General features: G+C 72.5%; 47 protein-coding genes, 1 tRNA gene and 1 pseudogene (2 of these 49 cut by a window edge). 21 read left to right on the top strand and 28 right to left on the bottom strand.

The genetic code is table 11. The features are described from left to right. The 4 genes from ACWGIS_RS04885 to ssd all read right to left on the bottom strand — a co-directional run. Nucleotides 1-389 carry the 5' portion of a type II secretion system F family protein gene (locus tag ACWGIS_RS04885; RefSeq protein ID WP_453360987.1) on the bottom strand. The gene continues 376 nt to the left of window position 1, outside the view, so only the first 389 of its 765 coding nucleotides appear in the window; it begins with the start codon at nt 387-389; the stop codon falls past the left edge of the window. Further along, nucleotides 386-1264 carry a type II secretion system F family protein gene (locus ACWGIS_RS04880; protein WP_453360986.1) on the bottom strand — a complete coding sequence of 293 codons (879 nt, stop codon included), beginning with the start codon at nt 1262-1264 and terminating at the stop codon, nt 386-388. Before ACWGIS_RS04880 ends, ACWGIS_RS04885 begins: the two co-directional genes overlap by 4 nt. A gap of 34 nt (nt 1265-1298) precedes the next feature. Continuing rightward, nucleotides 1299-2579: a TadA family conjugal transfer-associated ATPase gene (locus ACWGIS_RS04875; RefSeq protein ID WP_453360985.1), complete on the bottom strand. Its 1281-nt coding sequence runs from the start codon at nt 2577-2579 to the stop codon at nt 1299-1301. Between the two features lie 143 nt (nt 2580-2722). After that, entirely contained in the window at nt 2723-3817 is a 1095-nt protein-coding gene (ssd, locus tag ACWGIS_RS04870) for a septum site-determining protein Ssd (RefSeq protein WP_453360984.1), read from the bottom strand. 570 nt (nt 3818-4387) lie between these two features. Here ssd and ACWGIS_RS04865 point away from each other — a divergent pair. Further along, the gene (locus tag ACWGIS_RS04865) at nt 4388-5221 is read left to right on the top strand and encodes an HAD family hydrolase (protein ID WP_453360983.1); all 834 of its coding nucleotides are present in this window, start codon (nt 4388-4390) and stop codon (nt 5219-5221) included. Between the two features lie 409 nt (nt 5222-5630). Here ACWGIS_RS04865 and ACWGIS_RS04860 read toward each other — a convergent pair whose 3' ends face one another. Beyond that, nucleotides 5631-6455, bottom strand: a complete 825-nt coding sequence (locus ACWGIS_RS04860; RefSeq protein WP_453360982.1) for an oxidoreductase — start codon at nt 6453-6455, stop codon at nt 5631-5633. Between the two features lie 100 nt (nt 6456-6555). Between ACWGIS_RS04860 and ACWGIS_RS04855 the strand changes: the two genes are divergently transcribed. Beyond that, the gene (locus tag ACWGIS_RS04855; RefSeq protein ID WP_453360981.1) at nt 6556-7557 is read left to right on the top strand and encodes an ATP-binding protein; all 1002 of its coding nucleotides are present in this window, start codon (nt 6556-6558) and stop codon (nt 7555-7557) included. A gap of 4 nt (nt 7558-7561) precedes the next feature. On the opposite strand, the gene ACWGIS_RS04850 is transcribed toward ACWGIS_RS04855, so the two are convergent. Continuing rightward, nucleotides 7562-8833, bottom strand: a complete 1272-nt coding sequence (locus ACWGIS_RS04850) for a hypothetical protein (protein ID WP_453360980.1) — start codon at nt 8831-8833, stop codon at nt 7562-7564. A 338-nt stretch (nt 8834-9171) separates the two neighbouring features. On the opposite strand from ACWGIS_RS04850, the gene ACWGIS_RS04845 reads away from it, so the two are divergent. The 6 genes and pseudogenes from ACWGIS_RS04845 (at nt 9172) to ACWGIS_RS04820 (ending at nt 17435) form a co-directional block, all read left to right on the top strand. Beyond that, nucleotides 9172-11571, top strand: coding sequence for a bifunctional SulP family inorganic anion transporter/carbonic anhydrase (locus ACWGIS_RS04845; protein WP_453360979.1), 2400 nt, complete (start codon nt 9172-9174; stop codon nt 11569-11571). A 384-nt stretch (nt 11572-11955) separates the two neighbouring features. Continuing rightward, nucleotides 11956-13956, top strand: a complete 2001-nt coding sequence (gene acs / locus ACWGIS_RS04840; RefSeq protein WP_453360978.1) for an acetate--CoA ligase — start codon at nt 11956-11958, stop codon at nt 13954-13956. Nucleotides 13957-14169: 213 nt separating this feature from the next. Next, nucleotides 14170-15623, top strand: a pseudogene (gene nhaA / locus ACWGIS_RS04835) (Na+/H+ antiporter NhaA). A gap of 43 nt (nt 15624-15666) precedes the next feature. Continuing rightward, on the top strand, nt 15667-16155 hold the full coding sequence (locus tag ACWGIS_RS04830) for a phage holin family protein (protein ID WP_453360977.1): 489 nt from the start codon (nt 15667-15669) through the stop codon (nt 16153-16155). After that, a complete protein-coding gene (locus ACWGIS_RS04825) occupies nt 16152-17102 on the top strand; it encodes an alpha/beta fold hydrolase (RefSeq protein WP_453360976.1) in 951 nt (316 codons plus the stop codon). Before ACWGIS_RS04830 ends, ACWGIS_RS04825 begins: the two co-directional genes overlap by 4 nt. Before the next feature lie 153 nt (nt 17103-17255). After that, nucleotides 17256-17435, top strand: a complete 180-nt coding sequence (locus ACWGIS_RS04820) for a hypothetical protein (protein WP_453360975.1) — start codon at nt 17256-17258, stop codon at nt 17433-17435. 81 nt (nt 17436-17516) lie between these two features. Here ACWGIS_RS04820 and ACWGIS_RS04815 read toward each other — a convergent pair whose 3' ends face one another. The 3 genes from ACWGIS_RS04815 to nth form a co-directional block, all read right to left on the bottom strand. Then, on the bottom strand, nt 17517-18716 hold the full coding sequence (locus ACWGIS_RS04815; RefSeq protein ID WP_453360974.1) for a MarP family serine protease: 1200 nt from the start codon (nt 18714-18716) through the stop codon (nt 17517-17519). A gap of 13 nt (nt 18717-18729) precedes the next feature. Continuing rightward, entirely contained in the window at nt 18730-19479 is a 750-nt protein-coding gene (locus ACWGIS_RS04810) for an NUDIX hydrolase (protein WP_453360973.1), read from the bottom strand. Nucleotides 19480-19540: 61 nt separating this feature from the next. Continuing rightward, on the bottom strand, nt 19541-20599 hold the full coding sequence (gene nth, locus ACWGIS_RS04805; protein ID WP_453361094.1) for an endonuclease III: 1059 nt from the start codon (nt 20597-20599) through the stop codon (nt 19541-19543). Between the two features lie 425 nt (nt 20600-21024). On the opposite strand from nth, the gene ACWGIS_RS04800 reads away from it, so the two are divergent. Together ACWGIS_RS04800 and ACWGIS_RS04795 are read left to right on the top strand one after the other, a co-directional pair. Then, on the top strand, nt 21025-21699 hold the full coding sequence (locus tag ACWGIS_RS04800) for a Crp/Fnr family transcriptional regulator (RefSeq protein WP_016642758.1): 675 nt from the start codon (nt 21025-21027) through the stop codon (nt 21697-21699). A gap of 133 nt (nt 21700-21832) precedes the next feature. Then, nucleotides 21833-22651, top strand: coding sequence for a nucleotidyltransferase domain-containing protein (locus ACWGIS_RS04795; protein WP_453360972.1), 819 nt, complete (start codon nt 21833-21835; stop codon nt 22649-22651). Nucleotides 22652-22669: 18 nt separating this feature from the next. On the opposite strand, the gene ACWGIS_RS04790 is transcribed toward ACWGIS_RS04795, so the two are convergent. The 4 genes from ACWGIS_RS04790 to ACWGIS_RS04775 all read right to left on the bottom strand — a co-directional run bounded on the left by ACWGIS_RS04790 (nt 22670) and on the right by ACWGIS_RS04775 (nt 25090). Next, nucleotides 22670-23500, bottom strand: coding sequence for an MBL fold metallo-hydrolase (locus ACWGIS_RS04790; protein WP_453360971.1), 831 nt, complete (start codon nt 23498-23500; stop codon nt 22670-22672). Further along, the gene (locus ACWGIS_RS04785; protein ID WP_453360970.1) at nt 23497-24366 is read right to left on the bottom strand and encodes an NUDIX hydrolase; all 870 of its coding nucleotides are present in this window, start codon (nt 24364-24366) and stop codon (nt 23497-23499) included. The genes ACWGIS_RS04790 and ACWGIS_RS04785 overlap by 4 nt, the downstream gene beginning before the upstream one ends. A 98-nt stretch (nt 24367-24464) precedes the next feature. Beyond that, on the bottom strand, nt 24465-24932 hold the full coding sequence (locus tag ACWGIS_RS04780; protein WP_453360969.1) for a RidA family protein: 468 nt from the start codon (nt 24930-24932) through the stop codon (nt 24465-24467). Further along, complete coding sequence (locus ACWGIS_RS04775; protein ID WP_010986011.1) at nt 24929-25090, bottom strand: DUF4177 domain-containing protein; 162 nt, start codon at nt 25088-25090, stop codon at nt 24929-24931. The genes ACWGIS_RS04780 and ACWGIS_RS04775 overlap by 4 nt, the downstream gene beginning before the upstream one ends. A gap of 72 nt (nt 25091-25162) precedes the next feature. Here ACWGIS_RS04775 and ACWGIS_RS04770 point away from each other — a divergent pair, with 72 nt between their 5' ends. Further along, entirely contained in the window at nt 25163-26140 is a 978-nt protein-coding gene (locus ACWGIS_RS04770) for an ArsA family ATPase (RefSeq protein ID WP_453360968.1), read from the top strand. Further along, a complete protein-coding gene (locus ACWGIS_RS04765; RefSeq protein WP_453360967.1) occupies nt 26137-27639 on the top strand; it encodes an ArsA family ATPase in 1503 nt (500 codons plus the stop codon). Before ACWGIS_RS04770 ends, ACWGIS_RS04765 begins: the two co-directional genes overlap by 4 nt. 261 nt (nt 27640-27900) lie before the next feature. Here ACWGIS_RS04765 and wblA read toward each other — a convergent pair whose 3' ends face one another. Further along, on the bottom strand, nt 27901-28239 hold the full coding sequence (gene wblA, locus ACWGIS_RS04760) for a transcriptional regulator WblA (RefSeq protein WP_059133594.1): 339 nt from the start codon (nt 28237-28239) through the stop codon (nt 27901-27903). Between the two features lie 408 nt (nt 28240-28647). Here wblA and ACWGIS_RS04755 point away from each other — a divergent pair, with 408 nt between their 5' ends. Beyond that, a complete protein-coding gene (locus tag ACWGIS_RS04755) occupies nt 28648-30948 on the top strand; it encodes a transglycosylase domain-containing protein (RefSeq protein ID WP_453360966.1) in 2301 nt (766 codons plus the stop codon). Between the two features lie 349 nt (nt 30949-31297). On the opposite strand, the gene ACWGIS_RS04750 is transcribed toward ACWGIS_RS04755, so the two are convergent. Next, on the bottom strand, nt 31298-31762 hold the full coding sequence (locus ACWGIS_RS04750; RefSeq protein ID WP_453360965.1) for a GatB/YqeY domain-containing protein: 465 nt from the start codon (nt 31760-31762) through the stop codon (nt 31298-31300). 266 nt (nt 31763-32028) lie between these two features. On the opposite strand from ACWGIS_RS04750, the gene ACWGIS_RS04745 reads away from it, so the two are divergent. The 3 genes from ACWGIS_RS04745 to ACWGIS_RS04735 all read left to right on the top strand — a co-directional run bounded on the left by ACWGIS_RS04745 (nt 32029) and on the right by ACWGIS_RS04735 (nt 34107). Continuing rightward, nucleotides 32029-32955 (top strand): metallophosphoesterase, encoded by a 927-nt coding sequence (locus ACWGIS_RS04745; RefSeq protein WP_453360964.1) that lies wholly within the window; start codon nt 32029-32031, stop codon nt 32953-32955. Between the two features lie 261 nt (nt 32956-33216). Next, complete coding sequence (locus ACWGIS_RS04740) at nt 33217-33984, top strand: Pr6Pr family membrane protein (RefSeq protein WP_453360963.1); 768 nt, start codon at nt 33217-33219, stop codon at nt 33982-33984. 49 nt (nt 33985-34033) lie between these two features. Beyond that, nucleotides 34034-34107, top strand: a tRNA-Pro gene (locus tag ACWGIS_RS04735). A 220-nt stretch (nt 34108-34327) separates the two neighbouring features. On the opposite strand, the gene ACWGIS_RS04730 is transcribed toward ACWGIS_RS04735, so the two are convergent. Then, nucleotides 34328-35233 (bottom strand): hypothetical protein, encoded by a 906-nt coding sequence (locus ACWGIS_RS04730; protein WP_453360962.1) that lies wholly within the window; start codon nt 35231-35233, stop codon nt 34328-34330. A 91-nt stretch (nt 35234-35324) separates the two neighbouring features. Continuing rightward, entirely contained in the window at nt 35325-35735 is a 411-nt protein-coding gene (locus tag ACWGIS_RS04725; RefSeq protein ID WP_453360961.1) for a hypothetical protein, read from the bottom strand. Between the two features lie 798 nt (nt 35736-36533). Between ACWGIS_RS04725 and ACWGIS_RS04720 the strand changes: the two genes are divergently transcribed. Together ACWGIS_RS04720 and ACWGIS_RS04715 are read left to right on the top strand one after the other, a co-directional pair. After that, entirely contained in the window at nt 36534-36980 is a 447-nt protein-coding gene (locus ACWGIS_RS04720; RefSeq protein ID WP_453360960.1) for a (2Fe-2S) ferredoxin domain-containing protein, read from the top strand. A 133-nt stretch (nt 36981-37113) separates the two neighbouring features. Then, on the top strand, nt 37114-39186 hold the full coding sequence (locus ACWGIS_RS04715; RefSeq protein ID WP_453361093.1) for an NAD-binding protein: 2073 nt from the start codon (nt 37114-37116) through the stop codon (nt 39184-39186). Between the two features lie 154 nt (nt 39187-39340). Here ACWGIS_RS04715 and ACWGIS_RS04710 read toward each other — a convergent pair whose 3' ends face one another. Continuing rightward, on the bottom strand, nt 39341-41170 hold the full coding sequence (locus ACWGIS_RS04710) for a prolyl oligopeptidase family serine peptidase (RefSeq protein WP_453360959.1): 1830 nt from the start codon (nt 41168-41170) through the stop codon (nt 39341-39343). A gap of 188 nt (nt 41171-41358) precedes the next feature. Here ACWGIS_RS04710 and ACWGIS_RS04705 point away from each other — a divergent pair, with 188 nt between their 5' ends. Beyond that, complete coding sequence (locus ACWGIS_RS04705) at nt 41359-42171, top strand: SURF1 family protein (protein ID WP_453360958.1); 813 nt, start codon at nt 41359-41361, stop codon at nt 42169-42171. On the opposite strand, the gene ACWGIS_RS04700 is transcribed toward ACWGIS_RS04705, so the two are convergent. The 7 genes from ACWGIS_RS04700 to ACWGIS_RS04670 all read right to left on the bottom strand — a co-directional run bounded on the left by ACWGIS_RS04700 (nt 42141) and on the right by ACWGIS_RS04670 (nt 48543). Next, complete coding sequence (locus ACWGIS_RS04700; RefSeq protein ID WP_453360957.1) at nt 42141-43208, bottom strand: hypothetical protein; 1068 nt, start codon at nt 43206-43208, stop codon at nt 42141-42143. The two genes, ACWGIS_RS04705 and ACWGIS_RS04700, sit on opposite strands and share 31 nt — an antisense overlap. Next, nucleotides 43205-43780, bottom strand: coding sequence for a SigE family RNA polymerase sigma factor (locus tag ACWGIS_RS04695; protein WP_453361092.1), 576 nt, complete (start codon nt 43778-43780; stop codon nt 43205-43207). Before ACWGIS_RS04695 ends, ACWGIS_RS04700 begins: the two co-directional genes overlap by 4 nt. A gap of 444 nt (nt 43781-44224) precedes the next feature. Further along, nucleotides 44225-45301 (bottom strand): aspartate-semialdehyde dehydrogenase, encoded by a 1077-nt coding sequence (locus tag ACWGIS_RS04690; protein WP_453360956.1) that lies wholly within the window; start codon nt 45299-45301, stop codon nt 44225-44227. Next, entirely contained in the window at nt 45301-46575 is a 1275-nt protein-coding gene (locus ACWGIS_RS04685; RefSeq protein ID WP_453360955.1) for an aspartate kinase, read from the bottom strand. Before ACWGIS_RS04685 ends, ACWGIS_RS04690 begins: the two co-directional genes overlap by 1 nt. Nucleotides 46576-46822: 247 nt before the next feature. Further along, complete coding sequence (locus ACWGIS_RS04680; protein WP_453360954.1) at nt 46823-47482, bottom strand: DUF5063 domain-containing protein; 660 nt, start codon at nt 47480-47482, stop codon at nt 46823-46825. Then, entirely contained in the window at nt 47475-48074 is a 600-nt protein-coding gene (recR, locus tag ACWGIS_RS04675) for a recombination mediator RecR (protein ID WP_351419838.1), read from the bottom strand. Before recR ends, ACWGIS_RS04680 begins: the two co-directional genes overlap by 8 nt. A gap of 124 nt (nt 48075-48198) precedes the next feature. Continuing rightward, nucleotides 48199-48543 (bottom strand): YbaB/EbfC family nucleoid-associated protein, encoded by a 345-nt coding sequence (locus ACWGIS_RS04670; RefSeq protein ID WP_453360953.1) that lies wholly within the window; start codon nt 48541-48543, stop codon nt 48199-48201. Nucleotides 48544-48811: 268 nt separating this feature from the next. Between ACWGIS_RS04670 and ACWGIS_RS04665 the strand changes: the two genes are divergently transcribed. Further along, nucleotides 48812-49552 (top strand): SLATT domain-containing protein, encoded by a 741-nt coding sequence (locus tag ACWGIS_RS04665; RefSeq protein ID WP_453360952.1) that lies wholly within the window; start codon nt 48812-48814, stop codon nt 49550-49552. 170 nt (nt 49553-49722) lie between these two features. On the opposite strand, the gene ACWGIS_RS04660 is transcribed toward ACWGIS_RS04665, so the two are convergent. The 3 genes from ACWGIS_RS04660 to ACWGIS_RS04650 all read right to left on the bottom strand — a co-directional run bounded on the left by ACWGIS_RS04660 (nt 49723) and on the right by ACWGIS_RS04650 (nt 54932). After that, entirely contained in the window at nt 49723-51123 is a 1401-nt protein-coding gene (locus ACWGIS_RS04660; RefSeq protein WP_453360951.1) for a M20/M25/M40 family metallo-hydrolase, read from the bottom strand. 93 nt (nt 51124-51216) lie between these two features. After that, nucleotides 51217-52749, bottom strand: coding sequence for a substrate-binding domain-containing protein (locus ACWGIS_RS04655; RefSeq protein ID WP_453360950.1), 1533 nt, complete (start codon nt 52747-52749; stop codon nt 51217-51219). Between the two features lie 152 nt (nt 52750-52901). After that, a complete protein-coding gene (locus tag ACWGIS_RS04650) occupies nt 52902-54932 on the bottom strand; it encodes a serine/threonine-protein kinase (protein ID WP_453360949.1) in 2031 nt (676 codons plus the stop codon). 249 nt (nt 54933-55181) lie between these two features. Between ACWGIS_RS04650 and ACWGIS_RS04645 the strand changes: the two genes are divergently transcribed. After that, a protein-coding gene (locus ACWGIS_RS04645) for an aminotransferase class III-fold pyridoxal phosphate-dependent enzyme (RefSeq protein ID WP_453360948.1) crosses the window boundary here: on the top strand, nt 55182-56174 show its 5' portion. Its footprint extends 363 nt past the window's final position; 993 of the gene's 1356 nt are visible here — the first part of the coding sequence; it begins with the start codon at nt 55182-55184; its stop codon lies beyond the right edge, outside the window.

The following is a 56174-nucleotide window of genomic DNA, read 5'->3' as shown; positions in this document are numbered from 1 at the left end:
CCGGCCGCGATGCACGCCGCCAGCAGGTCTGCGGCGAGCGGGAGTTGGCGGGCCGCCACACTCGCGTCGTACTCCGGTGCCGAAGCCGTCGCTTCTCTGAGCCGCAGGCGCCACACCCCGAACCCGGCGGCGAGTCCGGCCACGAGGCCCACGAGTCCTCCGACCAGCACCCAGCCGGCACCGACCGCTCCCACCACCGGCAGCCACCGCCGCACCGCACGGCGCACCCGCACGTCCAAGTGGCGCCCCCGGGCCGCCTCCTCCAGGCACAGCACCGCTGCGAATCTCCCTCGTGCCCTGCGCTTCCGCCCCGCCGTGACGACCAGCCATCCGAGGACGCACATCACGCACAGGACCGCCCCCAGCCTGTGGACAACCTCCGCGCTCATACCGCCTCCGCTCCCCGCACGATCCGCAGCGCCCACCACAGCCCCACGGCCTCCAGGACCGCACCGGTGAGCAGGAAGCCCAGGCCCGGTCCGGTGTGCAGCACCACGTGCAGCGGGTCGGCGCCGAGAGCCGTGCCCAGGAGCAGCCCGAGCAGGGGCAGCCCGGCGAGCATCACCGCCGTGGAACGGGCGCCGGCCAACTGTGCTCGTAAGTCAGCGCGTTGATCCCGCTCCGCTCGCAGTGCTCCTTCGAGGCGGTCCAAGCCGGTCGCGAGCCCCGCGCCCCGGTCCACGGCCACCCGCCAGCACGCCGCGAGCCCCGACAGTCCTTCGGCTCCTGGTTCCCCGGCCGCGATGACGAGCGCGCCGGGCACATCCCCGCCGAATCTCGCCGCCGACAGCACCAGCCCCTGCGCCTCACCGAGGCCGTCCCAGTCGGCCGCGGCACGCAGCAGCGCCTCCCCCGGCTGCCGTCCGGCCCGCACCTCTCCCGCGAGCGCCCCGCACAGGGCGATGACCGCGTCGCTCCGCCGCTCACGCTCCCGACGCCTCCCCCGAGCCCGTCTTACGCGCCGCAACAGAGGCACACCGGCGGCGCCGGCCAGCAGGGGCAGTACCGACGCCCCCAGCAGCGCGACCACCAACCCGGCGGCCAGCGACCACCATTCGGGCGTCAGCCGTCCCCGCACCCGCCGCGCTCCGACGAACGCCCGCTCCCACGACGGCGGGCCGACCTCCACGGCCCCGTCCCCCGCGCACAGCACCCGGGCCCGCCTCACCTCATGATTCCGCCCGGCGAGCAGCCAGGCGGCCACTCCCGCACAGGCCATGGCCGCGCTCATCACCACCTCGCCCGTACCCACAGCCCCCGTCATCCCGTGCCTCCGTCCCTGTCCCGCCGCTCTCCCGTCACCACGCCCCACTCCCCTCGGTCCCGGACCGGAGCAGCCCCCGCAGCCGCTCCCACCCCCGCTCGTACGCGAACGCATCCGCGCCCCACCGCAGTGCGGGTACCGTCACCACCCAGCCCGCGGGATCCCGCTCCAGCACGTGCACCTCGGCGATCCGGCGCCGCCCGGCCCGGTCGCGTACGAGGTGCAGCACGACCGCGAGAGCAGCCGCCAACTGGCTGTGCAGAGCCGCCCGGTCGAGTCCGGCAGCCGTGCCCAGCGCCTCCAGCCGGGCCGGCACCTGGGCCGCGGCGTTCGCGTGCACCGTGCCGCACCCGCCTTCGTGCCCCGTGTTCAAGGCGGCCAGCAGGGACACCACTTCGGGCCCCCGCACCTCCCCGACGACCAGCCGGTCCGGTCTCATGCGCAGCGCCTGCCGCACCAGATCCGGCAACTCGACCTGTCCCACGCCCTCCTGGTTCGCGGGCCGCCCTTCCAGGCGGACCACGTGCGGATGGTCGGGCCGCAGTTCGGCCGAGTCCTCGGCGAGCACGATCCGCTCGCCGGGGCCGACCAGCCCCAGCAGGGCACTGAGCAACGTCGTCTTGCCCGTCCCCGTGCCTCCGCTGATCAGGAACGACAACCGGGCGTCCAGCAGGGCCCGGAGCACCCGGTCACCACCGGGCGGGACCGTCCCCGCGGCCACCAGTTCGTCGAGAGTGAAGGCGCGCGGGCGGACGACCCGCAGCGAGAGGCAGGTCGAGCCGACGGCGACCGGTGGCAGGACCGCGTGCAGCCGGGTGCCGTCCGGCAGCCGGGCGTCCACCCAGGGGCGGGCGTCGTCGAGCCGTCGGCCGGCCACCGCAGCCAGACGCTGCGCGAGGCGCCGTACCGCCGCCGCGTCCCGGAAGGAGACCGACGTCAGCTCCAGGCCCCCGCCGCGATCGACCCACACCCGGTCCGGCGCCGAGACGAGGACGTCCGTCACCGCCGGGTCCGCGAGCAGCGGGTCCAGGGGACCGCTGCCGACCAGTTCGGAGCGCAACTCGTGGGCGGCGCCCAGTACTTCCGTGGCCCCGAGGACCTGCCCCTGGGCTCGCAGCGCCTGGGCCACCCGCGCGGGTGTCGGCTCGGCCCCGCTCTCGGCGAGCCACTGCCGCACACCGTCCAGCAGCCGCGCGCACCCGCCCGTGCCCGCTCCACCGCCGGAACCCGCATCCGCGTACGCGCCCGCCCCAGCGCCGGCACCGGCCCTCACGCCTGTACCCGTCCCCCGGCCGGTACCCGGGCCCGCGCTCATAGCCGCCGGCCTGCCGGGACTCGCGCTCGCCGGTCCGCCGAGCCCTGAGCCCGCGCCCGAGCCGTCCCCGGCGCCACCCGGTTTCGAAGCGGAGGCCCCGTGCTCCCCGGACCGCGTGCCGTCACCCGCCCACGAAGGCCGGTTCATGCGGCTCCTCCTTGAGCCGGCACGCGCTCCCAGAAGGCCGCGCAGAAGCGGGCGAGCGGACCGCGCGCGGCGCCACCCGGCGGTACGCCGCCGTCCGGGCGCGGGATCTCGGCGGGCACCTCGCCGACCAGGGGAAGTCCGAGCAGGCGAGCCACCTCGCGGTCGTCCAGTCCGGGTGCGTACGGCCCGCGCACCGCGACGCGCAGGTCGCGCAGGACCATGCCGACCGCCGAGGCCACCCGTCCGGCCGACGCGATGGCGCGCAGCTCGGCGGGGACGACCAGGACTCCCAGGTCCAGTTGGGCGAGTGCCTCCGCGGCGCCCTCGTCGATCCTTCGCGGCAGGTCGACGACGACCGCGCCGCCGCGACGTCTGGCCGCGGCGAGGACGGCCCGGACCGCCGGGGGCGGGACGGTCACCGCGTCGCCGCGGTCCCAGCTGAGGACCCGCAGGGCGTGCAGCTCGGGCAGCGACTCCTCCAAAGCTCCGCCGCCGACCCGGCCCCGGGAGCCGGCGAAGGCCGGCCAGCGCAGGCCCTCGGCGGTCTCGCCGCCGAGGAGTACGTCGAGTCCGCCGCCCAGCGGGTCGGCGTCGACCAGCAGCGTGCGCCGCCCCTGCCGCGCGGACGTCACCGCGAGGGCGCAGGCCAGGGTGGACGCCCCGGCGCCGCCCCGGCCGCCGATCACGCCGACGGTGAGTGCGGGCCTGCCGACGCCCTCGGCCACGTCGGCGATGCGGTCGACCAGCCACCGCTCGCCGTCGGGAAGCATCAGGACGTGGTCGGCGCCGATCTCCACGGCCCGCTGCCAGACTCCGGAATCGTCCTGATCCCGCCCAACCAGCACCACGCCCCTTCTGCGGGTCGCTCCGCGCACCCGGGCCGCCGCGTCGTCGCCGACGAGGACGAGCGGAGCCGCTTCCCATCCGCCGCCGCGCTCCGGTACCCCCGGATGGACTTCGGGCCGGGCGCCCGCCGCCGCGCACAGGCGCAGCAGGTCGTCCAGCAGTTCGATGTCCTCCGTGACGATCAACGGTCCGCCCTGCCGCCCTTCGGCGGTGGGCGGCCGGCCGTGGGTGATGGCTCCGGCCACGATCTCCAGCCCCCTTCGATGCTGCCTCGGCGGGGCCCGGAACGACCCCGCGATTCCCTCATGGGTGAAGACCGTCAACCGGCCTCCATATGAACGGCCGATACGAACCGGCCAAACGCGTCCGACAAACGGAACCGGCCATGAACTCGCCGCGAGTGGTCGCGCTGGAATCACGGTGCAACGAACACGGAAATCTTGTGGATCTTGGTGGATAACTGTGGACAACGCAGAAGCTGTGAATATCGCCGTCACCCTCACAGGTGACCCCGTACGACTTCCGCAGCGCAGCGGTACGACTACGCACAGTGACGGATCATGGGCGCGCCTCGACAGGCCCGAGAAATGGGCCCGGATGCGGACAGACCGCGAACGTAAAGGGAGAAACCCACCCGGACATGCGACGACCCCCGCCGGGGGGGAGAGCGGGGGTCGTCCCCACGGCCGACTCGGGGGGGGGAGGAGTCGGGCCGGGTTAGCACGGTCGCGAACGATCCGTGACTTCCATGGTGTACCCGAGAGCCCTCTCAGGCAAACCCACGCGCCCCACACTACGCCGAATGGTGGGCGCCTATGCTCTGCCTCGTGGAAAACCACTCCTTGCCCCGTACCGCAGCCTTCTTTGACCTGGACAAGACGGTCATTGCGAAGTCGAGCACCCTCACGTTCAGCAAGTCCTTCTATCAAGGCGGGCTGATCAACCGAAGGGCCGCTCTGCGCACCGCATATGCCCAGTTCGTGTTCCTGGCGGGCGGCGCCGACCACGATCAGATGGAGCGGATGCGGAAGTACCTGTCCGCCATGTGCCGCGGGTGGAACGTCCAGCAGGTCAAGGAGATCGTCGCCGAGACGCTGCACGGGCTGATCGACCCGATCATCTACGACGAGGCCGCGTCGCTCATCGAGGAGCACCACACGGCAGGGCGCGACGTCGTGATCGTGTCCACGTCGGGCGCGGAGGTGGTCGAGCCGATCGGCGAGCTGCTCGGCGCCGACCGCGTGGTGGCGACCCGCATGGTCGTGGGCGACGACGGCTGCTTCACCGGCGAGGTGGAGTACTACGCGTACGGGCCCACCAAGGCGGAGGCGATCAAGGAGCTGGCCGCGTCCGAGGGGTACGACCTGTCGCGCTGCTACGCCTACAGCGACTCGGCGACCGACCTGCCGATGCTCGGCTCCGTCGGCCACCCCCACGCGGTGAACCCGGACCGCGCGCTGCGGCGGGAGGCCGTCGCCCGGGGCTGGCCGATCCTGGACTTCCACCGCCCGGTACGGCTGAAGAAGCGCCTGCCCGCCCTGTCGGTGCCGCCGCGACCGGCGCTCGTCGCCATGGCCGCGATCGGCGCCGCCGCGACCACGGCGGGGCTGGTCTGGTACGCGAGCCGGCGCCGGACGCCCGCCATGTGACCGGCGGCGCCGAGGGCCCAAATGGCGGCGCGCTGAATGCCGTCCCATTCACACCGCTTTGGGGCTGAAAGTAAAGAAGTACGGCGAGGGGTTCCGCTTCCTCCGGACCTGGAGTACAAAGAAGGTAACGGCCCGCGAGACCAAGGACATCCGAGAGGATCACCTTAGAACGCACCAAGGCCCCACGGACCGAGCATGGACACCAGGCACCCACGCGACGTCGACCCGTCGATTACGGGCCAGCCGCACCAGGTGACGGGCAAGAGTTCCCGACCTGATGGGCAACACTCGAGGACGCTTGGTAACCCGGTGAACATGCCAGCGGCGGTACGAGAACTCGTACCGCCGCAACCCTGTCCGAGCCGTTTTCCGCCCTCCCATGGAGGGCGTTTTTCGTGTGCCGCGACTCCTAGGCCGCGCCGCGCTGCAGCGCCTCGCAGACCGCGGTGGACTCGCGGGCGCCGAGTTCGACCGCCCTGCCGCAGTGCGCGATCCAGGCCGCCATGCCCTCCGGGGTGCCGGAGGCATAGCCGTCGAGCGCGGCCACGTAGGCGGCGCGGCCCAGTTCGCCGTGGCCGACCTCGGCCGGGCACACGGATTTCGGGTCCAGGCCGCTGTTGATCAGGACGATGCGTTCCGCGGCGCGCGCCACCAGGCCGTTGTGCGAGCCGAACGGCCGCAGGGCCAGCAGCTCGCCGTGGACGACGGCCGCCGTCACCAGGGCGGGCGCCGAGCCGCCGGCGATGACCAGCCCGGAGAGTCCTTCGAGGCGGCCCGCAACCTCGTTCGCGTCCGGCAGCGGCAGTTCGACCAGCGGCTCGTCGACCGGCTCGCCGTCTTTGCGGGGCCGTCCCACCTCGTCGGCGTTGTCGGCGGCGGCCACCAGGTGCAGCCTGGCCAGCACCCGCACGGGCGACTGGCGCCAGATGGAGAGGAGCTGGCCCGCCTCGGCCGTCAGCCGCAGGGCGGCGCCGACGGTGCGGGCCTCGTCGTCCCCGCTGAAGTCGGTACGCCGCCGCACCTCCTCCAGGGCCCAGTCGGCTCCGAAGAGCGCCGCGGAACCGCGCGCGGCGCGCAGTGCCGCCTCGGACGTGATCTCGTTGCTGCGGCGTCGCATGATCCGGTGTCCGTAGACCCGGTCCACGGCCTTGCGCACGGACTCCACGGACTCGGCCACTCCGGGCAGCGAGCCAAGGGCCGCGAGCGGATCTGCGGTCGCGCCTGTCGTACTCATGAGTACGACCCTACGCATCCCGGCCGCCGTCCCCACGAAGGAGTGGTCTTCTTCACGTCCACACGCGCGTGGGGCCCCTCTCCGCACTATCTTCCTGAACATGAAAATTGCTTTCGTTGGGAAGGGCGGCAGCGGCAAGACCACGCTGTCCTCCCTCTTCGTCCGCCACCTGGCGGCCGCCGGCGCCCCCGTCGTCGCCGTGGACGCCGACATCAATCAGCACCTCGGGGCCGCGCTCGGGCTCGACGAGGACGTGGCGGCGACCCTGCCCGCGCTGGGCGCGCACCTGCCGCTGATCAAGGACTGGCTGCGCGGATCCAACCCGCGGATCGGGTCCTCCGAGGTGATGATCAAGACGACCCCGCCCGGGGAGGGCTCCCGGCTGCTGCGGGTGCGCGAGGACAACCCCGTGTACGACGCCTGCGCGCGTCCGGTGGAACTCGACGGCGGCACGGTCCGTTTGATGGTCACCGGCCCCTTCACCGAGGCCGATCTCGGTGTCGCGTGCTACCACTCCAAGACGGGCGCGGTCGAGCTGTGCCTGAACCACCTGGTCGACGGCCGCGACGAGTACGTGGTGGTCGACATGACGGCGGGCTCGGACTCCTTCGCCTCCGGCATGTTCACCCGCTTCGACATGACGTTCCTCGTCGCCGAGCCGACCCGTAAGGGGGTCTCCGTCTACCGGCAGTACAAGGAGTACGCCCGCGACTACGGCGTCACCCTGAAGGTCGTCGGCAACAAGGTGCAGGGCCCGGACGACGTCGACTTCCTCCGCGCCGAGGTGGGCGACGACCTGCTGGTCACCGTCGGGCACTCCGACTGGGTGCGCGCCATAGAGAAGGGCCGTCCGCCCCGGTTCGAGCTCCTGGAGGACGTCAACCAGCGCGCCCTGCGCATCCTGCGGGCCGCCGCGGACGCCACGTACGGACTCCGTGACCCGGAGCGCTACACCCGCCAGATGGTGCACTTCCATCTGAAGAACGCCGGCTCCTGGGGCAACGCGAAGACCGGGACCGACCTGGCGGCGCAGGTCGATCCCGGCTTCGTGCTGCGTGAGGACGCGGCGGCGGCCGTCCCGGCCCTCGACGCGGCCGTGTAGCGCGTTACCGCTGGAAGGCGGGGGCCCCGGGGACTCCCTTGGGAGCCGGGGCCGGGCTGCCCGAGAGGTACGAGGCCCAGTCCTCCTTCGGGGCCTCACCGACCTTGAGGCCGCGCAGCTTCTCCAGCGTCGCCGGGTCCTGCGCGTCGAGCCAGTCGGCGAGTTGCCGGAAGGACACGCAGCGCACCTCCGACCTGGTGCACACGCTTCCGATGACCTGGTCCAGGGCGCGCATGTACGTGCCGCCGTTCCAGGACTCGAAGTGGTTGCCGATGACCAGGGGGGCGCGGTTGCCGTGGTAGGCGCGCTCGAAGCCCTGGAGCAGGCCGTCACGCATCTGGTCGCCCCAGTACTCCTGCTTGGCGGGGTCGCCCTGGGTCGTGGTGCCCGACTGGTTCACCATGAAGTTGTAGTCCATGGTGAGCGTCTCGAAGCCGCGGCCCGGGACCGGGACGAGCTGCATCGACAGATCCCACAGGCCCTCCTTCTTCTTGGGCCAGACCTGGTCGTTGACGCCGCTGGTGTCGTAGCGGAAGCCCAGCTGGCGGGCGGCGCGCATGAAGTTCTTCTGCCCCTCCAGGCAGGGGGTCCGGGCGCCGATGAGCTCCCGGTCGTAGTCGAAGGGCAGCGGGGCGGCCTTCATCAGACCGGTGTTGGTCTTCCAGGACTTCACGAACGACTTCGCCTGGGCGATCTCGCTCTTCCAGTCCTTGACCGACCACTCGCCGACCCCGCCCCCGCTGCCGCAGAAGTGGCCGTTGAAGTGGGTCCCGATCTCGTTGCCCTCCAGCCACGCCAGGCGCAGCTGCTTCACGGTCTCCTTGATACCCCCGGCGTCGTTGAAACCGATGTCGGAGCGTCCCGGCGAGTGCTGCGGGGGCCGGTAGAGGTCGGCCTTGTCCTCCGGCAGCATGTACACGCCGCTCAGGAAGTACGTCATCGTCGCGTTGTTGTCCTTGGCGACCTTGCGGAAGTGCGAGAACAGCTTCTGGCTGTCCTCACCTGCGCCGTCCCAGGAGAAGACCACGAACTGCGGGGGCTTCTCGCCGGGCTTCAGCCGCTCGGCCCGCGGCAGGTGCGGCTGCGCTCCGGTGTACGCGGTCGAGCCGTCGCCGATCAGGCGGAACGCCTTCTTGGGCGCCGGGGCCGCGGCGGGCTTCCTGGCACCGTGCGCGCCTTCCTCGGAACCGGTGGTGCCGGTGGCGCAGCCGGCGAGTGCCGTGGCGCAGGCCGCGGCGAGCGCGACACCCGCGGCGATCCTCTGGGTGGTGGCCATCTTCCGCCCACCTTCTTCCTTCAGTCAGGGCAACCCTGCTCGGGGCGTTCTCCGGATGACGTGCAGGGGCGTGCCGTCAGCGCCGTCAAGGTCGCACGGACTGCGGGAGAGATTTGTATGACAAGCCGATGAAATTCCCGATTCACTCGCGCGAGTGATTTACTGCCCCATTTGCCGGTATCGCCCACACCTGCCCTTTACTTAGCATTACGATCCATTTACCGAGCGTTGAATCATCCCGCCGCTGCACGCCGTGACCCACGGCCGCGACCCGCCCCCCGCCCTGAGCGGGGGACCACCTGTTCCGCGACCGCGCTGCCCCGGAGGAGACGGGAAACATGTCTGCCTGCGTCCCCACCCGCGCCGCCGACCCGACTCGGCCCGCGCACGTTCACCAGCCCCCCAGCCCCCCGCCGACCCCGCCCCGCCGGTTCCGTGTCGCCGGTGCCGACGTGTCGGCCTCCATCGCGGTCTTCCTGATCGCCCTGCCCCTGTCCCTGGGCATCGCCCTCGCCACCGACGCGCCGCTCCAGGCGGGACTCGTCGCCGCGGCCGTCGGCGGGATCGTCGCCGGCCGGTTCGGCGGCTCCCCGCTCCAGGTGAGCGGTCCGGCCGCCGGCCTCACGGTGGTCACCGCCGAGCTCATCCACCGCTACGGATGGCGCACGACCTGCGCCATCACCGTCCTCGCGGGCCTGGCGCAACTGGCTCTCGGCTGCCTGCGCGTGGCACGCACCGCGCTCGCCGTCAGCCCCGCCGTCGTCCACGGCATGCTCGCCGGCATCGGCCTGACCATCGCCGTCGCGCAGCTGCACATCGTGCTCGGCGGCACACCGCAGAGCTCGGTCCCGGCCAACCTGCTCGCGCTGCCCGCGCAGTTGGCGCAGCTGCACCCCGCGGCCGTGTCGGTGAGCGCCCTGACCCTGGTGCTGCTGCTGGCCTGGCCGCGGCTCCCCGGACGGATCGGGGGCGCCCTGCGCAAGGTGCCCGCCGCGCTCGTCGCCGTCGCCGGGGCCACCTTCGCCGCCTCGCTCGCCGGGCTGCGCCTGCCCATGGTCGACCTGCCGTCCTGGAGCAGCCACGCGCTGGCCGGGGTGCCCGAGGGCCCTGTGCTCGGTCTCGTCGCCGCCGTCCTCACCGTGACCCTGGTGTGCAGCGTGCAGTCGCTGCTCGGCGCCGTCGCGGTGGACAAACTGGTGGCCGGACGAGGGGACGGTCACGCCCACGTCGGCCGTTCCGACCTCGACCGCGAACTGCTCGGGCAGGGCGCTGCCAACGTCGTCTCCGGGGCGCTCGGCGGGCTGCCGGTCGCCGGAGTCGCCGTGCGCAGTTCGGCCAATGTGCACGCAGGTGCGGTCAGCCGGAACTCCACGATGCTGCACGGCGTTCTCGTAGTGATCGCCGCGCTGCTGCTCGTCCCGCTCCTGGAGCTGATCCCGCTCGCCTCGCTCGCCGCCCTGGTGATGGCCGTCGGCGTCCAGATGGTGTCCCTGCACCACATCCGCACGGTCACGCGCCACCGCGAAGTGCTGGTGTACGTCTTCACCACGCTCGGCGTCGTGGGCTTCGGCGTCCTGGAGGGCGTGGCCATCGGGGTCGCCGTGGCCGTCGCCGTCGCCCTGCACCGCCTCGCCCGCACCCGGATCACGCACGAGGAGAGGGAGGGCGTCCATCACGTGGGCGTCCGCGGGCAGTTGACGTTCCTCGCCGTGCCGCGGCTCAGCCGGACCCTGCATCTGGTGCCCCGGGGCTCCTCGGTCGTCGTGGAGCTGGACGGCTCCTTCATGGACCACGCGGCCTACGAGTCGCTGCACGACTGGCAGAACACACATGTCGCCCAGGGCGGCAAGGTCGAGATCGCCGGGCGGCGGCCCGGGACCCGGATCGCCGAGCCCACGGACGGCTCCCACTGCCGGTGCCGCCCCTGGACGCCCTGGCGCAACCACCACTGCGAGCCCGGCACGAGCCCGCAGGCCGTGGCGGCCGACGGGCAGCGGGACAGCTCGGAAGGCGAGGGCGGGACAGCCGGTTCCCCCCGCCGGAGCCAGCACCAACTGGCCCGTGGCATCAGCGCGTTCCAGCGCAACACGGCGCCCCTGATGCGCAGTGAGCTGGCCCGTCTCGCGCGGGAGGGGCAGCGGCCGTCGCAGCTCTTCCTGACCTGCGCCGATTCGCGGCTCGTCACGTCGATGATCACGTCCAGCGGCCCCGGCGACCTCTTCGTCGTGCGCAACGTGGGCAACCTCGTGCCTCCGCCCGGCGAGGAGAGCGGGGACGACTCGGTGGCGGCGGCCATCGAGTACGCGGTGGACGTGCTGAAGGTGCGGTCCATCACGGTGTGCGGGCATTCCGGATGCGGCGCGATGCAGGCCCTGCTCAACTCCGAACCGGGCGCCGCCCGGACACCGCTCAAGCGGTGGCTGCGGCACGGGATGCCGAGCCTGGAGCGGATGGCCACCGCCGAGCGGCCCTGGCCCCGGCTCGCCGGCCGGGCCCCCGCCGACGCGGTGGAACAGCTCTGCCTGACCAATGTGGTGCAGCAGCTGGAGCACCTGCGGGCGCACGAGTCCGTACGCCGTGCCCTGGAGGCGGGGGCGCTGGAGCTGCACGGGATGTACTTCCACGTGGGCGAGGCGCAGTCGTACCTGCTGACCGGTGCCGACGCCGGTACGGGCACCGACGGGACCGAACTGTTCGACCACGTGGACGCCGCGGAGGACCTGCCCAGTCCCGTGTGACCCCGGGGCGGGGTGCGGCCCGGACGCCGGCCGCACCCCGCCCGTCACCGCCCGACCTCGACACCCGTACGGGCCGACCTGGCACCTGTACGGACCTGGTCACCGTACGGAGCAAGGCGCCCCGCGACTCGCCCTCCCTCTCGCACGTCTCCGCGGCGACGCCCCTTCGGCCGGTACTGCCCGGTCGAAGGCCGCCGCGCCGGTGCGGCCGGTAGCGATGGACCGGAGTTCTCCGCGGCGCCGTCGGTCCCGTGCGGCCGGCGCGGCGCAGACTGAACCCGGCCGCCCGTCCGTCCGTGCCCCTGAGTGACCCCACAGCACCTGAATAGGTCTAAACCAATTTCGGATCGGCCCTTGTCATCGGGCCCCCCGGTCTGATGAGCTGTGGCCTGGGACACAACGGACACCCTGGGAAAGGGAGATGTCGTGAGCAACGAAAGCCTGGCCAACCTGCTGAAGGAAGAGCGCAGGTTCGCGCCGCCCGCCGACCTGGCCGCGAACGCCAACGTCACCGCGGAGGCGTATGAGCAGGCCAAGGCTGACAGGCTCGGCTTCTGGGCCGAGCAGGCCCGCCGGCTGACCTGGGCCACCGAGCCCACCGAGACCCTCGACTGGTCGAACCCGCCGTTCGCCAAGTGGTTCAAGGACGGCAAGCTCAACGTCGCGTACAACTGCGTGGACCGCCACGTGGAGGCGGGCCACGGCGACCGGGTCGCCATCCACTTCGAGGGCGAGCCGGGTGACAGCCGCGCGATCACCTACGCCGAGCTGAAGGACGAGGTGTCCAAGGCGGCCAACGCGCTGACCGAGCTGGGCGTCCACAAGGGCGACCGGGTCGCCGTCTACCTGCCGATGATCCCCGAGGCGGTCGTCGCGATGCTCGCGTGCGCCCGCATCGGCGCCGCGCACTCCGTCGTCTTCGGCGGGTTCTCCGCGGACGCGATCGCGGCCCGGATCGCGGACGCCGACGCCAAGCTCGTCATCACCGCGGACGGCGGCTACCGGCGCGGCAAGCCGTCCGCCCTGAAGCCGGCCGTGGACGACGCCGTCGGCCGGACGGACGCCGTCGAGAAGGTGCTCGTCGTGCGCCGCACCGGCCAGGACGTCGCCTGGACCGAGGGCCGGGACGTCTGGTGGCACGAGATCACCGAAAGGCAGTCCGCGGATCACACGCCGGAGGCCTTCGACGCCGAGCACCCGCTGTTCATCCTGTACACGTCCGGTACGACGGGTAAGCCCAAGGGCATCCTGCACACCTCCGGCGGCTACCTCACCCAGGCGTCGTACACCCACCACGCCGTCTTCGACCTCAAGCCGGAGACCGACGTCTACTGGTGCACGGCCGACATCGGCTGGGTCACCGGGCACTCCTACATCACGTACGGGCCGCTCTCGAACGGCGCGACGCAGGTCATGTACGAGGGCACCCCGGACACCCCGCACCAGGGCCGCTTCTGGGAGATCGTCCAGAAGTACGGGGTGACGATCCTCTACACGGCGCCGACCGCGATCCGGACGTTCATGAAGTGGGGCGACGACATCCCCGCGAAGTTCGACCTGTCCTCGCTGCGCGTCCTCGGTTCCGTCGGCGAGCCGATCAACCCCGAGGCGTGGATCTGGTACCGCAAGCACATCGGCGGCGACCGGACCCCGATCGTGGACACCTGGTGGCAGACCGAGACCGGCGCCATGATGATCGCGCCGCTGCCGGGGGTCACCGAGACCAAGCCGGGCTCGGCCCAGCGGGCCCTGCCGGGCATCTGCGCGACCGTCGTCGACGACGAGGCCAACGAGGTCCCGGACGGTGGCGGCGGCTACCTGGTCCTCACCGAGCCGTGGCCGTCGATGCTGCGCACCATCTGGGGCGACGACCAGCGGTTCCTCGACACGTACTGGTCGCGCTTCGAGGGCAGGTACTTCGCCGGGGACGGCGCGAAGAAGGACGACGACGGCGACATCTGGCTGCTCGGCCGGGTCGACGACGTGATGCTGGTGTCCGGGCACAACATCTCGACCACCGAGGTCGAGTCCGCGCTCGTCTCCCACCCCTCCGTCGCCGAGGCCGCCGTCGTCGGCGCCGCGGACGAGACGACCGGCCAGGCCATCGTCGCGTTCGTGATCTTGCGCGGAACCGCGTCCGCCGAGGACGAGGGACTCGTCGCCGGCCTGCGCAGCCACGTGGGCACCGCGCTCGGCCCGATCGCCAAGCCCAAGCGGATCCTGCCGGTCGCCGAACTGCCGAAGACCCGTTCCGGCAAGATCATGCGCCGTCTGCTCCGCGACGTCGCGGAGAACCGCGAGCTCGGTGACGTCACCACGCTCACGGACTCCACGGTGATGGACCTGATCCAGCAGAAGCTCCCGGCCGCGCCGAGCGAGGACTGACACCCCGGCCCGAGGGCCGCAGCACGCACGAAGAGGGCAATCGGCAGCGCGCCGGTTGCCTTCTTTGTGATTAGTGTGAAGATCACCGGATCCGTACCGGGGCGCCTTGGGTAAGCTGACGAACACGTCAACAACGCGATACGTGGACCGAGGTGCGCCGGGAAGTCTGGTCGGCATGTGCTCCATCCTGCCTACCGACCGGAGGTCTCCCCCGTGACCGCGCCCAGCACCGCCACCCGCAAGTTCCTCGGCCGCCTCTCCCTGCCCGAGCGGAACTTCGTCGCGAACGCGCTGCGCACCGAGACGGTCGGCGGCGTCCTGCTCCTCGTCGCCGCGATCGCGGCACTGATCTGGGCGAACGTCCCCGCGCTCCGGGACAGCTACGAGAGCGTCCGCGACTTCCACCTCGGCCCCTCGGCGCTCGGGCTCGACCTGTCCGTCGAACACTGGGCGGCCGACGGCCTGCTCGCCGTCTTCTTCTTCGTCGCCGGCATCGAGCTCAAGCGCGAGCTCGTCGCGGGCGATCTGAAGGACCCCAAGGCCGCGCTGCTGCCCGTCGTCGCCGCGCTCTGCGGCATGGCCGTACCGGCGCTCGTCTACACCCTGGTCAACATCACCGGCGACGGCTCCCTCCAGGGCTGGGCGGTGCCGACCGCGACCGACATCGCCTTCGCGCTGGCCGTCCTCGCCGTCATCGGCACGTCCCTGCCGTCCGCCCTGCGGGCCTTCCTGCTGACGCTCGCCGTCGTCGACGACCTGTTCGCCATCCTGATCATCGCCGTCTTCTTCACCGACCAGCTGAACTTCGCGGCGCTCGGCGGCGCCGTCGTCGCCCTCGCCGTCTTCTGGCTGCTGCTGCGCAAGGGCGTACGCGGCTGGTACCTGTACGTCCCGCTGGCCCTCGTCGTCTGGGGCCTGATGTACAACAGCGGCATCCACGCCACCATCGCCGGTGTCGCGATGGGCCTGATGCTGCGCTGCCACCGCCGCGAGGACGCGGGCCCGGACGGCCGGCCGGAGGAACAGTCCCCCGGCGAGCACATCGAGCACCTCGTACGCCCCGTCTCGGCGGGACTCGCCGTCCCGCTGTTCGCCCTGTTCAGCGCCGGGGTCGCGATCTCCGGCGGCGCGCTGGGCGACGTCTTCACCCGGCCGGAGACCCTCGGCGTGATCCTCGGCCTCGTCGTCGGCAAGACGGTCGGCATCTTCGGCGGCACCTGGCTCACGGCCCGCTTCACCCGGGCGTCGCTGAGCGAGGACCTGGCCTGGCCGGACGTCCTCGCCGTCTCCTCGCTCGCCGGAATCGGCTTCACCGTCTCGCTGCTCATCGACGAACTCGCCTTCACCGACGACCCCGTGCTCGCCGACGAGGGCAAGGCGGCCGTGCTGGTGGGCTCCCTCATCGCGGCCGTCCTCGCCTCGGTGCTCCTGAAGCTGCGCAACGCCAAGTACCGCAGCCTGTGCGAGGCGGAGGACCGCGACGAGGACCAGGACGGCATCCCCGACATCTACGAACTCGACAACCCGGAGTACCACTTGCGCATGGCCGCCATCCACGAGGGGAAGGCGGCCGAGCACCGCAGGCTGGCCGCGGAGATGGACGCGAGCGACGCGCGGCTACCGAAGTGACGGGCGGGGCGGGCGAGGAGAACGCCGGTCCGGCATGATCTGACAGGACCGCACGATTACATGCAGAAGAGGGAGATCGCGATGAGCGCACCCGACGGCAGCCCGGTCGGCGCCGAACGCAGCATCGGCCAGCTGTTCGCCTCGGCGACGACCGAGATGTCCGCGCTGGTGCACGACGAGATCGCGCTGGCGAAGGCGCAGCTCAGGCACGACGTCAAGCGCGGGGCGGCCAGCGGCGGCGCGTTCTCCGCGGCCGGCGCGGTACTGATCTTCTCCCTGCCGATGCTGAGCTTCGCCCTGGCGTACGGCATCCGGACCTGGAGCGACTGGAACCTCGCCGTCTGCTTCCTGCTCTCCTTCGCCGCGAACGTGCTGGTCGCCGGGGTGCTCGCACTGATCGGCACGGTCTTCGCGAAGAAGGCGAAGAAGAGCAAGGGCCCGCAGAAGGTCGCCGCCTCGATGAAGGAGTCGGCGGGCGTCCTGCAGAACGCCAAGCCGCACCCCCGTGAGGTGACGGCGCAGCAGCGTGTCCCGGAGGCCATCGAGCCTGTGGCACGCTCGTCCTCATGACGGACCCCGCCACACCTTCGGCTCAACCCGCCTCGGCCGTACGACTCGACGTGCCCGGCGGACAAGAGGTCGTCCACCGGGACGTCGCGGCCAACGGCGCGCGCTTCCACATCGCGGAGCTCGGTGACGGTCCCCTGGTGCTGCTGCTGCACGGCTTCCCGCAGTTCTGGTGGGCCTGGCGCCACCAGATGGTCGCCCTCGCCGACGCGGGCTTCCGCGCCGTCGCCATGGACCTGCGGGGAGTGGGCGGCAGCGACCGCACCCCGCGCGGTTACGACCCGGCGAACCTGGCGCTCGACATCACCGGCGTCGTGCGGTCCCTGGGCGAGCCCGACGCCGCGCTGGTCGGTCACGACCTCGGCGGCTACCTGGCGTGGACGGCGGCCGTGATGCGCCCCAAGCTCGTACGCCGGCTCGCGGTGTCCTCGATGCCGCACCCCCGGCGCTGGCGTTCGGCCATGCTCTCGGACGTCAAGCAGACGGCCGCGGGTTCCTACATCTGGGGGTTCCAGCGGCCCTGGGTCCCCGAGCGGCAACTCGTCGCGGACGACGCCGCTCTGGTGGGCCGTCTGATGCGGGAGTGGTCGGGACCGCGGCTGCCGGACGACGAGGCCGTGGACGCGTACCGGCGTGCCATGTGCATCCCGTCGACGGCGCACTGCGCGATCGAGCCGTACCGCTGGATGGTGCGCTCCGTGGCCCGTCCGGACGGCATCCAGTTCAACCGGCGGATGAAGCGGCCGCTGCGGGTGCCGACGCTCCATCTGCACGGTTCGCTGGACCCCGTGATGCGCACGCGCAGCGCGGCGGGCTCCGGGCAGTACGTCGAAGCCCCGTACCGCTGGCGGCTGTTCGACGGGCTCGGTCACTTCCCGCACGAGGAGGACCCGGTGGCGTTCTCCACCGAGCTGATCAACTGGCTCCAGGACCCCGAACCCGACCGGTGAACCCCCTGCGGGTGTCCGGTCGGTGACCGTTTGGACACGTTCGGCACCCGTCGGCGAACGCCTGTCCGTCGAACAGCCAAATGCCTCGCGCATAGGCCAATTGAGGGCCCGGGAGGCGGTTACCGACCATGAGGCCCGGGCAGACGTCGGGGTATGGGCTGGACGCACGACTACAGTGACGCAGCACGCACCCGTCGCTCGGCCACGGGCCTGAGCTCACACCAGAGGGGTGCCCCGCAACTACAGGGCACGGACCTCAGGTTGGGGATCCCGCACATTCTGCGTCGCCGGGCCCGCTGGGTCTCGGCGCGGCTTCGTCACACCCGCGGCTGACCCGCCGACCGGGCGTCACGGCCTTACCGGCCGGGCGGCTCGCCGTACCGCGCGGGCCGCTCCCCTCGGACCGACTCCGCGTCAGAGCGCGCAGCTGTCGCTGTCGACCTGCTGGTTGGCCCTGCGCCCCTTGGCGACATCCTCACGGACCTCGTCGGCGGTGAGCGCGTAGCCGGTCTGGTCGTTGTCGAGCGACTTCGCGAAGACCACGCCGTACACCTCGCCCTCGGGCGTGAGCAGCGGGCCGCCGGAGTTGCCCTGGCGGACGACCGCGTACAGCGAGTAGACGTCGCGCCGGACCGTGCCGCGGTGGTAGATGTCCGGGCCGTTCGCGGTGAGCCGGCCGCGCACGCGCGCGGGCTGGACGTTGTACGAGCCGTTCTGCGGGAAGCCGGCGACGATCGCGCCGTCGTCCCGGGTCGCGTCATCGGACGTGAACCGCAGGGCCGGCGCGCGCAGGTTCGGCACGTCCAGTACGGCGATGTCGCGCTCCCAGTCGTAGAGCACGACCGTCGCGTCGTACCGCCTGCCCTCGCCGCCTATCTGCACGGTGGGCTCGTCGACTCCGCCGACCACGTGCGCGTTGGTCATCACGCGGCGCTCGCCGAAGACGAAGCCGGTGCCTTCGAGGACCTTTCCGCAACTCTGCGCGGTGCCCATGACCTTGACGATGGACTTCTTCGCGCGGGTGGCCACCGCGCTCTTGGCGAGGGCCGGGTCGGGCGGCTGGACATCGGTGATCGGCTCGTTCGCGAACGGGCTGAAGACCTGCGGGAAGCCGTTCTGCGCGAGGACCGAGGAGAAGTCGGCGAACCAGGTGTCGGCCTGGGCGGGCAGCGCCCGCGAGACGCCCAGCAGCACCTTGGAGCTGCGGACCTCCTTGCCGAGCGTCGGCAGCGTCGTGCCCGCGAGGGCCGAGCCGATCAGCCAGGCCACGAGCAGCATCGCCACCACGTTGACCAGGGCGCCGCCCGTCGCGTCCAGGGCGCGGGCGGGTGACCAGGTGATGTACCGGCGCAGCTTGTTGCCCAGGTGGGTGGTGAGGGCCTGGCCGACGGAGGCGCAGACGATCACGACGATCACCGCGACGACGGCCGCCGACGTACTGACCTCGGAGTCGTCGGTCATGGCGCCCCAGACCACCGGGAGCAGATAGACCGCGACGAGACCGCCGCCCAGGAAGCCGATCACCGACAGGATGCCGACGACGAAGCCCTGGCGATAGCCCACGATCGCGAACCACACGGCGGCGACCAGCAACAGGATGTCCAGCACATTCACGGAGGCCACCCTGTCATGCGCGCCAGTCGAGCGGGACCTGCTTGTCCCGGTCCCAGGGCAGCTCCCAGCCCGCGTAGTGCAGGATCCTGTCGATGATGCCGGCCGTGAATCCCCACACGAGGGCCGATTCGACCAGGAATGCCGGGCCCCGGTGGCCGCTCGGGTGAATCGCGGTCGCCCGGTTCGCCGGGTCCGTGAGATCCGCCACGGGCACCGTGAAGACGCGGGCCGTCTCCGCGGGATCGACCGCGTCGACCGGGCTGGGGCGGCGCCACCAGCCGAGCACCGGCGTCACCACGAAGTGGCTCACCGGGATGTAGAGACGGGGCAGTACGCCGAAGAGCTGCACGCCGCTCGGGTCGAGGCCCGTCTCCTCCTCCGCCTCGCGCAGCGCGGCCCGCAGCGGGCCGTCGCCCTCCGGGTCGCCGTCCTCCGGGTCCAGGGCGCCGCCGGGGAACGACGGCTGGCCCGCGTGCGATCTCAGCGAGCTGGCACGCTCCATGAGCAGCAGTTCCGGACCGCGCTCGCCCTCGCCGAACAGGACCAGCACGGCGGACTGGCGGCCCGCACCGTCGGCGGGCGGCAGGAAGCGGCTCAGCTGGAGCGGCTCGACCGTCTCCGCGGCACGCGCCACCGGCTCCAGCCAGCCGGGCAGATCGTCCTCGCTCAGCGCGATCGGGTCGGCGGACATGCCGTGTCCGTGCCGCGCGCCGTGGCCCTGGTGTGTGTCGTGGCCCTGGTGCGTGTGACTCGCGTGCGTCATCGCCACCCCCGTTCTGCCGGTCTCAACGCGTGCGGGGCCGCGGATCGTTCCGCGCCGCAGGTCATCCGGTGCCCAGGGGCGGTGCCGCGATGCCACCCGCGTCCAGGTAGGCCTGCGGGGGCTTGAGCCGCTGGCCCGGGAAGCCGCCCTTCTCGTACTTCAGGAGCTTCCTCGCCTTCTCGGGGTCCGTCTCGCCCTCCCCGTACGCCGGACAGAGCGGGGCGATGGGGCAGGCGCCGCAGGCGGGCTTGCGGGCGTGGCAGATACGGCGGCCGTGGAAGATCACGTGGTGGGAGAGCATCGTCCAGTCGCTCTTCGGGAACAGCGCGCCGACCGCCGCCTCGACCTTGTCCGGGTCGGTCTCGTCGGTCCACTGCCAGCGGCGCACGAGCCGACCGAAGTGGGTGTCCACGGTGATCCCGGGCCGCCCGAAGGCGTTGCCCAGCACCACGAAGGCGGTCTTGCGGCCGACTCCCGGCAGCTTGACGAGGTCCTCCAGACGGCCCGGGACCTCGCCCCCGAAGTCGTCCCGCAGGGCCTTGGAGAGCCCTATCACCGACTTGGTCTTGGCCCGGAAGAACCCGGTGGGCCGCAGGATCTCCTCGACCTCCTCCGGGTTGGCGGCGGCCAGGTCCTCGGGAGTGGGGTACTTCGCGAAGAGCGCCGGGGTCGTCTGGTTCACCCGCAGGTCGGTCGTCTGCGCGGACAGCACGGTGGCGACCACCAGCTGGAACGCGTTCTCGAAGTCCAGCTCCGGGTGGGCGTACGGGTACACCTCGGCGAGCTCGCGGTTGATCCGGCGGGCCCGGCGGACGAGGGCGGGGTCCGGCTTGGCCGGCTGCGGCGGGGCCTTCGCGACGGCGGCCTTTTTGGCGGGGGCTTTCTTGGCCGTCGCCTTTCTGGCGGTCGTCTTGGCGGCCTTCCCGGCGGGAGCCGCCTTTGCGGTCACCTTCTCGGCCGTCGTCTTCGCGGCCTTCTCGGGGGGCGTCTTCCCAGCCTCCGCGGCCTTCTTGGCGGGGGCCGTCTTCTTCGCGCCGGCGGTCCGGGGCCCGGCGGCCGTCTTCTTCGCGGCGGCCCCCGTCGGGGCGGTCGTCTTCTCGGCGGGCGCCGGCTTCTTCACGGTGGCCTTCGTCTTCTTCGCGGGCTTCTCGTCGGCGGGACTTCCGACGGGACCGTCGGCGGCGACACGCTTCTCGGCGGCGGAGCGCGACGGCTCCGACGCCGCCGCATTTGTCGGTTTGCTGGTTCCGTCCGTGGCCTGTTCGCCCACAGCGGAATCGCGACGTACAACCACCCGCCCAGCCCCCTTGGCCTGTGCTCTCACCGGCGATTTGGACACCCGGCCAGCCTAAAGCCCGGCACCGACATCCGCCCCGGACCCTGAAGATCGGCCCCCAATTGGCCCCCTGCCGCACTCCCCAGGACGCAGGTGCGGCAGACTTGTGACTGATCACACTGTTTGGACCGCCCGGCAAAATGGGGAACACGGTCCCCTGGCACACGGGGGAGCAAGATCCCCTGAGCAGGTCGACAAGGAGAGAACTCGTGGACGACGTTCTGCGGCGCGCCCCGCTCTTCGCGGCGCTCGATGACGAGCAGGCCGCGGAGCTCCGCGCCTCCATGAGTGAGGTGACCCTCGCACGCGGTGACGCTCTCTTCCACGAGGGCGACCCCGGGGACCGCCTGTACGTGGTCACCGAGGGCAAGGTGAAGCTCCACCGCACCTCCCCCGACGGCCGGGAGAACATGCTGGCCGTCCTCGGCCCCGGCGAGCTGATCGGCGAGCTGTCGCTGTTCGACCCGGGTCCGCGTACGGCCACGGCCAGCGCGCTCACCGAGGTGAAGCTGCTCGGCCTCGGCCACGGCGACCTCCAGCCCTGGCTGAACGCGCGGCCCGAGGTGGCCGCCGCCCTGCTGCGCGCCGTCGCCCGGCGCCTGCGCAAGACCAACGACCAGATGTCCGACCTGGTCTTCTCCGACGTGCCGGGCCGGGTGGCCCGCGCGCTGCTCGACCTCTCCCGCCGCTTCGGCGTGCAGTCGGAGGAGGGCATCCACGTCGTGCACGACCTGACGCAGGAGGAGCTGGCCCAGCTGGTCGGCGCCTCGCGCGAGACGGTCAACAAGGCCCTCGCCGACTTCGCCGGCCGCGGCTGGCTCCGGCTGGAGGCCCGCGCCGTGATCCTCCTGGACGTGGAGCGCCTCGCGAAGCGCTCGCGCTGACGCCGTAATTGCGCCGTACGACGACGGGGTCCCGCCTCCGGCAGGCGGGACCCCGTCGTCGCGTCGTCCGGCCGTTCCCGCCCCCGCCCTCTCGGCCTTCTCGGCCTGCGAGGAGGTCGGGCAGAGTGGGGGCGTGGACGGACGTGTGCGGCGCAAGGGGCTCGACGACCAGGGGTACATCGCCCGCGAGGGATCGCTCGCGAAGGTCCCGCCCGCCTTCCGGCCCGTGGTCGCCGCCGCACGGACGCGCGTGGCCGGTCTCTTCGGGGCCCGGCTGGACAGCGCGTACCTGTACGGGTCCGTCCCGCGCGGCACCGCGCGCCCGGGCCGCAGCGACCTGGACCTGCTGCTCGTGCTGCGGGACGAGCCCACCGAGGCGGACCGGGCCGACGCCCGGCTCCTCGACGCGTCCCTCGACCGGGAGTTCGACCAGATCGACGGCGCCGGAACACTTCTGATGAGCCGTGGGCAGGCCCTGAGCGACCTGGAGCGGCACGACCTCGGCTGGTTCCTCGCCTGCCTGTGCACGCCCCTGCTCGGCGCGGACCTCTCCGCGCACCTGCCGCGCTACCGCCCCGACTCCCTGCTCGCCCGGGAGACCAACGGCGACCTCGCGCTGGTGCTGCCCCGCTGGCGTGAGCGCGTCCGGGAGGCGGGCGACTCGGAGGAAGCCCTCCGGCCGCTGGTGCGGGCGATGTCACGCCGTCTGGTCCGCACCGGGTTCACGCTCGTCATGCCGCGCTGGAACGGCTGGACGAGCGATCTGACGGAGATGGCCGAGGCGTTCGGCGCGTACCACCCGGAGCGGGCACCGCAGCTGCGCGAGGCGGCCCTCCTCGGGTACGAGCCGCGCGGGGACCTAGCCGTCCTGCGGGCGTACACCGACGATCTGGGGCCGTGGCTGGCCGGGGAGTACGCGCGCGTGCACGGCGTCAAGGCGCCGCGGCCCTGAAGAGCCGCCCCCGGGGCGTCAGATGAGGCCGTGCTCCCGGAGGTAGTCCAGCTGGGCCCGTACCGACAGCTCCGCGGCCGGCCACAGCGAGCGGTCGACGTCCGCGTACACGTGGGCGACGACCTGTTCCGGCTCCCGGAAGCCGTTCTCGACGGCCGTCTCCACCTGCGCCAGGCGGTGCGCGCGGTGGGCGAGGTAGAACTCCACCGCGCCCTGGGCGTCATCGAGGACGGGCCCGTGACCCGGCAGGACGGTGTGGACGCCGTCGTCGACCGTCAGGGACCTCAGCCGCCGCAGGGAGTCGAGATAGTCCCCCAGGCGGCCGTCGGGGTGGGCCACGAGGGTCGTCCCGCGGCCGAGCACGGTGTCCCCGGTCAGGACGGCTCCGTCGGCCGGCAGATGGAAGCACAGCGAGTCGGAGGTGTGCCCGGGCGTCGGCACGACCCGCAGTTCGAGGCCGCCGACGGTGACGACGTCCCCGTGGGCGAGCCCTTCGTCGCCGAGCCGCAGCGCCGGGTCCAGCGCGCGCACCTTCGTGCCGGTCAGCTCGGCGAACCGCGCGGCGCCCTCCGCGTGGTCCGGGTGGCCGTGCGTCAGCAGCGTGAGCGCGATGCGCTTCCCGGCCCGCCGGGCCGTGTCCACGACGTTCCGCAGGTGTCCGTCGTCCAGGGGGCCCGGGTCGACGACGACCGCGAGATCGGAGTCCGGCTCGGACAGCAGCCAGGTGTTGGTGCCGTCCAGGGTCATCGCGGACGCGTTGGGGGCCAGGACGTTCACCGCGCGCTCGGTGGCGGGGCCGGACAGGGCCCCGCCGCGCGGCTGTCCGGGAAGGGCTGCTGCTTCCGTCATGCGGGTGCTCCACCGGTCGGGACGTGCTTGGTGAACTCGTCGTGGCCCGGCCAGGACAGGACCACTTCGTCGCCCTCCAGACGGGCCCGCGCCAGAACGGGGGTCAGGTCGCGGTCCCGCGCGGCGGTGAGGGCCTCGGCCGCCGTGCCGTACGGGAGCAGCTGACGCAGCGTCGCGACGGTCGGCGGCATCATCAGCAGCTCGCCCCTGTCGTACCCCGCCGCCGCGTCCGCGGGTGTGATCCACACCGTGCGGTCGGCCTCCGTGGAGGCGTTGCGGGTGCGCTGCCCCTCCGGGAGGGCGGCGACGAAGAACCAGGTGTCGTAGCGGCGCGGCTCGAACTCGGGGGTGATCCAGCGGGTCCAGGCGCCGAGCAGGTCGGACCTGAGGACGAGTCCCCGGCGGTCCAGGAACTCGGCGAAGGACAGGTCCCGGGCGACCAGGGCCGCGCGGTCCGCCTCCCAGTCCTCGCCCGTCGTGTCGCCGACCACGGTGTCCGCGGTGGGCCCGGCGAGCAGGACACCGGCCTCCTCATACGTCTCCCGGACCGCCGCGCAGACGACGGCCTGGGCGGACGTCTCGTCGACGCCGAGCCGCTCCGCCCACCACGCGCGCGTGGGACCCGCCCAGCGGATGTGGTGCTCGTCGTCGCGGTGGTCCACGCCGCCGCCCGGATACGCGTACGCGCCCCCGGCGAAGGCCATGGAGGCGCGTCTGCGCAGCATGTGCACCACGGGGGCGCCGTCGGTGTCCTTGAGCAGCATGACGGTGGCCGCCCGGCGCGGGGCGGCCGGTGTGAGGGTGCCGTCCGCGAGCGCACGGATCCGCTCGGGCCACTCCGGTGGGTACCACTGCCCATTCGCCATGGCGGGAGGCTATCCCGTGGCGCGCTCATGTTCGAGAGGCGACCGTCGGCCGCCCCCGGGGTGGCGCCCGGACCGGACGCCCGCCCCGGGGCGCCAGGTCACGCCTCGGTCAGCTCCACCTGGATCTCGACCTCGACCGGCGCGTCCAGCGGCAGGACCGCCACGCCGACCGCGCTGCGGGCGTGCACGCCCTTGTCGCCGAGGACCTCGCCCAGCAGCTCGCTGGCGCCGTTCAGCACACCCGGCTGGCCGGTGAAGTCCGAGGCTGAGGCCACGAAGCCGACGACCTTCACGACACGCGCGACGCGGTCCAGGTCGCCCGCCACCGACTTGACGGCGGCCAGGGCGTTCAGCGCGCAGATGCGCGCCAGGTCCTTGGCCTCCTCGGCGGTGACCTCGGCGCCGACCTTGCCGGTCACCGGGAGCTTGCCGTCCACCATCGGCAGCTGGCCGGCCGTGTAGACGTACACCCCGGAGCGCACGGCCGGCTGGTACGCGGCCAGCGGCGGTACGACCGCCGGCAGCGTCAGGCCGAGCTCCCGGAGCCTGGACTCGACGGCACTCATGCCTGCCTCTCCCGCTTCAGGTAGGCCACCAGCTGCTCGGGGTTGTTCGGCCCGGGCACGACCTGGACGAGCTCCCAGCCGTCCTCGCCCCAGGTGTCCAGAATCTGCTTCGTGGCATGGACGAGCAGAGGCACGGTTGCGTATTCCCACTTGGTCATGTGGCCGACTGTATCCGCTGTTATCCACAGCCTCCCGCGTAGCCCGGGCACGGACTGGTTAGGCTCGAAGACGTGAGCAGGCTCCAGGTCGTCAGCGGCAAGGGCGGTACCGGCAAGACCACGGTAGCCGCCGCCCTCGCGCTCGCCCTCGCGACCGAGGGCAAGCGCGCCCTCCTCGTCGAGGTCGAGGGCAGGCAGGGCATCGCGCAGCTCTTCGAGACAGAAGCGCTGCCTTACGAGGAGCGGAAGATCGCCGTCGCTCCGGGTGGCGGGGAGGTGTACGCACTGGCCATCGACGCCGAGCTGGCCCTTCTGGACTACCTCCAGATGTTCTACAAGCTCGGCGGTGCGGGACGCGCCCTGAAGAAACTCGGCGCGATCGACTTCGCGACCACCGTCGCGCCCGGCGTGCGGGACGTCCTCCTCACGGGCAAGGCGTGCGAGGCCGTGCGCCGCAAGGACAGGAGCGGGCGCTTCACCTACGACTACGTGGTGATGGACGCGCCCCCGACGGGCCGCATCACCCGCTTCCTGAACGTGAACGACGAAGTGGCCGGCCTGGCGCGGATCGGCCCGATACACAATCAGGCGCAGGCCGTCATGCGGGTCCTGAAGTCCCCCGAGACGGCGGTCCACCTGGTGACCCTCCTGGAGGAGATGCCCGTCCAGGAGACCGCGGACGGCATCGCCGAACTGCGCGGGGCCGGGCTGCCGGTGGGCCGGCTCATCGTGAACATGGTGCGTCCCGCCGTACTGGACGGCGCCGACCTGGAGCTGGCCGGAGCCCTCCCGCGCGGCGCCCTCGCCAAGGCGCTCTCCTCGGCCGGGCTCGGCGGTGCCCGCCGCGGCGGACTCGCCGAGCGCCTCGTGGAGCCCCTGCTCCAGCAGGCCGAGGAGTACGCCGAGCGGCACGTCCTGGAGCACGAGCAGCGGTCCGTGCTCCAGGAGTCCGGCCTGCCCCTGCACGAACTGCCGCTGCTCGCCGAGGGCATGGACCTGGCGGGCCTCTACGAACTGGCCAAGGAACTGCGTCAGCAAGGGATCTCATGAGTCCGGACCCGGCACGCGCCCAGGGCCGCGGCCCCGCACACGAACCGGCCCGCGCGATCGACTCCACACGCGTTCTGGACATCGATCCGCTGCTCGACGACCCGGCGACCCGCATCGTGGTGTGCTGCGGCTCCGGCGGCGTCGGCAAGACGACCACGGCGGCCGCCCTCGGGCTGCGGGCCGCCGAACGGGGCCGCAAGGTGGTCGTGCTGACCATCGACCCGGCCCGCCGGCTCGCCCAGTCGATGGGCATCGACTCCCTCGACAACACCCCGCGCCGCGTGAAGGGCGTCGAGGGCGACGGCGAGCTGCACGCGATGATGCTCGACATGAAGCGCACCTTCGACGAGATCGTCGAGGCGCACGCGGACCGCGAGCGGTCGGCCGCGATCCTGAACAACCCCTTCTACCAGTCGCTTTCGGCGGGCTTCGCGGGCACGCAGGAGTACATGGCGATGGAGAAGCTCGGGCAGCTGCGCTCCCGCGAGGAGTGGGACCTGATCGTCGTCGACACGCCGCCCTCGCGTTCGGCGCTGGACTTCCTGGACGCCCCGAAGCGGCTGGGCTCGTTCCTGGACGGCAAGCTGATCCGGGTCCTCATGGCGCCGGCGAAGGTCGGCGGACGCGCGGGGATGAAGTTCCTGAACGTCGGGATGTCCATGATGACGGGCACCCTCGGCAAGGTGCTGGGCGGTCAGCTGCTCAAGGACGTCCAGACGTTCGTGGCGGCCATGGACACCATGTTCGGCGGCTTCCGCACGCGCGCGGACGCCACGTTCCGGCTGCTCCAGGCGCCCGGCACGGCGTTCCTCGTGGTGGCCGCCCCCGAGCGGGACGCGCTGCGCGAGGCCGCGTACTTCGTGGAGCGCCTCGCCGCCGAGAACATGCCGCTGGCGGGCCTGGTCCTGAACCGCGTCCACGGCAGCGGCGCGGCCCAGCTGTCCGCCGAGCGGGCGCTGGCCGCCGCCGAGACCCTCGACCTCGCCGCCGCCGGACATTACTCGGGGGACGCGGAGGAGGACGGCTCCCCCGCCGCGCGCGACGAGGGGGCCACGAGCACCGGGGACGCCGGCTCGGCGACCGCCCCGGAGGCGGACCCGGCGGTCGCGGAGGGCAGCGATTCCACGGCCGTAGAAAATCTTGACGGCCCCCGCATTGTGGATCAGAGGGACGGGAAAGCTGGACTTCGTAACTCTCCCGACACGTACGGCAGTTCAGAAACTCCCGCCGGCCAGAACCCCGCTCCCGCCGCAGGCTCCCCCGCCACGGACGGAGCCGTCGAACAACTCACCGCAGGCCTGCTGAGGCTGCACGCCGAGCGCATGCGGCTGCTCTCCCGCGAGCAGCGCACACGCGACCGCTTCACCGCACGCCACCCCGAGGTGGCGGTGGCCGAGGTCGGCGCGCTGCCCGGGGACGTACACGACCTCGCGGGGCTGCGGGACATCGGGAACCGGCTCGCGGCCCATCGGCCGGAGCTGCCCGAAGCAGACGTCTGAGACAGGGCACGGCCGACGCCGTACGCCTCCGAGCCTTCCGGCCGGCCCGCACCGCCCGGAAGGCGGCGCGTGTGGCCGAAGGCCCGGCCGTGCGGCACGGGGGCGGGCGTCTGCACGAAGCCCTGCGCCCGCGCCTGAAAAGCCCCCTGACGTGCACGAAGGGCGACGCGCCCCTCGTGCCGCGGGGTGGTGGGAACGGGCCCGACAGACCCGCCGCCGCTGCCCCGAGGGTGCGGCGCCCGGGTCCGAGGGACGGTCCCCTCAGCCCACCGCCGCGTAGTTCTCGTACACCTCTTCCTCGTCGAGGGGCAGCAGGCCGGCCCCTCGCTCGTACTCCGTACGCGCGGTCTCCAGCAGCCGGCGCCAGGACGTCACGGTCGGTCGCCTGCGCAGCAGTGCGCGGCGCTCCCGCTCCGTCATGCCACCCCACACGCCGAACTCGACGCGGTTGTCCAGCGCGTCGGCGAGGCACTCCGTGCGCACCGGACATCCGGTGCACACCGCCTTCGCCCGGTTCTGCGCTGCTCCTTGAACGAACAGTTCATCCGGATCGGTAGTGCGGCAGGCCGCCTGCGCACTCCAGTCGGTTACCCAGCCCATACCGGCGCCGTCCTCTCCCGAATCGAGGCTCCCCCACGGCGGCAGCGGCATATTCACCGCCGCCAGTTGAGGACGTTACGGAAGGCGGGCACAGCGCAACACCCCCTTCGGGCCCAATCTTGAATGGTCCGAACGGACTATGCGTAAGCGGCAGATCACCCGGGGGAGTGACCGGAGGACATACGTGAGCTTCCCGGCCAACCGGGACAGTTCAGTTGAGTCACAACGGACGCCGGATGACACACAAGGCGGATTCGGACACGCCCTCCACAGATGTTCGGGAGACCTCCGGAACGATTCGGGGTCGCCGGACGTACTTGATACGTGGCCCTACTGCTGTGACAGTTGAGAGCAGCTTAGGCCAAGGCATATACGCGTGTCCGGCGAATGAGAACGTAGGCTGCCCTCATGCCAAAGAAGCGCTCGGGCGGTGGTCTGTCCCCATCGCAGCAGGCCGCCAAGTTCCTCGGTGTCAGTGTGCTCGCGGGAGCGGTGCTGGCCGGAATCGCGCTGCCCGCGGCCGGCGCGCTGGGTCTCGCGGCCAAGGGTTCCGTCGAGGGCTTCGACGAGATCCCGGCCAACCTCAAGCGCCCCCCGCTGAGCCAGCGCACCACGATCCTGGACAACCAGGGCGGCCAGATCGCCTCGGTCTACTCGCGCGACCGCACGGTGGTCGAGCTCAAGGACATCTCGCCGTACATGCAGAAGGCGATCGTCGCCATCGAGGACTCGCGCTTCTACGAGCACGGCGCCGTCGACCTCAAGGGCATCCTGCGCGCCCTGAACCAGAACGCGCAGAGCGGCGGGGTCGCCCAGGGCGCCTCCACGCTGACGCAGCAGTACGTGAAGAACGTCTTCGTCGAGGAGGCGGGCGACGACCCGACCAAGGTCGCCGAGGCCACCCAGCAGACGCTCGGCCGCAAGATCCGCGAGCTGAAGTACGCGATCCAGATCGAGGAGAAGCTCGGCAAGAAGCGCATCCTCGAGAACTACCTGAACATCACCTTCTTCGGTGAGCAGGCCTACGGTGTCGAGGCCGCCGCCCAGCGCTACTTCTCCAAGTCCGCCAAGAAGCTGAACCTCCAGGAGTCCGCGCTGCTCGCGGGCATCGTCCAGTCGCCCAGCCGGTACGACCCGGTCAACGACGAGGCGGAGGCCACCAAGCGGCGCAACACGGTGCTCCAGCGCATGGCCGAGGTGCACGACATCACCCGGCAGGAGGCCGAGAAGGCCAAGGCGAAGCCGCTCGGACTGCACGTCAGCAAGCCGAAGAACGGCTGCATCACCGCGGTCAAGGGCGCCGGCTTCTTCTGCGACTACGTGCGCGAGGTCTTCCTGAACGACCCGGTCTTCGGAAAGACCAGGAAGGCCCGCGCCAAGGTCTGGAACCAGGGCGGCCTCGCCATCCGCACGACGCTCGACCCGCAGGCCCAGCAGTCGGCCCAGGCGTCGATCAAGGATCACGTCAACAAGGGCGACGACGTGGCCACCGCCGCGACCATCGTCGAGCCCGGCACCGGCAAGATCCTCGCGATGGGCCAGTCGCGTCCGTACGGCTTCGGCAAGCACGAGACGCAGATCAACCTCTCCGTGGACAAGGAGATGGGCGGCGGCGCGGGCTACCAGCCCGGTTCGACGTTCAAGCCGATCGTGGCGGCGGCCGCGGTCGAGGGCGGCACGTCGGCGACGCAGCAGTACTCGTCGCCGTACGAAATGGAGTACCCGAGCCCGGTCCCCGTCTGCGGCGGCAAGAACTGGACCAACCTCCAGAACGAGAAGCTCACGAACGAGAACGAGTCGGAGCACGGCCCGTACGGCATGAAGGAAGCGACCGCCAAGTCGGTCAACACCTACTACGTGCAGCTGATCAGCGACATCGGCATCTGCCCGGTGACCGACATGGCGAAGAAGATGGGCGTGAACCGCGCCGACGGCGGCAAGATCGCCCAGGCCCCGTCCATCGCGCTCGGCACGCAGGAGATGTCCCCGCTGACGATGGCGAACGCCTACGCGACCTTCGCCTCGCGCGGTACGTACTGCACGCCGATCGCCATCGAGTCGATCAGCCAGACCGTCGGCGACGAGAAGAAGTCCCTGCGGGTGCCCAAGTCGACCTGCTCACGGGCCATGTCGGAGACCACCGCGGACACCATCAGCACCCTGCTGAAGGGCGTGGTCGAGGACGGTACGGGTACCGAGGCCGGCCTCAGCGGCCGCGCCAGCGCGGGCAAGACCGGTACGACGGACTTCCGCTACGCCGCCTGGTTCGTCGGCTACACGCCGAACATGGCCGGCGCCGTCTGGGTCGGCGACCCGGCCCACAAGCGCCGGATGACCAACATCACCATCGGCGGCGTCTACCGCGACAAGGTGTACGGCGGTGAGGTCCCCGGCCCCATCTGGCGCGACATGATGACGGGCGCCCTCCAGGGCAAGCCGGCACCGAACTTCAACCTCATCGACATCCCGGACCCCGAGCCCGACCGGGGCAACGACGACGGCGGCAACGGCGACGACGGAAAAGGCCACGGCAACGGCGGCGGGAACGGCAACGGCGGCGGTGACGGCGGCATGACCACCGACGGCGGCGTGACGACCGACGGCGGCACCGACGGCGGCACCTTCCCGACCCCGACCTTCTCGATCCCCGAGGGCTTCATCCAGGGCCAGGGCAACGGTGGGAACGGGCCTGGGGGCAGGAAGGGTTAGTCGACGGGGGCGGGCGACCAGCTTGGACCGACGGGGGTCGGGCGACGGAGGTCGGGCGACGCGCGTCGGTGTGAGCGGGGGTTCGGGCTTGGGCTCGGGCTCGCGTTCGGGCCCGTGAGGCGACTTCAGTTCGGCTTCCGGCTTCCGGCTTCCGGCTCCGGCTTCCGGCTCTGTCCCCGGCTTCTGCTTCGGCTTCGGCTTCGGCGGTTGAACGGTCCGGTCGAGCGTCGGGCGCGGCGGTCGAGCGTCCCACGTCCGTGGAGTACGGCGGTGGGGGCGCCCCTGATGATCAGGGCGCCCCCACCTTTGCGTGTACCGGGCCCCTGCTGGGCCGGCCGGGAGCCGAGGCTCAGCCGGCGAGGAGCTGCTTGACGACGGCGGCGACGCGGCCGCCCTCGGCCTGACCGGCCACCTTCGGGTTCACGAGCTTCATGACCTGGCCCATGGCACGCGGGCCCTCGGCACCGGCCGCCTTGGCCTCCTCGACCGCCTGGGCGACGATCTGCTGGAGCTCCTCGTCCGACAGCTGCTTGGGCAGGTACGCGGCGAGCACCTCGCCCTCCGCCTTCTCCCGCTCGGCCGACTCGGGGCGCCCACCCTGCGCGAAGGCGTCCGCCGCCTCACGGCGCTTCTTCGCCTCGCGGGTGATCACCTTCTGCACCTCGTCGTCGGAGAGCTCGCGCTTCGTCTTGCCCGCGACCTCCTCCTTGGTGATCGCGGCGAGGGTCAGCCGGAGCGTCGAGGAGCGGAGCTCGTCGCGCTCCTTGATGGCGGTGTTGAGGTCTTCCTGCAGCTTCGACTTGAGCGTGGTCATGTCGTCGATTGTCGCAGGTGTGACGACTCGAACGCCCGTTGATTTCACGGGACGCCGTCCGGGCGCGGTGCGTTGCCGTCGTGGGGAGTTGCCGGTGGGGCAGCGCGGGGGCGGGGGCCGCGGTAGTACGGAGCGGGCGTCGCGGCGGCACGGGAACAAAGGTTTCGGCAACACGGGAGCGAGGGTTCCGGCGTCACGGAGGCGAGGGTTCCGACGGTCGTCCACAGGCGTGCGTCGGCCCTCCGTAGGTCTGACACGATGGACGTATGCGCGCGCGATATGGAGTACCCCTGGGAATCACGGCGGTGGGTGCCGCCGGTCTGTTGTACGCGGCGGGATTCGAGGCCCGCTCCTTCCGTCTCCGACGGGTGACGGTCCCGGTCCTGCCACCGGGTATGCGCCCCCTGCGTGTGCTCCAGGTCTCCGACATCCACATGGTGAGCGGACAGCGCAAGAAGCAGCGCTGGCTTCGCTCGCTCGCGGGGCTGCGGCCCGACTTCGTCATCAACACCGGGGACAACCTCTCCGATCCGGAGGCCATCCCGGAGGTGCTGGACGCGCTGGGCCCCCTCATGGAGTTCCCCGGGGCGTACGTCTTCGGGTCGAACGACTACTACGGCCCCAGACTCCGCAACCCCGCCAAGTACTTGTTCGAGAAGGCCCAGGGTCGCCACGGACTGAACGGCAACGCTCCGGTGGTCGACGCGATCCACCTCCGCTGGGAGGACCTGCGGGACGGCTTCGACTCGGCCGGCTGGCTGAACCTGACGAACACCCGCGGGACGCTGAAGATCGATGGTGCCTCGGTCGAGCTGACCGGCCTCGACGACCCCCACATCAAGCGTGACCGTTACGCGCGGGTGGCGGGTGGTCCCTCGGAGTCGGCCGACTTCTCGATGGGCGTGGTGCACGCGCCGTACCTGCGCAGCCTGGACGCCTTCACCGCGGACGGCTACCCCCTCATCCTGGCGGGCCACACCCACGGCGGCCAGATCTGCCTCCCCTTCTACGGCGCCTTCGTCACCAATTGCGACCTGGACACGGACCGGGTCAAGGGCCTGTCCCGGCACCAGGCTGAGGGCCGGACGTCGTACCTGCACGTCTCGGCCGGCTGCGGGGCGAGCCGCTACACGCCGGTCCGGTTCGCGTGCCCTCCGGAGGCATCACTGCTGACGCTGGTGCCGCGGACGTAGACCGGCGGGCGCCCGGGGTGAGGTCGGGGCTGGATCGGGGCGGGCGGGCGGCGCGTCCGGCGGTGCCATCCGGCGGGCTGGATCGAGGGCGGGCGGGCGCGCCCGACGGCGTCATCCGGCGGCGCGTCCGCCGCCCCCGGACGCGCGCCAGGACCGTGACGGAGTCGGGATCCACCGGGATGGTTCACGCTCCCCGGACGGCGTAACCCGCTCAGCTTGTCCCATATCGCCCGATTCGTGACCCGCGCTTAGCGTGAGGTCATGACCGCCCCGATACCCAAGGACATACCGGACCTCCCCGCGATCCCCGGTATCCCCGCGCCGGCCCCCTTCATCGTCCCCGCGACCGCGGTGGTGGCACCCGTACGCCGCCGCGCGACCGCCGTCTTCCGCCTGCTGGTGGTGCTGGCGGCGGCGGCAGGGGTGGCCCTGGAGCTGAGACTGGCCGGCAGTCCCGTCCGCGTCCTCAGCTACTTCACGATCCAGAGCAACGTGCTGCTGGCCGTGGTGCTCCTGGCCTCGGCCCGGCGCGCGTGGTCGGCTCGGCGCCCCCTGCACCCGATGCTGACCGGCGGCGTCCTGCTCTACATCGTGATCACCGGGCTCGTGTACCACGTGATCCTGGCCAACGCCTCCAGCCCGTTCTCGATGACCGGCGGCCCGCCCACCGGCTGGCACGCGGTCGCGAACCATCTGCTGCACACGGTGACCCCGATCGCCGCGGTGATCGACTGGCTGCTGCTGACCAGCCCGGCGCCGGTGCGGGTGAGCCAGGCGGCCGCGTGGCTGCTGTACCCCTTGGCCTACCTGCTCTTCTCCGTCGCCCGCAGCGCGATGATTCCCTCGACGTCCTCGGGCCGGTACCTGTACCCGTTCCTGGACGTGGACCGCCACGGCCACCTGGGCGTTCTCAGCAACGCCCTGCTCCTCGGCCTGGCCTTCTACGCCCTCGCGCTTCTCCTCGTCGCCCTGGACCACCTCCGCCCGGACCCGGTCCGCCGCCGCGCGAAAACCGGATTTCGTCTCTAGCCACCGGTGGGCTAAAGTAAACGACGTCGCCGCGACAAGCAGCGACGATCGGGGTGTAGCGCAGCTTGGCAGCGCGCTTCGTTCGGGACGAAGAGGTCGTGGGTTCAAATCCCGCCACCCCGACAGCTAAAACAGCAGGTAGACCACCTAGGAACGTTCCTAGGTGGTCTTCTTGTTTCTGCCTGCTTGTCTAGCTGAATGACTCCGCTTTCTGCGTGCCGTCCTCGGTCACGGCGGTCCCGGAGTGGCCGACGAGCCGGCAGAGATCTTCTCCACGGGCACTGCAAGCGACGCTCCCGCCTTCGGCCTGCTCCGCCCGCGCCCCTCCCCCCTCACCAGCTGTTCAGGCAGGGTCGAAGAACGGCTCGGGCACGGCATCGGCCACGGTGTAGGGACGGAACCCGGGATCGGTGAGGACCCGATGCAGGAACTCCGCGGCGGTCATCTCGTAACGGTCCCATTCCTCGGCGTCCTCCATCTTGGCGAGGACCGGCCAGGCGTCCACGGCGCCGTCCGTGACCTGCCAGAAGAACGCGTCGGCCGCGCGCGAGTCTCCCCATGGAATCAGGCCCCCGGTCGTCCCCGGCTCATGGATCCGGTAGGGCGCGAACAGGCCGTCCGAAGGGTCGTCGTGCTCCAGCAGAACGCGCCACATCGTCAGCAGATCCCCCACAGCGCTCTCATCGGCGCACAGCACCGACACCACCTGCGAGAACTCGCCGACGCCGAAGGCCTGGCACAGCTGCTTGTAGTCACTGGGCAGTCCGGTCCCCAGTTCCGCTTCCATCGCCGCCCAGGGCTGCGCGACGTCCCGCGCGACCCAGCCTGTGACACGGAGAAGAGAATCCACCCAGGAACCTCCGTCCGGCGGTGCCCCTGGCGACGGTGCAGCCCGCTCCGCCACGAGCACCACCACCTGTTCGCCATCACCGGCACGGACGACACCGCAGCCGATCCACCGACTGCCGGACGCCCACCCGCGCATCTCGACCAGTTCCCCGGCGAAGGCAGCAAGGAGCGGCAGCCCGGTCCGCTCGGTGACCGTCGGATCGACGTAACCGCCCATGGCGAGGTTGCGCGGCCGCCCGTACCAACGGCTGAACTCCTCGAGGAGAGCGAAAAGGTTGATCGCGCCGGAAGCCGTCAAGCACACGTGTCCCCTCGGGTGCCCGGACCGGCTGCACACCAACTCCTGCCCGCCCGGCCGGACCAAGGAGATAACGGCCGCAAGCAGTTCCTTCTCGTCCATGGCCAGGGAGTGAAACACATGCCACAGACAACGAGCCGGGACCGGGACACGGCCGGCCGGGAGCCTTTGTGCGTGCGGCCTGCCTGGGCGGCTACCTCGCCCCAGCCCGCCGGCCGCCTCCGCGGGTCACCGCGGCCGTCACTGCCGACACCGCCGCCGTCGCGCCCAGGGTGCCCAGCAGCACCAGGGCCACGCCGATCACGAAGAGGCCGCTGCCGTCGTCGGACCAGTCGTAGTAGGCCGCCGCGGTCAGTCCTGCCGTCGTGCCCGCCACCGCGTCCGGGGCGTGGCGCCGCGACGCCGCCCAGCAGACCGGCGCCAGCAGGGTCAGGACCAGGCCGATCACCTGCCATGCCTCGTACGGGCCGGTCGTCGAGCCGTCGGGGTGCACGTCACGGTGCTGGTCCCAACCCAGCCAGGCCGCCCACAGTGCCGCGCTCACCAAGGCGAGGCAGAGGCCCGGGCCCAGGCGGCGAACGAAGGTCGGTAGTCGTTGCTCCATGGGTCCAGCCTCGCGACTCCCGGCCTCGCCGCCCAGAGCGCACGTACTCAGTCCCCACCGAGTACCTCGTCGGATCCCGACGTCCCCGACCGGACACTGCCGCCTGCGCGGTCACCGGACGCGGTGACCAGACGCGGTCGCCTCCAGGGTCATCGGACATGGTCGCTCGGGCCAGCGCGACCCGGCGGCGGCCGGAGTGCTCGGCGAGGCGCCGGCAGGCGGCGGCGACCAGCGCGGTGAGTCCAGGGCGCCGGGTGGTTCGCGGCACGGAACGTCACCGTGGACACGCACCGCACCTCCGGACCCTCGGCCAGACCGGTGAGGTCCACCTCCACGTCGTACCGCTCGACCGCCAGCAGCGCGCCCCGGCGCTCGGCCTCTACCCGGGTCGGACTCCTGGTGTACGCCGACGCCATGCGTGCTCCTCCGGTACGGGTGCGGGTGCGGTCCCGCCCGCAGCGTAGACGCCCGCCCAGGGCACCGAGAAGTAGCCGCGGTCGGCGTGCGGGATCGCGTCGGGACAGTCGCCGCTCGGTCGCTGGAAGCCACAAGTAGTGCGCCGATGGCCCGAGTTGGGGCAAGGCAAGCCCTCAGGGACCTCGCGCCCCCGCTACTCGGTGGGGACTTGGCCGCTGGCCGGTTGTCCCGGTGATCTCGTACGGTGGCGTCGGCGGTGTCCGTGGCGGGGGCCCGGCGGCCTTGCGGCCGCGGGCGGTGAGACCTCGGTCGGGTCGCGGCCGGTACGCGGTGGCCCGAGTCCCGGGCGTCGTTCATGTTTCTCGCGGAGGGTCTTTCACCGTGGCTGTCAACGTCCCGCGTCGCACGGCGGGTTCGGTGCTCGTGGGGGCCGCCGGGGCGCGGCCCTGCACCCTGGTCGTGTGCCGCGGGTGCTGCTGCGGCGATCCGCGCAAGTACCCCGGCATCGACCACGAATGGCAACTGGAACGGCTGCGCGCCGCCGCTCAGGCGTCGGGCGGAGGGTTCGCCGTGCGGACGACGGACTGCCTCGGCCCCTGCGACCAGGCCAATGTCGTCGTCGTCCAGCCCTCCGCCGCCGGACGTCAGCGGGGCGGCCGTGCCACCTGGGTCGGGTTCGCGACCGGCGACGACTGCACCGAGGAACTGATCGACTGGGCGACGGCCGGCGGCCCCGGCGTCGCCGCCCCGCCGGCCGCGCTGGAGCTGCAGTTCGTCAGCCCGCCGGGTGAGAAGCTCAACCGCGCACGGACGCGATCGCGTCGCTGACTCCCTTCTTTGCGAAGGCAGTTGCGCCTGGGCGGCGAGCCACCGGTGTGGAACCGGTGGTGCCGGTGCGGCAGTCTTCTCTCCCGTGGGGAGCCTTCCGAGTCAGAGCGAGCCGCCCGAAGCCGTCGCGCCCATGGTGGTGTGCGGCGACGACGGTCTCGCGCACCGGCTGGCCGCCGAGCTGCGCGGCGTCTACGGCGAGCAGGTGACCCTCGTCGTGCCGCCCGCCGCCCGCCGCGGGCAGCGTCCGGTCGTGGGCAGGACCCGGGCGACCGCCCTGTTCGACCGGGTCTCCGCCGCCGTCACGCGGGCCGCTGGCAACGGCGACGCGGGCACCGGCCGGACGGCGGCGCAGCGCGACCCCGGAGGCGGGACGGGACGTACGCCCGCGCACCGCAACTCCGGCGCCGGGGCGGCGCGTACGGCGGCGAACCGGGACGGCGGACCGGCCCGGACCGGCGCCCAGCGGGACGCCGGACCGGCACGCGGCACCGAACGCGCGGGCGCCGAGCGGGTGTTGGAGGCCGCCGAGGCCACCGAGGCCGTGCTCGCCGAGGCAGGCGTGGAACGGGCCGCCGCGCTGGCGCTGGTGTACGACGACGACGAGACGAACATCCGGGCCGCGCTCACCGCCCGCCGGCTCAACCCGCGCCTGCGGCTGGTCCTGCGCCTCTACAACCGGCGTCTGGGCCAGCACATCGAGGCGCTCCTCGACCAGGCGTCGGCGCTGGCCGCGGCCGGTGTCGAGGGCAGCCCGGAGGGGTTCGACGGTTTCGACGCCTCCACCACCGTCCTGTCCGACGCCGACACGGCCGCCCCCGCCCTCGCCGCGACGGCCGTCGCCGGCACCAGCAAGGTCGTCCAGACCGACGGGCTGCTGCTGCGGGCCGTCGAGCGTCCCCCGCCGGCGCCGGGACAGGTCGCCGACCCGGGCCTGTGCACGCTGGCGCTGCTGTCCGCCACCGCCCACGACCCGGCCGGTGCCGACGGCTCCGAGAGCAGCGGCGACCAGGGCCCCCGGCTGCTGCCCGACGAGGAGGCGGTGGCCGCGGCCACCGGGCGCGGGACCGTCGTGCTGGAGACGGTGTCCTACTCCGGTCCCCCGCTGTCCGGGGGCCGCAGCGTCGTACCGTTCGCCTCCCTGCTCTCGCGCCGGCTGCGCTGGTCCTTCGTGGGCCTGGTCGCCTGCGTGGTCGCGCTGGCGGTGGCGTCCATGGCGGTCACCGGCGAGGAGCCGCTGCACGCGACCTACCTGACCCTGCTCGACCTGTTCGCGATCAACGACCCCGCGATCGGGGAGAGTCTCGGCCGCCAGCTGCTCCAGCTCCTGTCCGGCCTCGTCGGCCTGCTGCTCCTCCCGGTGCTGCTCGCCGCGGTCCTGGAGGCGCTCGGCACCTTCCGCAGCGCGTCCGCCGTGCGCCGGCCCCCGCGGGGACTGTCCGGGCACGTGGTGCTGCTCGGGCTCGGCAAGATCGGCACCCGTGTGCTCACGCGCCTGCGGGAGCTGCACATCCCCGTGGTGTGCGTCGAGTCCGACCCGGAGGCGCGAGGGCTCGCGACCGCGCGGCGGCTACGGGTGCCGGTGGTGCTCGGTGACGTCACCCAGGAGGGCGTCCTGGAGGCCGCGAAGATCCATCGGGCGCACGCGCTGCTCGCCCTGAGCAGCGCCGACACGACGAACCTCGAAGCGGCCCTGTACGCCCGCTCTCTCCGCCCCGACCTGCGCGTCGTGCTGCGCCTGTACGACGACGACTTCGCGACCGCCGTGTACCGCACCCTGCGTGCCGCGCACCCCCAGGCGCTCACCCGCAGCCGCAGCGTCTCCCATCTCGCGGCGCCCGCGTTCGCCGGGGCGATGATGGGGCGGCAGATCCTCGGGGCGATCCCGGTCGAGCGGCGGGTGCTGCTGTTCGCCGCCCTGAGCGTGGGCGGGCATCCGCAGCTCGCCGGGCGGACCGTCGGCGAGGCGTTCCGGGCGGGCGCCTGGCGGGTGCTCGCGCTGGACACGGCGCCGCCGGGCGAACGCCGGCCCGACCTGGCCGCGGCACCCGGCGCCTCCTCCGGCGGCGATCGGTCCTCGGGGCTGGTCTGGGACCTGCCGTCCACCTACATGCTGCGCCCCGAGGACCGGGTGGTGCTGGCGGCGACCCGGCGCGGGCTGGCCGAACTCCTGGGCCGCCACCCCGGGGGCCGGACGGGGTCCTGACCCGGGAGAGGGAGGGACGGCCTCCCGGTCCGAGGGCGGGAGGGGCGGTGGCCCCGGCCCGGAAACAGCCCCGCCTCCCCAACCCCTGGCCCCAGCCCTCTGCCCCCTGCCCCTGCTCCTGCTCCTGCTCCTGCTCCTGCTCCTGCTCCTGCTCCTAGCCCGGCAGGTGCCGCGCCGCGAAGTCCAGTTCCAAGCGGACCTGCTTGATGCGCTCGTCCACGACCAGTGAGCCGTGGCCCGCGTCGTAGCGGTAGACCTCGTGGACGGCGTCGCGGGCGGCGAGCCGGGCGACGTAGTTGTCGACCTGGCGGATGGGGCAGCGCGGGTCGTTGACGCCGGCGGAGATGTGGACGGGGGCCTTGACCGCGTCGACGTACGTCAGCGGGGACGACGCCTCGAAGCGCTCGGGGACCTCCTCGGGAGTGCCGCCGAGCAGCGTGCGGTCCAGGGCCTTCAGGGCCTCCATCTCGTCGTGGTACGCCGTCACGTAGTCGGCGACCGGGACGGCGGCGATGCCGAGGGCCCAGGCGCCCGGCTGCGTGCCCAGGCCGAGCAGGGTGAGGTAGCCGCCCCAGGAACCGCCCGTGAGGACGAGCCGGGCGGGGTCCGCGAGGCCGGAGGCGACCGCCCATTCCCGGACGGCGGCGATGTCCTCCAGCTCGATCAGGCCGACGCGGTGCTTGAGGGCGTCCGTCCACTCGCGCCCGTAGCCCGTGGAGCCCCGGTAGTTGACGCGCACCACCGCGTACCCGTGGTCCACCCAGGCCGCCGGGCCCGCCGCGAAGGAGTCGCTGTCGTGCCAGGTCGGGCCGCCGTGGATGTCGAAGACGGTGGGCAGCGGGCCGCTCACCCCGGCCGGCTTCTGGACCAGGGCGTGGATGCGGCCGCCGGGGCCGTCCACCCAGACGTCCTCCACGGGCACGGAGCCCGGGGACTTCATGCCGGGCGGGTCGAGGACGACGTCCCCGGTGGTGGAGCGCACCGCCGACGGCTCGGCCGCCGACGACCACAGGTACTCCACGGTGCCGTCGGGGCGGGCGGTGGCGCCCGACACCGTGCCGGGGGGCGTGGGCACGCGGGTCAGCTCGCGGGTCGCCGGCTCGTACCTCCACAGCTCGCTGCGCGCCTCGAAGCTGTGCGAGACGAGGAGCGCGGAGCCGTCCGGGTACCACTCGGCGCCCACGTCACCGGGCAGGTCCAGCCCCAGGTCCGTCTGCTCGCCGGTCGACACGTCCCAGACCAGGGGCTCCCAGCGGCCGCGCCGCTGGTGCCCGATGAGCAGCCGCGTGTCCCCGTCGACCGGGGCGAAGCCGAGCACCTCCAGGCCCAGCTCGACCGTGCCGCCCTCGGTGTCGTCGAGCTCGGCGACCGGCGAGCCGTCAGGGCGCAGCACGCGCAGCGCCGAGTGCATCGCGTCGCCGTGCTCGGTGTGCTCGACGGCGATCAGGGAGCCGTCGTGCGAGAGGTCGCCGACGCCCGCGGACTCGCGGTGCCGGTAGATCTCGACGGGGTCCTCGCCGGTCCTGGCCAGGTGGATCGTCGAGCCGTCCTCGTCCGTGGAGCGGCCCACGACGGCCGTACGCCCGTCCCTGCCGAGGGCGAGGCCCGAGGGGTAGGACGGCTCCAGGCCCGGGACCGCGGTCTCGTCGGGGCCGCCGCCGAAGGGCTGGCGCCGCCAGACACCGAACTCGTCGCCGTCCTTGTCGTCGAACCACCAGATCCACTCGCCGTCCGGCGACAGCACGCCGTCCGTGGTGCCGTTCGGCCGGTCGGTGACCTGGCGCTGCTCACCCGTCCCGCGGTCCCACGCGTACAGCTCGTACGTCCCGGTCGCGTTCGAGACGAACAGCGCGCGCTCCGGGGCGTCCTCCGCCCAGTCCGGCAGGGACACCCGGGGCGCCCGGAAGCGCTTCTCCCAGTCGGGCATCGCCGCGCCGGCCGACGCGCTCCCCTGCTCCTGCGTGGTCCCGTTGCTCTCAGTCATGGCCCCATAGTGCCTGGCCCGGCCGACAGCGCGCCGCCGAGGTCCCCAGCCTGTGGAAAACTCCGCGCCGGACCGGACCGGACGGCCGCCCGGAGCCCCTGGGGGCGGCTCGTGGCACCGGGACGGGAGGGCCGCGCGGACCGACCCCGCGGCCCTGCTCCGCGCGGCGGCCCCGTACCGTGGACGGCGTGTACCGGTTCCTGCTGACGCCCCGCTGGTGGGGGATCAACGTCTTCGTGCTGTTGGCCATCCCCTTCTGCGTCTTCATGGGGTCATGGCAGCTGGGCCGGTTCGAGGACCGGGTGCAGGACCACCGGACGGCGACCGAGCAGGCCGCGTCGGCCGAGAAGCAGGCCGCCCGTCCGCTGGACGAGCTGCTGCCGGTGGACCGCAGCACCTCCGGCGCCACCGCCACCGCCACCGGCCGGTACGGCAGGCAGCTGCTCGTGCCGGGCCGCGAGCTGGACGGCAGGCGCGGCTACTACGTGCTGACGCTGCTGCGGACCGACGGCGGCAAGGCGCTGCCCGTGGTGCGGGGCTGGCTGCCCGGCGAGGCGGACCCGGCCAAGGCGCCCGCCGCGCCCACCGGCGAGGTCACCGTGAGCGGTGCCCTCCAGGCGTCCGAGAGCCCCGGGTCGAACGGTGTGAGCGCCGCCGGCGGCCTGCCCGCCGGCCAGACCGGCGCGATCAGCACCGCGTCCCTGGTCAACCTCGTGCCGTACGACCTGTACGACGCGTGGATCACGCTCGACCGGGCGGACGGCGGGATGCGGGCGGTGCCCGCGACGGCGGCCCAGGGCACGGGCCTGGACCTGAAGGCGTTCCAGAACCTCGGCTACACCGGCGAGTGGTTCGTCTTCGCCGGGTTCGTCGTCTTCATGTGGTTCCGGCTGCTGCGCCGGGAGGCGGAGTTCGCCCGGGACGCGGAGCTGGGCCTGGTCCCGGACGAGGAGTCCGCCCCCCGGAGCGCTCAGGAACCGGCCAGCAGCCCGGTCCAGTAGACCGTCCCCGAGCAGGCGTTGGCCACCACGGCCGAGGCCGACGGAGCCCCGCCCGACGCGGTGTACCCGACCGCGACGCTGCCGTCCACGGTGTCCTCCCTGACCAGCTGCGTGGAGACGCCGGAGTCGGTGGAGGTGCCGCCGCCGCTGTCGCTCGTGCCGCCCGAGGGTGTCGGGTCCGGCGAGGGGTCGCCGCCGCCGACGGGCGGACACGTCTGCGAGGGCACCCAGGCGAACTTCACCACGTACGAGGTGCCCGGCTTGAGCAGCAGCGCGGCCTGTTCCTGGGACGGGTCGGGCAGTCCGGAGGCCGCGTCGCCCGCGGCGTGCCGCAGCGCCGTGATCCTGCCGGGGTCCGCGGCGCCGAGCGCGGAGGCGCCCACGGTGCCGGGTCCGGTGACGGTGCAGGGGAGACCCGACGTGTTGGAGACCGAGAACGAGCCGTAGACCACCCCGGAGGAGTCCGGGGAGCCCGCCGATCCCGCGGCGCCGAGCTGGGCCGCCGTACAGGGGGTGTCGCCGACGACCGGGGCGCTCGGGTCGGCGCCGCTCGTGGCGCCGGCACCGGCCTTGCCCTTGTCCTGCTTGCCCTTGCCCTGCTTGCCCTTGTCCTTGGAGGTGCCGGAGGAGTCGCCCGAGCCGCCGCCGCTGCCGTCCTGGCCCTTGCTCTCGCCGGTGCCGCCCTGGGTCTGCTGGGGGTTGCCGACGACGGACGGGTTGGCTTCGGAGCCGTTCGAGTTCGAGACGTGCACCAGGGCCGGGACGGCGGTGCCGATGAAGAGCGCGGCGGCCGCCATGCCCACCACGGCCTGGCGCTTGCGGGCGCGCCGGGCCGGCACCGCCCGGCGCAGGTGCTCCAGTGTGCCGTCGGTCGGTTCGATCTCCTCCACGGCGCTGTGCAGCAGCCTGCGCAGCGCCAGCTCGTCGGAGCCGAGCCCTTCTGGGCCCTGTTCTTCGGGGCCGTGATTCACAGTTCCGTTCCCAGCGTGCGAGTGCTTGTGGACGTGCTCCGGGCGCCGTTCGTCGTGCCTGCTCATGCCGGTGCCTCCATGGCGACGCGCAGCGCCGCGATGCCGCGGGAGCCGTACGCCTTGACGGACCCCAGCGATATCCCCAGCGTCTCGGCGACCTGGGCCTCGGTCATGTCCGCGAAGTAGCGCAGCACCAGCACCTCGCGCTGCCTTCGCTGGAGGCCCTTCATCGCCTTGATCAGGGCGTCCCGCTCCAGCTGGTCGTACGCACCCTCCTCGGCGCTCGCCATGTCCGGCATGGGCTTCGAGAGCAGCTTCAGACCGAGGATGCGCCGGCGCAGCGCGGACCGTGAGAGGTTCACGACGGTCTGGCGCAGGTAGGCGAGCGTCTTCTCGGGGTCCCGGACGCGCTTGCGCGCCGAGTGCACCCGGATGAAGGCCTCTTGGACGACGTCTTCGCAGGACGCGGTGTCGTCGAGCAGGAGTGCCGCCAGACCCAGCAGCGAGCGGTAGTGCGCGCGATAGGTCTCGGTCAGGTGGTCGACGGTGGTGCCGGCCGCCGTGCTGTCCTCAGCGCCGTCGCGCTGGTTCGGTATGCGGGCCGGCCGCGCTGCGGGCATGGGGGCGATCACCGGCATGCCGCCGGGCGCGCCGGGGCTGCGGGGTCGGCGGGGTGGACGCAGGGCGGTGCCCCTCGTCTGTACCGCGGTGAAATCGAGTACCTCTGCCACGCCAGTTGGACACGTCTGCCCCCGTCAGGGTTGTACGCGTCAGGCATCGCATTTGCGTCAGGCACCCCGTTTGACGTGGAGTCAAATGCCCTCATGCGTACCAGCTCTTCCCTTGTGCCCCGTTTGACGTGAAGTTCGGACGCCCCCGAAGTGCGTCCGCAAAGACGCTCCCCGCCCTCCGCGCGGTTGCGGAGGACGGGGAGAAGAATCTTCGGACGCCGAGGCGGTCCGATTCAAGTGGTCCGGACCATTTACCTGCTCACGGTTCCGGCACAACCTCCAGAGATCCTACAAACGAATGCGCCGACGGCCCCGTGGTTTTCCGGCGGGTGGACCTCCGGGCCGCAGAACCTACGCGCCGGTGATCTCCGCCGCGACCAGCTCGGCGATCTGCGCCGTGTTGAGCGCGGCCCCCTTGCGCAGGTTGTCGCCGCAGACGAACAGGTCGAGCGCGGTGGGGTCGTCGAGCGCCCGGCGCACCCGTCCGACCCAGGTGGGGTCGGTGCCCACCACGTCGGCGGGGGTGGGGAACTCCCCGGCGGCCGGGTTGTCGAAGAGGACGACCCCCGGAGCGGTGGCGAGGATCTCACGGGCCTTGTCGACGGTGACTTCGCCCTCGAAGCAGGCGTGGACGGTCAGCGAGTGCGTGGTCACGACGGGGACGCGTACGCACGTGACGGCGACCTTCAGCGCCGGCAGGCCGAGAATCTTGCGGGACTCGTTGCGGACCTTCATCTCCTCGGAGGACCAGCCGTCGTCCGCGAGCGTCCCGGCCCACGGCACCACGTTCAGGGCCACCGGCTCCGGGAACGGCCCGGTGTTGTCCCCGACGGCCCGCCGCACGTCGCCCGGCTTGGTCCCCAGGTCCGTGCCCGCGACGAGCGCGAGCTGCTGCCGGAGCGTGTCCACCCCGGACCGCCCGGCGCCGCTGACCGCCTGGTAGCTGGAGACGACCAGCTCGCGCAGGCCGAACTCGGCGTGCAGCGCGCCCAGGGCGACGATCATGGAGAGGGTGGTGCAGTTCGGGCTGGCGATGATCCCGCGGGGCCGCAGCCGCACCGTGTGCGGGTTGACCTCGGGCACCACGAGGGGCACGTCGGGGTCCATCCGGAAGGCACCGGAGTTGTCGACCACGATCACGCCCTTGGCGGCGGCGACCGGCGCCCACTGGGCCGACACCTCGTCGGGCACGTCGAACATGGCGACGTCGACGCCGTCGAAGGCGTCCTCGGTGAGCGCGACGACCTCGACCTCCTCGCCGCGCACGGCCAGCTTGCGGCCGGCCGAGCGCGGGGAGGCGATCAGGCGGATCTCGCCCCAGATGTCCGCGTGCTGGGACAGGATCTGGAGCATGACGGTGCCGACGGAGCCGGTCGCTCCCACGACCGCGAGCGTCGGCCGCCCGCTCCGCGACCCTGACGGGGACATCAGCGGCCCGTGCCCCCGTAGACGACGGCCTCGTCGCTGTCGGAGTCGAGACCGAAGGCGGTGTGCACGGCGCGCACGGCCTCGTTCACGTCGTCGGCGCGGGTGACCACGGAGATGCGGATCTCGGACGTGGAGATCAGCTCGATGTTCACCCCGGCGTCGCTGAGCGCCTCGAAGAAGCCGGCCGTGACGCCCGGGTTCGTCTTCATACCGGCGCCGACCAGCGAGATCTTGCCGATCTGGTCGTCGTAGCGCAGCGAGTCGAAGCCGATCTTCTGCTTGGCCCGCTCCAGCGCGTCGATGGCCTTGCGGCCCTCGGTCTTGGGGAGGGTGAACGAGATGTCCGTCAGACCGGTGGAGGCGGCGGACACGTTCTGCACGACCATGTCGATGTTGATCTCGGCGTCGGCGATCGCGCGGAAGATCGAGGCGGCCTCGCCCGGCTTGTCCGGGACGCCGACGACCGTGACCTTGGCCTCGGAGGTGTCGTGAGCGACACCGGAGATGATGGCCTGCTCCACCTTCTGGTCCCCTTGCTTCGGCTCGTTGCTGACCCAGGTGCCCTGCAGTCCCGAGAAGGACGAGCGCACGTGGATCGGGATGTTGTAGCGGCGGGCGTACTCCACGCAGCGGTGGAGCAGCACCTTGGAGCCGGAGGCGGCGAGCTCCAGCATGTCCTCGAAGGAGATCCAGTCGATCTTCCTCGCCTTCTTCACCACCCGCGGGTCGGCGGTGAAGACGCCGTCCACGTCGGTGTAGATCTCGCAGACCTCGGCGTCCAGCGCCGCGGCGAGCGCGACGGCGGTCGTGTCCGAGCCGCCGCGGCCGAGGGTGGTGATGTCCTTCTTGTCCTGCGAGACGCCCTGGAAGCCGGCGACGATGGCGATGTTGCCCTCGTCGAGCGCCGTCCTGATGCGGCCCGGCGTGACGTCGATGATCCGCGCTTTGTTGTGGACCGAGTCGGTGATGACACCCGCCTGGCTGCCCGTGAACGACTGGGCGCTGTGGCCCAGGTTTTTGATCGCCATCGCCAGCAGGGCCATGGAGATCCGCTCTCCGGCGGTCAGCAGCATGTCGAACTCTCGTCCGCTGGGCATCGGAGATACCTGCTCGGCGAGATCGATCAGCTCGTCCGTCGTGTCGCCCATCGCGGAAACGACGACGACCACCTGGTGGCCGTTCTTCTTCGCTTCCACGATCCGCTTGGCGACGCGCTTGATGCCCTCGGCATCGGCTACGGAGGAGCCTCCGTACTTCTGCACGACAAGGCCCACGTGCGCTCCTCGCTCAATCCGTCTCTGCACCGCACAACTGCGGTCGGCTCAGTCTATCGAGCGGCCGGAATTCCCCTCCCCGGTATCGCATGGTGAGATGTCCCGCTCACCACATGATCACCGGAGGGGGGTCCCGGCCGCTCCAGGACGGCACCTGCCCGAAGCCGGGCGGGTCACTCGGAAAGTGCGCCGTGTCACAGAGCGGCCGGCGCGGGCCGGGAGCCGCGGGAGGCGCCCGGTCCGGACGTCACTTGACCTCGCGCAGCCCCAGCGGTCCCGCGATCTCCTCGGCCATGACCCGGCCCGCCTCCTCGGCGAGCGCGTCCTCGCTGAGGTCCTGGTCGGTGTCGAGCCCGTCCAGCTCCTGAAGGGGCTGGTTCAGCCGCACATGGGCGACCAGCGACTGGAGGGCGCGCAGCGTCGCCGACGCGGTGGAGCCCCAGTTGGAGAAGTAGGAGAACTGCCACCACCACAGCGCCTCGGTGGTGCGGCCGGCGCGGTAGTGGGCCATGCCGTGCCGCAGGTCCGCCATCACGTCGGCCAGGTCGTCGGAGATGCGCGCCGGGACCGGGGCCTTGCGGGGCTCGTACGGGTCGAAGACCTCGGAGTAGACGTCGACCGGGTCGAGCATCTCCGCGAGCCGCAGGCGCAGCTCGTCCACGTCCGGCTCCGGGCCCATGTCCGGCTCGTAGCGCTCGTCGGGGAGGATGTCCTCGTGGGCGCCGAGACGGCCGCCCGCCAGCAGCAGCTGGGAGACCTCCAGCAGCAGGAAGGGCACGGCCGAGTCCGGCTCGTCGCCCTTGGCGACCTCGGTCACGGCGACGAGGAAGCTCTCGATCTGGTCCGCGATCTGGACCGCGAAGTCGCCGGGATCGGGTGTCGTCGCGTGCAGCGTGGCGTCAGACATCTAGGAGTCGTCTCCCCTCGAAGGCGCGGCCGAGCGTGACCTCGTCCGCGTATTCCAGGTCGCCACCCACCGGGAGGCCGCTGGCCAGGCGGGTGACCTTGAGGCCCATGGGCTTGATCATGCGGGCGAGATACGTGGCCGTGGCCTCGCCCTCCAGGTTCGGGTCCGTGGCCAGGATCAGCTCGGTGACCGTGCCGTCGGCCAGCCTGGCCAGCAGCTCCCTTATCCGCAGGTCGTCCGGGCCGACGCCCTCGATCGGGCTGATCGCGCCGCCGAGGACGTGGTACTTGCCCCGGAACTCACGCGTGCGCTCGATCGCGACGACGTCCTTCGGCTCCTCGACCACGCAGATGACCGTCAGGTCGCGGCGCGGGTCGCGGCAGATGTTGCACAGCTCCTCCTGCGCGACGTTGCCGCAGGTGGCGCAGAAGCGGACCTTGGCCTTGACCTCCATGAGGCACTGCGCGAGCCGGCGGACGTCCGTCGGCTCGGCCTGGAGGATGTGGAAGGCGATCCGCTGCGCGCTCTTGGGACCGACGCCGGGCAGCCGCCCGAGCTCGTCGATGAGGTCCTGGACCACGCCTTCGTACAACGGACTGCCTTTCCTGTGCTTCGTCGGTACGCATCAGTGTCCTGGTACGTACGGTAGTTGGCCGCCGCCCGTCTCCGAAAGGCGGGCCGGGCCCCGAACCGGCGGCTCCGGCCCCGCCCCCGCGTCAGAAGGGGAGACCGGGGATGCCGCTGCCGCCGCCGAGACCCTGGGCGAGCGGGCCGAGCTTCTGCTGCTGGAGCGTCTGGGCGTTCTCGTTGGCCGCCTGGACGGCCGCGACGACCAGGTCAGCGAGGGTCTCGGTGTCCTCGGGGTCCACGGCCTTCGGGTCGATCCGCAGCGCCTTGAGCTCGCCGGATCCCGTCACCGTCGCCTTCACCAGACCGCCGCCGGCCTGGCCCTCGACCTCGGTGCGCGCCAGTTCCTCCTGCGCGGTCGCGAGGTCCTGCTGCATCTTCTGGGCCTGCTGGAGCAGCTGCTGCATATTGGGCTGGCCACCACCGGGAATCACGATCAGCTCCTGGTTTCGTACGGCTGTATGGGCGGGGGTTTCCCGTCCAGCACGAGCCTACGTGGTCGGGGGGTCGGCCGCCCAAGCACTCTTTCGAGTGAGGCGACCCGAAAGCCTATACCTGATCAAGGCCCACTTCCGGGCGGAAAAGCGCTGAAACCCGGGCCATCGCCACCCATTGGGCGGTAGGAAAGGGGGCGGCGCTCCAGCACCAGCCGTCACAGGCGTCGAGCGGCCGTCACGCAACGTCATGAGTAGGGAGTGCCGGGTGAGCCAGCCGGAGATGCAGCCCGAGGGGCCGCCCCGGGACGGACGTGGCGAGGACGCCGCGGGTCCCCGGCCGGGCGACGTCACCGGACGGCCGTTTCCGCTGGGTGACTGGGGAGAGCCCGCGGAGCACCTGCACGAGCTGTACCGGTGGGTGGAGCAGGGCGCGCTGGACACGGCGACCTGGTACCTCGCGGACCGCGTGTGGAAGCGGCGCGGGGCGCGGGCGCTGCGGACCGGCGCGGCGGCGGGGGCCGTCACCGGTGCGGCGCTGCCGCTGCTCGACCTCACCGGCGTGCTGGCCGGGGTCGCCTCCTGGGGGTGCCTGGCGCTGCTGCTCGCGGTGGCGTGCGTGGCCGGCGACCGGTTCTTCGGCGTGACGTCGGGGTGGATGAGGGACGTGGCGACCGCGCAGGCCGTGCAGCGCAGACTCCAGGTGCTCCAGTTCGACTGGGCGTCGGAGAGCGTGCGCGAGGTGCTGGGCCCGACCGAGGGGACGGCCGGGGAGGCCGCCGACCGCTGCCTCGGGGTGCTGCGGCGGTTCTGCGAGGACGTGACCGAGCTGGTGCGGGCGGAGACGGCGGACTGGATGGTCGAGTTCCGCACGGGTTCGGCGCCGCTGGGGATGCAGACGTCCGTGGTGGGGGTGCCCCGGGTGGACGGCACGCCGCCGAGCCGCTTCCCGCTGCCGCCGGGCGCCCGCCCGAACATGCCCCGCCAGCGCCCGCCGGAGCCGCGGTGACGTCCCCGCCGCCGGGAACGCCGTGCCCGCCGGAGCCCCGGTGGCGTCCGGGCCGGTCGGCGGGGTACCCGGGGGCTGAGGCTCCGGGGCCGGGTCCGCGAAGGCCGCCGGACCTCTCGACCCGGCCGGTTCACCACGTGACGCCCTCCCCGCCCGGCGGGGTGCCCGGGCTACGGCGCCGGGGCCGGGAAGGCCACCGGGCTTCTGAGCCCGGCCCGGTTCACCGCGCGGACGCCGAAGAACACGTTGTCCTTGGACAGGCCGACCTCGTGCGAGGTCACGTCGCCCACGTCGATCACGTGGGTCCACTCGGGCGCGGTGGTCTCGCGCCAGACGATCTCGTAGCCCGCGAGGTCGGGCTCCGTGCCCCGGGTCCAGGTCAGCGTGGTCGTGTTGGTGAGGGCGGCGGTCGCGATCCGGCCGCCGCGCGGGGTGCCCGGGGCCTGGGCGAGGGTCCACAGCGCCGCCGCGTTGACCTTGGCGACCCGCGCGACGAACCCGAAGTCGCAGAACTCCGGCAGGTCCCCGTACCGCGTGCCGTCCTCGCCGACGCGCACGTCCTGGTGCTGGTGGGCGAAGTCCTCGGCCGGCTCCGTGAAGCGGGCGGCCGGGTAGGCGCGCTCCAGGAAGGGGATGTGGTCGCCGCCGCGCCGGTAGCGGTCGCGCCGGTGGACGACCCGGACGTGCATGCCGGTCGCGTCGTTGTCGGCCGTGTCCCGGACGAAGCGGGCCAGCTGCCGGGCCGGTGAGTCGTTCTCCCCGCCCACCGAGCGGCGGACCGCGGCCTGCTCCGGGGTCTCCGAACTCGGGACGCCCTCCGCGAACAGCCGGACCGTGTACGGGTCCCGGGTGCCGTCGTCCGCCGTGGAGCTGCCGACGATGTCGTCGGTGAACATGCCCTGCACGTCCGCGCCGGCCGCCCTGAACCGCTCCGCCATGTGCGCGGCGCCGTACAGGCCCTGCTCCTCCCCGGCGACCGCCGCGAAGACGATCGTCGCGGCCGGCCTGCGCCGTGCCATCACCTGGGCCAGTTCGAGGACGACCGCGACCCCCGACGCGTCGTCGTCGGCGCCGGGCGCGTCCGAGACGGCGTCCATGACGTCGGTGGCGCGGGAGTCGTAGTGCCCCGACACGACGTAGATCCGGTCCGGGGTGAGGGAGCCGCGCAGCGTCGCCACCACGTTGGTGATGCGGGTCGCCGTCGGGATGCGGCTCGCCGGCTCCTGGACGTACGACTGGAGTTCCACGGTCATCCGGCCGCCCGACACGGCAGCGCAGGACCGCAGTTCGGCCAGCAGCCAGTCGCGGGCCGCGCCGATGCCGCGCACCGGGTCGTCCTGCGCGGAGAGGGTGTGCCGGGTGCCGAAGGAGACCAGCGCGCGGACCGTCGCCTCGACGCGGTCACGGTCGATCTCCCGCAGCAGCGCGCGCAGTTCGCGGGAGGGCGGCTGGGCGGTCGCGGGCGGCCGGGCGGCGGCGCCGGTACCCGCCGCGGCACCGGGTGCCCCCAGCGCCGTGGCCCCCGCGCCCGCCGCCGTCGCGGTGAGGACCGATCTCCTGCTGGGCCGCATGATGCCTCCCGTGGCCGGCGCGCGGCGAGTGGAACGGACCGTGCCAGAGTCGTGTACGCGACAAGCGGCGGGCAAGGGCGCGGACCGGACAGGTCAGTCCTGGCCGCAGATCCGCAGCCCCACCGGCGTCCCGCACGGCAGATGACCGTGCGTGCGGATGACGTCCTGGCCGCCGCCGCGGCTGATGTAGTCCAGGAAACTGGAGGTCAGGGAGTCGGCGGGCGGACGGCCGTAGATGTAGGCGTACTCGATCTCGCGGTACGGGTAGTCGCCGATCCCGTGCTCCAGCTCCTCCACTGACGGGTCGTGACCGTCGAGGGCGAGCCGGTGCAGCCCGTCGAAGCCGGTGGCGAGGTTGAGCTCGCTGTAGCCGATCGCGCCGGGCACCCGGGCGACCGTGTTCAGCACCTGCTCGGTGGAGTCGAGCTCGCAGCGCACCACCGGGGCCGAGGCGTCGTCCTTGTGGACGCAGTCCAGCGAGGAGTTGGCGATCTCGCCGCGCCCCAGCACGCGCCGCTGGAACACCTGCCGGGTACCGGAGTTGGCGTCGCGGCTGACCAGGACCACCGGCCGGTCCGGGCCGCCGAGCTGCTTCCAGTTCCTGATCTCCCCCCGGTACACCCGGCGCACGTCGGTACGGGACAGGCTCTTGACGGTGATGTCCTCGTGGACGACGAGCGTGAACACGGACACCGCGACGCGGCTCTCCCGCAGTTGGGGCAGCCCGCCCGGCTTGCGCCCGTCGGAGAGGGCGACGACGGCCGGGGAACCGCCCTCGGCCTCGGCACCGGCGGCCTCCAGCTCCCGCACCCCGGCCGTGCTGCCGTGCGCGTCCACCGTGATCGCCGAACCCGCGCAGTCCTTCTCGTACTTGTCGGCCAGCTCCCGCATCACCGGCGCGAACGCCGTCGAGCCGGTCACCGTCAGGGTGCCCAGCGCGCAGCCGATCGGCGGCGGGGTGTCGTCGCGGACCACGACGATCGCCGCGAGCGTCACCACGCACACCGTGAGCAGGACGGTGATCAGCCGGGCGGGACGGCTGAACAGCGGCGGCTTGTCGTCCGGCGTCGTACTGCGGTTGGGGCTCACCACGCCGTCCCGGATGCCGCCTATCAGGCGTATCGGGCATCCGACGTCCCCGCCCGACAGCAGCACCAGCAGCTTGAAGTGCTCGCCCCGGTTGAGCGGAATACGCGGGATGCGCAGGGTGCCGTCCTCGTAGCTCAGGCCGGCCGCCGGGCTGAAGTGGCCCATCAGGTGCTCGGTGCCCGGCGGCTGGGTCACCGAGACGCCCCGGATGGTGCGGCCGGTGAACACCGCGGTGAGGCCGTGCCGTTCGCGTCCGGTGTAGTCGTCGTCGGCGATGCTCCGGGAGCCGTCGTTCTCGATCCGCAGCAGCACGAGCGTCGCGTCGGCCATCCCGGGCGTCTCGTCGAACAGCCCGAGCCGCACGTTGGCGATCCCCGAACGCACGTCGTCACCGATCGGGTTGTCCATCTGGACGCGGTAGCCGATCCGCTTGCGCCGGGGCACCCGGCGCTCGTACCAGACCATCCCGGCCGACGCGGCGATGCCGACCACGGCGGTCGCCACCGCCACCACGTTCTCCGCGCTCAGCCACTCCACCTGGCCACTCCCCCGGGCCGCGCGGACCCCGAGCCGCGCGGTGCGGACACGGTACGGCTCGGAGGGGGAACGGCCGGGGTACGGCAGATGAAGTTCGGCGGCGGTTCGCCACCCGGCCCGCGGGACACCCCGGAGCGGGCCGGGCCGGCGGTTCAGCCGCCCTTCGTGTACGTCAGTTCCTGGCCCGATTCGGTGATCACGCGGCGCAGGCGCCCGTCCGGCAGCAGGGTGACCTCGGAGCTGCCGCCGGGCGAGCAGGAGGACGCCGGTTCGCCGACGACGACCTCGGACGGGCCGATCCTCAGGGGGCCGCCGGCGGTCGGGGTCTCGGCCAGGTCGGCCCGGAACACGCAGTGGTACGTGCCGCTGCCGGCCGGCCCGTCCGCGGTGAGCGACAGGACGGTGTCGCCCGCCTCGCCCTGCTGGATCACCAGCCGCCGGGTGTTGTGCCCCGTCGCGTTGTCGATGCTGCCGGTCCAGGTGCCGAGGTACTTCTCCGGGATCCCGCCGTCCTTCGGCGCCTTGGTGGTCGGCGACTCCGACACGGGGTCCGGCGACCCTGTGGGGTCCGGGCCGGGAGTCGTCGGGGCGCCGGTCGTCGGGGTCGGCGTGGGCGCCTTGCCGTCGTCGTCGGTGCCGCCCTTCATCAGCGCGTACACGGAACCGCCCGCGCCGAGCGCGACCACCAGGGCGACCGCGACGAGCGCCACCGTGGAACGCCCGCTGCGGCGCTCGGGCTCCGGCGGCTGCGGCGCGGCTCCGGGACCGTACGGCGGGGTCGCGCCCGGGCCGTACGGCGGGGTGGAGCCCGGCCCGTACGGCGGGGTGGAGCCCTGGGCGTACCCGGCGGCCGGTCCGGCGCCCCAGCCGCTCTGCGGATAGCCGTACGCGGAGGGCTGCGGGAGCTGCTGCGGGTGCTGCTGGGGATAGCCGTACCCGGGCGGGGCGGCCGGCGGGGGCGCGACGCCGGGCCCGGAGACCATCGTCGGCAGGTGGTCCAGCGGGGCCGGGCCGCCCGGCGGGGGCGGGACGGGCCCGCCCGGCGCCCCGGCGGCGGCGTGCTCGGGCGGCACCTCGGGAGCGGGCCGCTTGACGAGTTCGGAAGAGGCGGGGGCCGGGGTGGCGCGGGGGTCCTCGGCGCCGGAGGCGGGGGCGTCCGCGGCGGGGGCGTCCGGCGCTTCCGCGGGGCCCGCGGGCGGGACGGCCGGGGGCCGGCCCGCCGTGACACCGGGCTCGTCCGGGTTCTCCGCGTCGAGCAACTGCACGGCGTGACGGCCGAGTTGGGCGACCAGCGCGCCCGGCAGCCACGGGTCGCGGGCCCGCCCGTCGGAGACGGTGTCCTCCGCCCCGGTCCGTTCCAGGATCTCGTCGAGGGTGGGCCGGGCCGCCGGGTCCTTGCGCAGGCAGTGCCGTACGAGGTCCGACAGGGACTCGGGCACGCCGGAGAGGTCGGGCTCCTCCTGCGCGACGCGGAACATCAGCGCGTGGACCCCGCTGTCGGTGCTGCCGAAGGGCTGGGCGCCCGTCGCGGCGTACGCGAGGACGGAGCCGAGGCAGAAGACGTCGCACGCCGGTGTGATCCGGTCGCCGCGGACCTGCTCCGGCGCCATGAACCCCGGGGACCCGACGAGCGCGCCCGTGCGGGTGAGCCCGCCGTCGGCGACGGTCTCCAGGGCCCGGGCGATGCCGAAGTCGATGACCCGCGGCCCGTCGATCGTGACCAGCACGTTGGACGGCTTGAGGTCCCGGTGGATCAGCCCGGCGGCGTGGATGTCCTTCAGGGCGTGCGCGAGCCCGGCGGCGAGGATGCGCACGGACCGCTCGGGCAACGGGCCGTGGTCCTGGCTCACCACGGTGTGCAGCGTGGGCCCCGCGACATAGCCGGTGGCCACCCACGGGACGGCCGCCTCGGTGTCCGCGTCCAGCACCGGCGCCGTCCAGTAGCCGCCGACGCGCTTGGCCGCCTGCACCTCCTGCCGGAAGCGGGCCCGGAACTCCTCCTGCTCGGCGAGCTCCTGGCGGACGAGCTTCACGGCGACCGTGCGGCCCCGGCCCGACCGGGCGAGGTACACCTGGCCCATCCCGCCCGCCCCGAGCCGCGCCAGCAGCCGGTACTCCCCGATCCTTCCCCCGCCCCCGGCCGGGGGGACCCCCAGCGGCTCACCGGCCCCCAGTTTCTCCATCGCTGCGCCGCCTTCCCCCGTACGTGAGCAACAGCCCGAGGATAATGCGCCCGTACGGGGCGGGGGGCGAGGCGGCGTCTACGGTTCCGTAACAGCGGACGGCCGCGGACGGCGGGCGGGCGCCCGCCTCCTCCCGCCGCTTCCGCCGGGCGGGCGGCCGCGCCGGGCCGACAACCTGTCGCGGAAAGCCCTCGTCCGCAGACAGGACGCCGATGTCGCGTCCGTGTCCGCGACATCTACCCTCGCGGCATGACCCCTCAGCCCAACCCCCAGGCCGGCGCCGCCGTGAAGGCCGCGGACCGCGCGCACGTCTTCCACTCCTGGTCAGCGCAGGAACTCATCGACCCGCTCGCCGTCGCCGGCGCGGAGGGGTCGTACTTCTGGGACTACGACGGCAAGCGGTATCTGGACTTCACCAGCGGGCTCGTCTTCACCAACATCGGCTACCAGCACCCCAAGGTCGTCGCCGCGATCCAGGAACAGGCCGCCACCCTGTCCACGTTCGCGCCCGCCTTCGCCGTCGAGGCCCGCTCGGAGGCGGCACGGCTCATCGCCGAGCGGACCCCCGGCGACCTGGACAAGATCTTCTTCACCAACGGCGGGGCCGAGGCGGTCGAGAACGCCACGCGCATGGCCCGGCTGCACACCGGCCGCCCCAAGGTGCTGTCGGCCTACCGCTCCTACCACGGCGCCACCTCCACCGCGATCAACCTCACCGGCGACCCGCGCCGCTGGCCGAACGACATCGGCGCCGCCGGCGTCGTCCACTTCTGGGCGCCGTTCCTCTACCGCTCCCCCTTCCATTCCGACAGCGAGCGGCAGGAGTGCGAGCGCGCGCTCCAGCACCTGGAGGACACGATCGCCTTCGAGGGCCCGGCGACCGTCGCCGCCGTCGTCCTGGAGACCATCCCGGGCACCGCCGGCATCATGACCCCGCCGCCCGGCTACCTCGCCGGGGTCCGCGAGATCTGCGACCGGTACGGCATCGTCTTCGTCCTGGACGAGGTCATGGCCGGGTTCGGGCGCACCGGCAAGTGGTTCGCCGCCGACCACTACGACGTGACGCCGGACCTGCTGACCTTCGCCAAGGGCGTGAACTCCGGGTACGTGCCGCTGGGCGGTGTCGCGATCTCGGGGGCGATCGCGGAGACCTTCGCCCGCCGTCCCTACCCCGGTGGCCTCACCTACTCCGGGCACCCGCTGGCCTGCGCCGCGGCCGTCGCCACCATCAACGTGATGGAG

This window comes from Streptomyces sp. NPDC054842 (assembly GCF_053611025.1).
This window is presented reverse-complemented; position numbering and strand designations above follow the sequence as displayed.

Excerpts from the sequence above, each read along its gene's own strand:
- ACWGIS_RS04875 (WP_453360985.1), bottom strand. The coding sequence starts at position 2,579 with ATGAGCGCGGGCCCGGGTACCGGCCGGGGGACGGGTACAGGCGTGAGG.
- ACWGIS_RS04755 (WP_453360966.1), top strand. The coding sequence starts at position 28,648 with ATGCCAAAGAAGCGCTCGGGCGGTGGTCTGTCCCCATCGCAGCAGGCC.
- ACWGIS_RS04700 (WP_453360957.1), bottom strand. The coding sequence starts at position 43,208 with ATGAGCAGGCACGACGAACGGCGCCCGGAGCACGTCCACAAGCACTCG.
- ACWGIS_RS04820 (WP_453360975.1), top strand. The coding sequence starts at position 17,256 with ATGGGCTGGACGCACGACTACAGTGACGCAGCACGCACCCGTCGCTCG.
- ACWGIS_RS04880 (WP_453360986.1), bottom strand. The coding sequence starts at position 1,264 with ATGACGGGGGCTGTGGGTACGGGCGAGGTGGTGATGAGCGCGGCCATG.
- ACWGIS_RS04750 (WP_453360965.1), bottom strand. The coding sequence starts at position 31,762 with ATGACCACGCTCAAGTCGAAGCTGCAGGAAGACCTCAACACCGCCATC.
- ACWGIS_RS04680 (WP_453360954.1), bottom strand. The coding sequence starts at position 47,482 with ATGTCTGACGCCACGCTGCACGCGACGACACCCGATCCCGGCGACTTC.
- ACWGIS_RS04710 (WP_453360959.1), bottom strand. The coding sequence starts at position 41,170 with ATGACTGAGAGCAACGGGACCACGCAGGAGCAGGGGAGCGCGTCGGCC.
- ACWGIS_RS04845 (WP_453360979.1), top strand. The coding sequence starts at position 9,172 with ATGTCTGCCTGCGTCCCCACCCGCGCCGCCGACCCGACTCGGCCCGCG.
- ACWGIS_RS04825 (WP_453360976.1), top strand. The coding sequence starts at position 16,152 with ATGACGGACCCCGCCACACCTTCGGCTCAACCCGCCTCGGCCGTACGA.
- ACWGIS_RS04830 (WP_453360977.1), top strand. The coding sequence starts at position 15,667 with ATGAGCGCACCCGACGGCAGCCCGGTCGGCGCCGAACGCAGCATCGGC.
- ACWGIS_RS04855 (WP_453360981.1), top strand. The coding sequence starts at position 6,556 with ATGAAAATTGCTTTCGTTGGGAAGGGCGGCAGCGGCAAGACCACGCTG.
- ACWGIS_RS04740 (WP_453360963.1), top strand. The coding sequence starts at position 33,217 with ATGACCGCCCCGATACCCAAGGACATACCGGACCTCCCCGCGATCCCC.
- ACWGIS_RS04860 (WP_453360982.1), bottom strand. The coding sequence starts at position 6,455 with ATGAGTACGACAGGCGCGACCGCAGATCCGCTCGCGGCCCTTGGCTCG.
- ACWGIS_RS04765 (WP_453360967.1), top strand. The coding sequence starts at position 26,137 with ATGAGTCCGGACCCGGCACGCGCCCAGGGCCGCGGCCCCGCACACGAA.
- ACWGIS_RS04730 (WP_453360962.1), bottom strand. The coding sequence starts at position 35,233 with ATGGACGAGAAGGAACTGCTTGCGGCCGTTATCTCCTTGGTCCGGCCG.
- ACWGIS_RS04660 (WP_453360951.1), bottom strand. The coding sequence starts at position 51,123 with ATGCGGCCCAGCAGGAGATCGGTCCTCACCGCGACGGCGGCGGGCGCG.
- ACWGIS_RS04690 (WP_453360956.1), bottom strand. The coding sequence starts at position 45,301 with ATGTCCCCGTCAGGGTCGCGGAGCGGGCGGCCGACGCTCGCGGTCGTG.
- ACWGIS_RS04790 (WP_453360971.1), bottom strand. The coding sequence starts at position 23,500 with ATGACGGAAGCAGCAGCCCTTCCCGGACAGCCGCGCGGCGGGGCCCTG.
- ACWGIS_RS04810 (WP_453360973.1), bottom strand. The coding sequence starts at position 19,479 with ATGACGCACGCGAGTCACACGCACCAGGGCCACGACACACACCAGGGC.
- ACWGIS_RS04650 (WP_453360949.1), bottom strand. The coding sequence starts at position 54,932 with ATGGAGAAACTGGGGGCCGGTGAGCCGCTGGGGGTCCCCCCGGCCGGG.
- ACWGIS_RS04850 (WP_453360980.1), bottom strand. The coding sequence starts at position 8,833 with ATGGCCACCACCCAGAGGATCGCCGCGGGTGTCGCGCTCGCCGCGGCC.
- ACWGIS_RS04745 (WP_453360964.1), top strand. The coding sequence starts at position 32,029 with ATGCGCGCGCGATATGGAGTACCCCTGGGAATCACGGCGGTGGGTGCC.
- wblA (WP_059133594.1), bottom strand. The coding sequence starts at position 28,239 with ATGGGCTGGGTAACCGACTGGAGTGCGCAGGCGGCCTGCCGCACTACC.
- ACWGIS_RS04865 (WP_453360983.1), top strand. The coding sequence starts at position 4,388 with ATGCTCTGCCTCGTGGAAAACCACTCCTTGCCCCGTACCGCAGCCTTC.
- ACWGIS_RS04715 (WP_453361093.1), top strand. The coding sequence starts at position 37,114 with ATGGTGGTGTGCGGCGACGACGGTCTCGCGCACCGGCTGGCCGCCGAG.
- ACWGIS_RS04775 (WP_010986011.1), bottom strand. The coding sequence starts at position 25,090 with ATGACCAAGTGGGAATACGCAACCGTGCCTCTGCTCGTCCATGCCACG.
- ACWGIS_RS04785 (WP_453360970.1), bottom strand. The coding sequence starts at position 24,366 with ATGGCGAATGGGCAGTGGTACCCACCGGAGTGGCCCGAGCGGATCCGT.
- ACWGIS_RS04725 (WP_453360961.1), bottom strand. The coding sequence starts at position 35,735 with ATGGAGCAACGACTACCGACCTTCGTTCGCCGCCTGGGCCCGGGCCTC.
- ACWGIS_RS04780 (WP_453360969.1), bottom strand. The coding sequence starts at position 24,932 with ATGAGTGCCGTCGAGTCCAGGCTCCGGGAGCTCGGCCTGACGCTGCCG.
- ACWGIS_RS04695 (WP_453361092.1), bottom strand. The coding sequence starts at position 43,780 with ATGCCGGTGATCGCCCCCATGCCCGCAGCGCGGCCGGCCCGCATACCG.